The following is a 55,495-nucleotide window of genomic DNA, read 5'->3' as shown; positions in this document are numbered from 1 at the left end:
TGTGGCCGCAGCGCTGGGAGATGCGCCAGGTCGACGAGATGACGGTGCTGGTCGTGGGTCTCGGCGGCATCGGGGCGGAATGCGCCCGCCGCTTCCACGCCCTGGGGGCGACGGTCTGGGGCACGACGCGCTCCGGGCGTCCTGTCGAAGGGGTGAGCAGGCTCATCGCGCCAGACGAGATCGTGCAGGTCGCCGGCGAGGTGGACGTGATCGTCGTGACCCTTCCCGGCACCGAGCAGACGCATCACCTGATCGGCGAGGAGGTGCTCGAGGCCGTCAGGCCGGGAGCGATCCTCGCCAGCGTCGGCAGGGGCACCGTGATCGACGAGCGTGCGCTCCTGGCTGCGCTCGACGACGGCCGGATCGGCTTCGCCGCGATGGACGTCTTCGAGAAGGAGCCGCTCGCGCAGGACTCGCCGCTGTGGTCGCACCCGAGCGTGCTCGTGAGCCCGCACACCGCGGCGCGCAGTTCGAAGGAGGCGGAGCGCATCGCCCGACGCTTCGCCGAGAGCGCCGGCCGTCTGCTGGACGGCGAGCCTCTGCGCGCCACGGTCGATACAGTCGAGTTCTACTGAGTTCACGGCGCCCGCGCGGGTGCCGGGAGGGGGAAGCGTGGCAGGCGACGAGGATTCGCGTGAAGGCCGGGATCCCGCACCGGCGGTGACCCGCAGCATCCGGCTGCTGGGACTGCTGGCGCAGGCGCAGCCGCGCACGCTCACGGAGCTCGCGGGCGAGCTGGGCCTGGCCAAGTCGTCGACGGCCAATCTGTGCCTGGCGCTGGAGGCGGGCGGAATGATCCAGCGCACCTCCGCGGGTTACCGGCTGGGGCTGCGAACCGCCGAGCTGGGCGGGGCGTTCGCCGCCCAGTTCAACCAGGTGCGCGAGTTCTACAGCGTGTGCGAGTCGTCGCCCGTGCTGTCGTCCGAGCTCGTGCAGGTGGCGCTGCTGGACGGCACGGATGCCCTCTACCTGGCGCGGCACGAGGGGTCGCGCTCGCTGCGTCTCGGCACGCCGCTGGGTTCCCGCCTCCCGGCGGGGCTGTCGGGGACGGGCCGCGCCCTGCTGATGTCGATGACCGACGACGAGGTGGTCGAACTGCTGGGGGCGGATGCCGTCTTCCCCGCCCTCACCGAGCGCAGCGCCACCACGATGGCCGGACTGCTGGAGGCGCTCGCCGCAGCGCGCCGGCGCGGCTGGGCGCTGGATGCGGAGGAGTCCTTCCGCGGCATCGTCGGAGTGGCCGTTCCGCTGGAGCCCTGGGCGCCGTCCGATCCTCCGCTGGCGCTGGGCGTCGCCATCCGTGCCGCCGAGGCGGACTTCGAGCGCATCGAGCGCGTCGGCGAGGCGCTGCACGAGGCCGCGCAGGCGCTGACGAACCCGTTCAGCGCGGCTGCGCGCCGCTGAGGCGCGGTCGTCCGGGCGTCGCATCGGCGACGTCCGGGTTTGCGCGCCCATTGTGAGTCCAAAGTATTGAACATCGTCCAACAGGCTGGTAACGTCAGTGCCAAGCCGATGGCGAAGCCGATCGAAGGAGATGGCAGTGACCGATTCACTCACCACGCAGCAGACCCCACCCGATGACCCGGAGTACGCGGCCAACCTGCGCCGCGCGACCCTCGCGTCCAGCATCGGCAGCGCACTGGAGTACTTCGACTTCGCGCTCTACGGGCTCTCCACAGCACTGATCTTCAACGTGCTGTTCTTCCCGCAGGGCGACCCGGCCATGGCGACGGTCGCCGCGTTCGCCACCTTCGGCGTCGGCTTCCTCGCCCGTCCGTTCGGTGGACTGTTCTTCGGCGTGCTGGGCGACAAGATCGGCCGCAAGTGGGTCCTGGTCGTCACCATCCTGCTGATGGGCGGCGCCTCCACCGCGATCGGCCTGCTGCCCACCTACGACGCGGTCGGCCTCTGGGCGCCGATCCTGCTCGTGCTCATGCGCCTGCTGCAGGGCTTCGGCGCCGGAGCCGAGCAGGCGGGTGCGACGGTGCTGATGGCCGAGTACGCGCCGGTGCGCCGCCGCGGCTTCTTCTCGGCGCTGCCCTTCATCGGCATCCAGGCCGGCACTCTGCTCGCCGCCCTGGTCTTCAGCTTCATCAGCCTGCTGCCGAAGGACGCGCTGCTCAGCTGGGGCTGGCGCGTGCCGTTCCTGGCGTCGTTCGTCCTGATCCTGCTCGCCCTGTTCATCCGGATGCGCCTCCGCGAGACGCCGACGTTCATCGAGCTGGAGAAGCACGAGCAGATCGCCGACCGCCCGATCCGCGAGATCTTCACGCACGGCCTGCCCGGCGTGATCGTCGGCATCGGCCTGCGCATGGCGGAGAACGGCGGCTCCTACATGTTCCAGACGCTGGGTCTCGCCTTCTTCGTGTCGGTCGTCGGCGACGCCGCCGACAAGAGCCTGCTGACCTGGGGCGTGACGATCGGCTCGCTGATCGGCATGTTCTCCGTTCCGTTCGCCGGACACCTCTCCGACCGCTTCGGACGCCGCACGATCTACCGCTTCGGAGCCGTGTTCATGCTGATCTACTGCTTCCCCGCGTGGTGGATGCTGTCGCTGGGCAACCACGTCCTCGCGATCGCCGTGATCGCGGTCGGCATCGGCGTGGCCGTGAACACCATGCTCGGCCCGCAGTGCGCGATGCTCCCCGAGCTGTTCGGCAACCGTCACCGCTACCTGGGCGTGGCGATGGCGCGCGAGATCTCTGCCGTGCTGGCCGGTGGGCTCGCGGGTGTGCTCGGCGCCTACCTGATCGCCGTCAGCGGCGGCAACTGGATCCTGCTGGGCACCTACATGGGCGTGCTCGCGCTGATCACCACCGCGTCGACGTTCCTCGCCCCCGAGACGCTGCGCCGCGACCTGACCCGGGTGGACGACGCGATCAAGGTGTCGCGTGCCGAGGCCGGCGACGACGTGTTCGCCACGACCGTCTCGATCACGGCGGTCGGACGGTGACCGCCCGCGGCATCTCGGCCTTCGACCTGACCGGGCGGACCGCGCTGGTCTCCGGATCCAGCCAGGGCATCGGCCGCGCGCTGGCCGAGGGGCTCGCCGAGGCCGGCGCCCGGGTGGTCGTGCACGGCCGCGATGCCGCGAAGGCGGCGCACGCCGCCGCCGAGATCACGCAGGAGACCGGCATCGAGGCGCACAGCGTCGCGTTCGACATCACCGATGCCGCCGCCGTGGATGCAGGGATGACCGAGGTGGAGGAGCTGGTCGGCACCCCCGACATCCTCGTCAACAACGCCGGGATCCAGCGGCGTGCGCCGATCGCCGAGTTCGCCGAGGAGGACTGGGACGCCCTCGTGGGCACCAACCTCTCCGGCGTCTTCCACCTCGCCCGCCGCACCTCCCGCGGCATGATCGAGCGCGGCTCCGGGAAGATCATCCAGATCGGCAGTGTGCAGTCGCAGCTGGCGCGTCCGTCGATCGCCGCCTACTCCGCGACGAAGGGCGCGATCGTGATGTTCACGAAGGGACTGTGCGCGGATCTCGCGCCGCACGGCATCCAGGCCAACGCCATCGCGCCCGGCTACTTCGAGACCGCGCTCACGCAGGCGCTCGTGGATGACGAGGAGTTCTCCGCGTGGGTCAGGGGCCGCACGCCCGCAGGCCGCTGGGGGGACGTGCGCGACCTCGTCGGCGCCCTCGTGTTCCTGGCTGGCCCCGCCAGCGACTTCGTCAACGGGCAGACGCTGTTCGTCGACGGCGGCATGACGGCGGTGGTGTGATGCTCGTCGGACGAGTGCGCACCGACGACGGCATCCGCTGGGTGCGGGCGGACGGCGCGCGGATGCGGCGCACGGAGGATCCGTTCGCGGCGCTCGCCGCGGGGCGCGCGCCTGCCGTCGCGGAGCAGGAGGTCCACGGCGACGTGCTTCCGCCGTGCGAGCCGGTCGTCGTGGTCGGCATCGCGCAGAACGGACCCGGGCACGCCTCCCCGGTGCAGGCCTGGTTGAAGAGCCCGCGCACCGTCATCGCATCCGGCCGGCCCGTGCGCCTTCGCAGGGACGCCGGACAGGCCGTAGCGGAAGGGGAGATCGCCGTGGTCATAGGCCGCGAGACGACCGGCCTCACCGCTGAGAACGCGCACGAGTACGTGCTGGGCGTCACCGCCGTGAACGACCTCTCCAGCCCTGATCGCGGTGAGTCCGACCCGCGCAACTTCGAGTCGAAGTCGGGGGAGGGGTACACGCCGCTCGGCCCGTGGATCGACACGGATGCCGACATCGACGACATCGCGCTCACCGTCGCGGTCGACGGCGTCGTCGTCGCCTCCACGGGGGCGGTGGAGCTGCCGGTCTCCATCCGCGAGTGCCTCGCCTACGTCGCCTCCTGGTCGCCGCTCGGGCCCGGCGACGTCGTGATGACCGGTGCCCCGCACTCCCAGGCGCCGATCCGGCCCGGGCAGACCGTGACCATCGCCGTCGGTGCGGTGGAGCTCCGCACCCCGTTCAGCTGACAGCCGCCGCAACCGCGAAGGAGCATCCGATGTCGAACATCGCCGTCGTCGCACACGCCGCAGACGATCTGCGCGTCGAGGAGATCGAGGAGCCGCGTCCCGCCCCCGGCGAGGCGATCGTGGAGGTCGCCTACGGCGGCATCTGCGGCTCCGACCTGCACTACTGGATGCACGGGGCGGCGGGGGCGTCCGTGCTGCGGGAGCCGATGATCCTGGGACACGAGGTGTCCGGCGTCGTCTCCGCCGCCGCGGCCGACGGGACGGGGCCCGCCGTGGGCGCCCGCGTCGCGGTGCATCCGCTCACCCCGCACGACGACGGACGCACCCCGTGGCCGCACGAGCATCCGAACCTCGCGCCCGCATCCACCTACCTCGGCTCGGCCATGCTGCTGCCGCACACCCAGGGCGCCTTCGCGCGCCGCGTCGCACTGCCGGCCCGCATGCTGCACGAGCTGCCCGCAGGGATGGACCTGCGCACCGCCGCACTCGCAGAGCCCGCCGCCGTCGCCTGGCACGGCGTGCACCAGGCCGGCGATGTCGCCGGCCGCACCGTCGCCGTGATCGGAGCGGGGCCCATCGGGCAGCTCGTGGCGTCGGTGGCCCAGGGGCTGGGCGCCTCGCGCGTCACGGTGACCGACCTGCACGAGCGCCCGCGCGAGATCGCCGCCGCACGAGGCATCGCGACGCTCGACGCGCGTGACGCCGACGCGATCGCCGCACTGCACGCCGACGTCGTGATCGAGTCCAGCGGCACGGTGCCGGGCCTCGGCGCCGCGGTGTCCGCGGCCGTGCGCGGCGGCGTCGTCGTGATGCTGGGCCTGCAGCGCGCCGGCGAGGTGCCGGCGCCGATCGCCACCGCGATCACCCGCGAGCTCACACTGCGAGGCTCGTTCCGGTTCGGCGCGGAGTTCGACGACGTCATCGAGGCGCTGGCCACGGGCCGCATCGACGTGACGGGCATCGTCAGCGACGTGATGCCCGCCGAGCATGCGCTGCCCGCGTTCGCGCTGGCCGCTGATGCGTCGCGCTCCTGCAAGGTCCTGCTGGAATTCCGGTGATGCGGGTCGTCGTGATGGGGCCGAGCGGATGCGGCAAGTCCACGGTGGGCCGGGCCCTCGCCCACGCGCTCGGCGCCCGCTTCGTGGACGGCGATGATCTGCATCCTTCCGCGAACGTGGAGAAGATGGCCGCCGGTGTGCCGCTGACGGACGAGGACCGGATGCCATGGCTGGCGACGGTCGGAGCCGAGCTCGGCTCCGACGCTCGGATCGTCATCGCGTGCTCGGCGCTGCGCCGGGTCTACCGCGACGCGATCCGGGAGAGCGAGCCCGGGGTGTTCTTCGCCGAGCTGACGGCGTCGCGCGACGAACTCGTACGACGCATGGGGGAGCGAGGCGCCCACTTCATGCCGGCGTCCCTGCTGGACTCCCAGCTGGCGACCCTCGAGTCGCTTCAGCCTGACGAGTCAGGGGTGCGGATCGGCGGACTGGCCCCGGCCGACGCCGTGGCGGCGTCGATCGCGGGCGAGCTGACGAGGACTCAGTCCTTGCGGTAGCCCGAGCGACCCATGGTGAACATCGCGGCGAACGCGCCGATGCCGCCGACGACGGCCATCGCGCCGATGAGCCAGAACAGGACGTGGGTGATGACTGCAGCAACGGGCATGGCACACAGCCTATCGAGGATTCGGGTACCATGGAGAAGTTCCTCGGCGAGGGATGCCGTCTCCGCGCGCGCATCCGTTATCGACGCGGTGATGTGAGCACTGATGTCTCCCTTCTTCGTGTCCGCGCTCGAGGCGCCGAAACCCACGACCACCGCACGGCCAGCCCCGTGTGCTTGAAGGAGAACATCATGTCCGACGACAACAAGGTCCACGCAGACCTCCGCACCAGCTTCGGCAAGGGCTTCGCTCGTCGCCTGCGCGCCGAGGGCAAGATCCCCGCGGTCATCTACGGCCACGGCACCGAGCCCGTGCACGTCGCGCTGCCCGGCCACCAGGTCTCGCTGATCATCCGTCGCGCCAACGCGCTGCTCGACCTCGACATCGAGGGCAAGTCGCAGCTCGCGCTGGTCAAGGACGTGCAGAAGGACCCGGTGCGCCAGATCATCGAGCACATCGACCTGCTGGTCGTGAAGAAGGGCGAGAAGGTCTCGATCGACCTCCCCGTCGTCCTGGTGGGCGAGTCGTTCGCAGGCACCATCGCCAACCTCGACGCCACGACCCTGGCGGTCGAGGCCGAGGCCACCCACATCCCCGAGCACGTCGAGGTCTCGGTCGAGGGCCTCGAGGAGGGCGCGCACATCACCGCCGCCGACGTGAAGCTCCCCAAGGGCGTCTCGCTGGTCGCCGACCCGGAGACCCTCGTCGTCGCGATCTCGGTTCCGGCTGTCGCCGCCGAGGAGGCTCCGGCCGAGGAGGCCGCCGCTGAGGAGGCTCCGGCCGAGGAGGCCGCCGCGGAGTGATCCGCTGATGCATTCGGAGGGGGCGCGAGCGATCGCGCCCCCTTCTTCATCCCACGAGAGGAATCGGGCATGGCATCCACCTGGCTCATCGTCGGTCTCGGCAACCCGGGTCCGCGGTACGCGGCGACCCGCCACAACATCGGTCAGATGGTCGTGGACGAGCTCGCCGAGCGCCGGGGCGAGCGGTTCCGCGAGCACAAGGCGGGCGCCCGCGTCGTGGAGACCTGGCTGCGTCCCGGTGGCGACAAGCTCGTGCTGGCCAAGCTCAACTCGTTCATGAACGTCTCGGGCGCGCCGGTCGCGGCGCTCGCCCGCTTCTACTCGGTCGAGCCGGATCACGTCGTCGTGATCCACGACGAGCTCGACATCCCCTTTGACAGCATCCGCCTGAAGACCGGCGGCGGGCACGGCGGCCACAACGGCGTCCGGGACATCGCCCGGGCTCTCGGCACTCCCGAGTTCCCGCGCGTCCGGGCCGGCATCGGCCGTCCGCCCGGTCGCCAGGACCCCGCGGACTGGGTGCTCGGGAACTTCGGATCGGTCGAGCAGAAGACGCTCCCGATCTTCCTCTCGGATGTCGCGGACGCCACCGAGCTGCTCCTCGAGGAGGGGCTGCTCGCCGCGCAGCAGAAGCACCACGCTCGCGGCTGAAGGCACCCCGGGGGCGGTGGGGTCAGCCCGCCGTCGCTGCCATCCCGTTCCCGACGCCCAGCAGCACCGACGTCAGCAGGAAGAACACGACGGGACCCAGCACGGCCAGGATCATCGCCGTGATCCCGGCACCGCGCCCGCGACGGCGCACCGTCGCGACGATCCCGAGGGCGAGGGCGAGGATGCCGATCGCCGTCGCCGCCCAGAACAGGATCTCGACCCACAGCACCAGGGTGCGAACCGGAGTGAGCGCAGCCCACACGACGTCCCCCGTGACTGTGATCAGGGATTCCAGCGGCACCTGCATGCCGATCTGCACGGCGAGGACGCCCGCGACGATCGGCGCGACGACCACCGCGATCAGCGCGGCGACGAGCGCGAGCATGCCTGTGCGCCGGCTCGCCGGAGCGGTGTCCGACGGCACCTGATAGCCACCGACGGGCGTCTGATAGCCACCCACCGGCACGCCGTAAGCACCAGGCGGAGCAGCGGGCGGCGGGACGGGCACCGGCGGCGCGGGCACCGGAGGCGGGGGAACCTGGCCGGACGGGGCCGGCCCTGCTCCGTCGGTCACAGCACCCTCCGCAGCAGCCCGACCTTGTCGTAGACGTCGGCGAGGGTGGCGTTCGCGACCTCGTCGGCCTTCGCGGCGTTCACGGCCAGCAGGCGGTCGAGCTCAGCGGGGTCGTCGAGCAGCGCGTTCGCGCGCTCGCGCACGGGGCCGAACTCGTCGACCACGACCTCGGCGAGGCCCTTCTTGAAGTCTCCGTAGCCGCGACCCGCGTACTCGTCCTCGATGGAGCCCACCTGGCGTCCGGTGAGAGCCGCGTAGATGGTGAGCAGGTTGGAGACCCCCGGCTTGTTCTCGCGGTCGTAGTGCACCGAACCCTCGGCGTCGGTCACCGCGCGCATGATCTTCTTCGCCGACTTCGCCGGGTCGTCCAGCAGCCACAGCACCCCGGCATCGCTCTCCGCCGACTTCGACATCTTCGACGTCGGGTTCTGCAGGTCGTAGATGCGGGCGGTGTCCTTCTGGATCACGGCCTTCGGGATCGTGAACGTCTCGCCGAAGCGCTTGTTGAACCGCTCCGCGAGGTCGCGGGTCAGCTCGACGTGCTGCTTCTGGTCGTCGCCGACAGGGACCAGCTCGGTCTGGTACAGCAGGATGTCGGCGGCCATCAGCACCGGGTAGGTGAAGAGACCCACCGAGGTCGAGTCGGCGCCGTAGCGTGCCGACTTGTCCTTGAACTGCGTCATGCGGCCGGCCTCGCCGAAGCCGGTGATGGTGCTGAGGATCCAGGCCAGCTCGGCGTGCGCGCGTACGTGCGACTGCACGTACAGGGTGGACTTCGACGGCTCGATGCCCGCGGCGATGTACTGGGCTGCGGTGCGACGGGTCTTCTCGCGCAGCTCGGCCGGGTCCTGCGGGACGGTGATCGCGTGCAGGTCGACGACCGAGAAGAAGGCGTCGAACGAGGACTGCATCTCACGCCACTGCAGGAGCGCCCCGATGTAGTTGCCGGCCTGGAGGGAGTCGGCGGAGGGCTGCATTCCGGAGTAGAGGCGTGGTTTCTGAGTCACCGTTCAATCCTATTGTTCAGTACGTGTAGTCCACGATCACCGGGGCGTGGTCGCTCCAGCGCTCGGCGTAGGTGGCGGCGCGGGCGACCGTGTAGCCGGTCGCGCGGGCCGCGAGCGGGGGAGTGGCGAGGTGGTAGTCGATCCGCCAGCCGCTGTCGTTGTCGAACGCCTGACCCCGCATCGACCACCACGTGTACGGGCCGGCGACCTCGCCGTGCGCGGCGCGCCCGACATCCACCCACCCGAGCCCGGTGCCTCCGGCCTCGGACGCGAAGGGACGGGTGTCGCTGAGCTGCCCGACCATGCCTCGCCCGATGCCCTCCTGCCCCGTGACGGGCTCACCCGCCGCGCCGAGGAAGCGGTCGAAGTAGGCGCGCTCGCGGGCCAGGAAGCCGGACTTCTTGACGTTGCCCTTCCAGTTCAGGATGTCGAGCGGCCGATGTCCCACGTTGAGGTCGCCCGTGACGAGCGCGTGCGCGCCGTCCGCGCCCAGCTGCGCCATGCGCTCGCCCATCGCGTCGAGGAACTTCCACTTCTCGATCTGCTTCGGGGTGTCGGCCTCGCCGGAGTGCACGTAGGCGCTCACGACCGTCAGGGGCGTGCCGCCGAGATCGAAGTCGGCCTCCAGCCAGCGACCGGCGGAGTCGAAGTCCTCGGCGCCCAGCGCCGTGCGGGATGCGAGCGCGGGCACCCTGCTGAGCACCGCCACGCCGGCCCGTCCCTTCGCCGTGGCGACGTCGTGCAGCATCGACCAGTCCGGGAAGGCCTCCTGCAGATGCTCGTCCTGACCGCGCACCTCCTGCAGCGTCAGCACGTCGACATCGGCGGCGTCGAGCCAGCCGCGCATGCCGTTGCGGACCGCCGCGCGGATCCCGTTGACGTTGACAGAGGCGATTCGCAGATGTGGCATGCATCCAGCCTAATGACGGCCGGGGACACTCCGTCTCGCCGGTCGCGCGGTGCCGCCACCCTGTTGCGAGGAAGCGGTGAGCTCGGCGGCGGCGTCCTCCCACGCCTCCTGCGCCGCCACGAGGTCGGCGCGCGCGTCGCGCCGGCGCCACCAGCGCGACCGCGCCCAGGCCTCCTGCACCTCGCGCAGCGCACGTCGCGCCTCCTGCTCGCGGTCCACGACGAGACGGTGCGCGGCCGCAGCGGCATCCGGCTGCTCGAGCGGTTCGCCGCGATCGGCGGCACTCACCGCGATCCAGGTCGCCGAGATCAGGATCACCGCGGCGACCAGCCGGCACCACAGCAGCAGCGCGACCATGACCGCGAACGTGGCCAGCAGCGGATTGCCGGGGGAATGGGCGAAGAGCAGGCCGATGCCGAGCTGCAGCACTGCGACCGTCATCCCTCCTGCGCTCGCCCCCGGCCAGATGGTGCGCCAGTGGATCGTGGTGCCGGTCAGGAAGCGGACGAGCAGGGCGATGGCCGCCGTGTCGATCGCGATGATGACGAGCACGGAACCCGCCGACACGGTGCCCCGGATCGTCCCGTTGGGAAGGTCCCAGCCGAGCAGGTCGAGCAGCTGGGTGAGAGCCCACACGCCGAAGACGCTGAGCACGGCGCCCGCGATCAGGGCCGCACCGAAGAAGAACGCGCCGAGCGCGTCGCGCAGCTTGAGCACCACGAAGCTGCGGGTGTCGAAGGGCAGTCCGAACACGTCGCGAACGGCCCGACGGGTGAAGGTGACCGCGCCGACAGCGGTCCAGATCGCCACGCCGATCGCGATCAGACCCGTGGCCGCGAACGCCGTGCCCGCGTTCTGGACGATCTCGCGCACCTGGTCCGGCGCGGCGATGCCGTGCTCGCCGATGATTCCGGGCAGATAGCTGTTCGCGACGGTGATCAGCGCATCCACGGCCGAGTCGCTGCCTCCCAGCCAGACGCCCACGGAGGCGAAGCCCACGAAGAGCAGTGCGAACAGCGCGAACAGTCCCTGGTACGCCATGCCCGCCGAGAGCAGGAAGCCGTTCCGTCGCAGGAAGCGCCGCCAGACGCGCACCGGGAACAGCGCGGCGGCTCTGCGGGCGAGAACAGCAGCGCGCCCGGCTGAGTGACTCAGTCGGGCGCGCATGGCTGTGCTCTGGTCTATCAGCGGCCGCCGCGCAGGACGGCCTGCTTGACCTCGGCGATGGCCTTGGTGACCTCGATGCCGCGGGGGCATGCCTCGGTGCAGTTGAAGGTCGTGCGGCAGCGCCACACGCCCTCCTTGTCGTTGAGGATGTCCAGGCGCACGTCGGCCGCGTCGTCGCGCGAGTCGAAGATGAAGCGGTGCGCGTTCACGATCGCGGCCGGCCCGAAGTACTGCCCGTCGGTCCAGAACACCGGGCACGACGACGTGCACGCCGCGCACAGGATGCACTTGGTGGTGTCGTCGAAGATCTCGCGGTCGGCGATCGTCTGGATGCGCTCCTTGTCCTTCGGGGGAGCGGAGTTGGCGATCAGGAACGGCTGCACCTCGCGGTAGGAGGCGAAGAACGGCTCCATGTCGACGATGAGGTCCTTCTCCAGCGGCAGGCCCTTGATGGCCTCGACGTAGATCGGCTTCGAGATGTCGAGGTCCTTGATCAGCGTCTTGCAGGCCAGGCGGTTGCGGCCGTTGATGCGCATGGCATCCGATCCGCACACGCCGTGGGCGCACGAGCGGCGGAAGGCCAGCGAGCCGTCCACCTCCCACTTGATCTTGTGCAGGGCGTCCAGCACTCGGTCGGTCGAGTACAGCTCGACGTCGTAGTCCACCCAGTGCGGCTCGGCGTCCTTCTCGGGGTCGAACCGGCGCACGATGAACGTGACGAGGAAGGACTGCACACCCGAATCGTTTGCAGGAGCCTCTGCGACGGCGTTCGACATGCTCAGTACTTCCTCTCCATCGGCGGGTAGTTCAACTCGCCCTTCTCGTTCTTGGTGAAGACCACGGGCTTCCAGTCCAGCCGGATGTGGTCGGCCGGCGTCGACGAGTGGGGGTCGCCGGTCAGGTACGCCATGGTGTGCTTCATGTAGTTCTCGTCGTCGCGCTTGGGGAAGTCGTCGCGCATGTGACCGCCGCGGCTCTCCTCGCGGTTCTGCGCGGCGTAGACGACGACCTCGGCGAGGTCGAGCAGGAAGCCCAGCTCGACGGCCTCGAGCAGGTCGGTGTTGAACCGGCGGCCCTTGTCGTCGACGTGCACGTTCTTGTAGCGCTCGCGCAGCTCCTTGATCACGCCCAGCACGTGCTCGAGCGACTCGTGCGTGCGGAAGACCTGCGCGCCCTTGTCCATCTCGTCCTGCAGCTTCTTGCGCAGCACGGCGATGCGCTCGGTGCCCTGGTTGTTGCGCAGACCGTCGACCATGTCCTTGACGAAGCCGGCGGGGTTCTCCGGCAGCGGCACGAACTCGGCGGTCTTCACGTACTCGACGGCGTTGCGCCCTGCGCGCTTGCCGAACACGTTGATGTCCAGCAGCGAGTTGGTGCCGAGGCGGTTGGAGCCGTGCACCGAGACGCACGCGCACTCGCCGGCGGCGTACAGGCCGGGGACGGTGGTGGTGTTGTCCGCGAGGACCTCGGCGTTGTTGTTGGTCGGGATGCCGCCCATCGCGTAGTGCGCGGTCGGCATGACGGGCACCGGCTCGACGACCGGGTCCACGCCCAGGTAGGTGCGGGCGAACTCGGTGATGTCCGGGAGCTTGGTCTCCAGCACCTCGGCGCCCAGGTGCGTGCAGTCCAGCAGCACGTAGTCCTTGTGGGGCCCCGCGCCACGTCCCTCGAGCACCTCCTGCACCATGCTGCGCGCGACGATGTCACGGGGAGCGAGGTCCTTGATGGTGGGGGCGTAGCGCTCCATGAAGCGCTCGCCCGAGGCGTTGCGCAGGATCGCGCCCTCGCCGCGCGCGCCCTCGGTCAGCAGGATGCCGAGGCCGGCGAGACCGGTCGGGTGGAACTGGAAGAACTCCAGGTCCTCCAGCGGCAGGCCCTTGCGCCACACGATGCCGACGCCGTCACCGGTGAGGGTGTGCGCGTTGGAGGTGGTCTTGAAGATCTTGCCGAAGCCACCGGTCGCGAAGATGATCGCCTTCGAGTGGAAGACGTGCAGCTCGCCGGTGGCGAGGTCGTACGCCACGACGCCGGCGACCTGGGTGGCCCCCGCCTCGTCCTTGACCGTGATCAGGTCGAGCACGTAGAACTCGTTGAAGAAGTTGATGCCGAGCTTGACGCAGTTCTGGAACAGCGTCTGCAGGATCATGTGACCGGTGCGGTCGGCCGCGTAGCAGGCGCGGCGCACGGCCGCCTTCCCGTGCTCGGAGGTGTGGCCGCCGAAGCGGCGCTGGTCGATCTTGCCCTCGGGCGTGCGGTTGAACGGCAGACCCATGTTCTCCAGGTCGATGACCGCGTCGATGGCCTCCTTGGCCAGGATCTCAGCGGCATCCTGGTCGACGAGGTAGTCGCCGCCCTTGACCGTGTCGTAGGTGTGCCACTCCCAGTTGTCCTCCTCGACGTTGGCGAGCGCCGCAGCCATGCCGCCCTGCGCTGCACCGGTGTGCGAGCGCGTGGGGTACAGCTTGGAGATCACCGCGGTACGGGCGCCGGGCCCGGCCTCGATCGCCGCCCGCATGCCCGCGCCGCCGGCGCCGACGATGACGATGTCGAACTCGTGGTAGTGGATGCCATCGCGGACGACGGACTCGGACGTCTGAGTAGTCACTGTGTGTTCTGCCTTCTCGTCTTACTTGCCCAGGGCCTGGCAGGTCTCCCACATGGCGCCGTTCTCGAGCACGCCGTTGCAGGGGTCGAACGTGAACACCACGAGGGTGCCCAGGATGATCAGGAGCGCTGCGGCCAGGCCGAGGGCCCACACCAGCGCCTTGCGTGCGCCCGCGTGGGTGACGTAGTCGTTCACGATCGTGCGCATGCCGTTGGAGCCGTGGATCAGCGCGAGCCAGAGCATCAGCACGTCCCACCACTGCCAGAAGGGAGTGGCGTACTTGCCTGCGACGAACGCGAAGTCGATGGCGTGGATGCCGCCGCCGACCATCAGGTTCACGAAGAGGTGACCGAAGATCAGCACGATCAGGAGCACACCGGATCCGCGCATGAACAGCCAGCCGACCTTCTCCAGGTTCATCTTGCGCTGGCGGCGTGCGGCGACGGGGGCGGAAGCGACAGTCTGCGTGGCCATCAGTGAGCCCCTCCGAACGCGAGCATCAGGTGACGAGAGGCGAAGCCGGCCATGAGCACGACCCACACGCCGATGACGATCCAGAACATCTGGCGCTGGTACTTCGCGCCCTTGGACCAGAAGTCCACCAGGATGATGCGGAGGCCGTTCATCGCGTGGAACACGATGCCGGCGACCAGCACGATCTCGCCGAAGGTCATGATCGGGATCTTGTAGGTGCCGATGACCGCGTTGTACGCCTCGGGCGAGACGCGGATCAGCGCCGTGTCCAGCACGTGCACCAGCAGGAAGAAGAAGATGGCGACTCCGGTGATGCGGTGCAGCACCCAGGACCACATTCCCTCGCGACCCCGGTACAGGGTTCCGCGAGGAGACTTCGAGGTGGTTTCCGATATCGACGGTGTCAAGCGTGTGCTCGTGGACACGTCGTCCTCCCTGCTCGATCGTGACGTCGGGTCCGTGCATCCGGGCACGCCCGACCTCGACCATCCTATTCCTGTCAGAACGCTGGGTGCGACGAAGGGGACCCTTAGCGCGTCGTCCGACGGGGATCCCAGCGGGCCCCGATAGGTTGGTGGGCATGGGGCGAATCGACGACTTCCACGCAGTGATCCCGGCGGGCGGCATCGGCAGCAGGCTGTGGCCGCTGTCCAGGGCCGACGCCCCGAAGTTCCTGCACGACCTGACCGGATCAGGGCACTCCCTGCTGCGCGACACGTGGGATCGGCTGGAGCCCCTCGCGGGTCCCGATCGGATCGCCGTGGTCACGGGTCGCGCGCACCGCGCGGCGGTGGAGGAGCAGCTCCCGGGCATCCCGGACGCCAACGTCCTGCTCGAATCCGAGCCGCGCGAGTCCGCGGCCGCGATCGGCCTGGCGGCGGCGGTGCTGCACCGCCGGAACCCCGACGTGATCATCGGCTCGTTCAGCGCCGACCACGTCATCCGCGGCACCCAGGTGTTCGAGTGGGCGGTGCAGCAGGCCGTGCAGGTGGCGCGGCAGGACTACATCGTCACGATCGGCATCCCGCCGACCGAGCCCTCCGTCGGCTTCGGCTACATCAAGCGCGCCGAGGAGATCGTCGTCGACGGCGCCCCCGAGGCGACCCTCGTCGAGCGGTTCGTCGAGAAGCCGGACCTCGCCACAGCGAAGGAGTACGTCGCGGATCGCGACTACCTGTGGAACGCCGGCATGTTCATCTCCAAGGCGAGCGTGCTGCTGGACGAGCTCTCCGTGAACGAGCCCGAACTGCACGCCGGACTCATCGAGCTCGCCGAGGCGTGGGACGACCGCGACCGCCGGGGCCCCGCCGTGGACCGCATCTGGCCGCGGCTGAAGAAGATCGCGATCGACTACGCGGTCGCCGAGCCCGCCGCCGCGCGCGGCCGGCTCGCCGTGATCCCTGGTCATTTCGACTGGGACGACGTGGGCGACTTCGCCTCGCTGACCAAGCTGATCACGCACGGGCGCAAGAACGACCTGGCGGTGCTGGGGCCGAAGGCGCGGGTCCTCTCGGACGCGGCCAGCGGGATCCTGGTCAGCCAGACCTCGCGGGTGATCAGCCTGGTCGGGGTCAAGGACATCGTGGTGGTGGACACTCCGGATGCCCTGCTGGTCACGACCGTCGAGCACGCGCAGCGTGTGAAGGGCGTCGTGGAGTCGCTCAAGCTCACCGGTCGCGGCGACGTGCTCTGACCCCTCCGTGGCTGTCCGCCAAGCGGATCGCGGAGTTCGCATTGCGGATTTGTAACCTTTCGCCAGCACATCCCTGGCGAGTGGTGCGCAGAACCGTAACCGTGGGTAATTTAGATCGATCCGCGATGTCCGCGGGACAGATCTCAGGGGAGGCAAAGAGTGCCCATCTCTACGACCAAGAAGATGCTCGGGGCGGCCCTCGCCACCGGCGTCATCCTCGCTCTCGCCGGCTGCGGCCAGGCGCCGACCGACACGAAGCCCGGCGGGGACAAGCCCGCCGCCAGCAACTTCAAGCCTTGCATCATCTCGGATGACGGCGGCTGGAACGACCGCTCCTTCAACCAGTCGGCCAAGGAGGGTCTGGACAAGATCGTCAAGGAGCTCGGCGTGAAGTCCGTCGAGCTGCAGTCCGACTCGGCCGACCAGTACGGTCCGAACCTCGAGCAGGCGATCAGCCAGGGCTGCAACTACATCGTCACGGTCGGCTTCAAGCTGTCCGCCGACACCATCAAGTCGGCCAAGGCCAACCCGAAGGTCAACTACGCGATCATCGACGACCTCGCCGACGGCGACAGCGACGGCAAGCCGGACGCTCCGAACATCAAGCCCCTGCTGTTCGACACGGTGCAGGCCGCGTACCTCGGCGGATACGCCGCGGCATCCTGGTCGCACGAGGCCGGCGTCGACAAGGTCGGCACCTTCGGCGGTCTGCAGATCCCGCCGGTGACGATCTTCATGGACGGCTTCGTCCAGGGCGTCGCCAAGTACAACGAGGACAAGGGCACCGACGTCAAGTCGGTCGGCTGGGACGCCGACACCCAGAAGGGTCAGATGACGGGTGGCTTCGCGGCCAACGACACCGCCAAGCAGACCGCTCAGTCGATCCTCGACCAGGGCGTCGACGTGCTGCTGCCGGTCGGTGGCCCGATCTACCAGTCGGCCGCCGCTGCCATCACCGCGCAGAACAAGGGCACGCTGCTCATGGGCGTCGACTCCGACCTGGCCGTCTCCGACTCCTCGGTCGCCGACATCACGCTGGTCTCGATCCAGAAGAAGATCGGCGAGGCCGTGTACTCGGCCGTCAAGGACGCTTCCTCCGGCAAGGTCGACACCACGCCCTACATCGGCACGCTGGAGAACGGCGGCGTCGGCCTGTCGTCCTTCCACGACTTCGAGTCGAAGCTGCCGGCCGGCCTCACCGATGAGCTGAAGGCGCTGCAGGAGAAGATCATCTCCGGCGACATCAAGGTCACCTCGGTCTCGTCGCCGAAGGCCTGACGAAACCAACCTGATGCGGCCGGACGGCTGGACCGTCCGGCCGCATCTGTCATGCCACGCAAGTCCTGAGTAGGGTGCAGATATGAAGCTCGAGCTCCGCGGAATCACCAAGCGGTTCGGCAGTCTCGTCGCCAACGACCACATCGATCTGGTGGTCCAGCCCGGGGAGATCCACGCTCTCCTCGGCGAGAACGGCGCGGGCAAGTCCACGCTCATGAACGTCCTGTACGGGCTGTACCAGCCCGATGAGGGTGAGATCCTGCTGGACGACGCCGTCCAGCACTTCGCCGGACCGGGAGACGCCATGGCGGCCGGCATCGGCATGGTGCACCAGCACTTCATGCTGATCCCCGTGTTCACGGTCGCCGAGAACGTGATGCTCGGTCATGAGCGCACCAGGCGCGCCGGCGGCCTCGACACCGGCATCCTGGACATCGCCGAGGCCAGGCAGCACGTCCGCGACGTCGCGGCGCGCTTCGGGTTCGACATCGATCCGGACGCCGTGGTCGAGGACCTCCCCGTTGGCGTGCAGCAGCGGGTCGAGATCATCAAGGCGCTCTCCCGCAACGCCAAGGTGCTCGTCTTCGACGAGCCCACCGCGGTGCTGACCCCGCAGGAGACCGACGAGCTGATGGGCATCATGCGTCAACTGCGCGATGAGGGCACGGCGATCGTCTTCATCACCCACAAGCTGCGCGAGGTTCGCGAGGTGGCCGACCGGATCACCATCGTGCGTCTGGGCAGGATCGTCGGCGATGCGCTCCCGACCGCGTCCAACACCGAGCTCGCCTCGATGATGGTCGGACGCGCCGTCGAGCTGACCGTGCACAAGAACCCGCCGCAGGCCAAGGAGTCCGGCGGGCTCGAGGTGCGCGACCTCACCGTCGCGCTGCCCTCCGGCCAGCTGGCGGTGGACGGCGTGAGCTTCGACGTGCGCCCCGGCGAGGTGCTCGCCATCGCCGGCGTGCAGGGCAACGGACAGACCGAGCTGGTCGAGGCGCTCGTGGGCCTGCAGACCAAGGGCGTCACCGGCTCCGCAACGCTGAACGGCAGCGAGCTGCTCGGCAGCTCGGTGCGCAAGGTGCTCGACGAGGGCGTCGGGTTCGTTCCCGAGGACCGCACCGTCGACGGCCTGGTCGGCTCCTTCTCGGTGGCTGAGAACCTGATGCTCGATCGCTCCTCGGACGGCGCGTTCGTGACCGGAGGCACGATCAGCCGCAGCCGGCTGGACGAGTTCGCCCGCGACCGCATCACCGAGTACGACATCCGCACCCAGGGTCCGCAGACCCCGGCCGGCGCGCTCTCCGGCGGCAACCAGCAGAAGGTGGTCATCGCGCGCGAGCTGAGCCGCGAGCTGACGCTGCTGATCGCATCCCAGCCGACTCGAGGAGTCGACGTCGGCTCCATCGAATTCATCCACAAGCGGATCGTCGAGACCCGCGATTCCGGCATCCCGGTGGTCGTCGTCTCGACCGAACTCGACGAGGTGGCCGCCCTGGCGGACAAGATCGCGGTGATGTACCGAGGCCGGATCATGGACATCGTCCCGGCCACGACCCCGCGCGACGTGCTCGGCCTGCTGATGGCCGGAGAGAAGGACGCAGCATGAGCGACCAGACCCCCCGTCCCGACCGCCTGCCCTCGGGGCCGACGGCGGCACCCGAGGCCGTCGCGGCGGAGAAGGGCATCAGCTCGGGTGCCGCGGATGCGGCGGCCGCGCAGATCGCCCAGCCCGGACCCGGCGAGCATCCGAAGCAGCCCGAGTCGCGCTCGGCGGTCTTCATGCGCGAGCTGATGCGCGGCAGCGTCGTGACCACGATCCTCGCGATCGTCGCCGGCTTCGTGATCGGCGGCATCCTGATCGTCGTCACCAACACCGATGTGCAGACCGCCGCCGGCTACTTCTTCCAGCGGCCCTCCGACACGTTCGCCGCGATCTGGGCGGCGCTCTCCGGAGGCTACGGGGCGCTGTTCCAGGGCTCGATCGTCAACTTCAACGCCACTGACTTCGCCGGCTTCATCATGCCGCTGACGAACACGCTGAAGTTCGCGGCGCCGCTGATCATGGCGGGCCTCGGCGTCGGTCTCGCGTTCCGCGTCGGCCTGTTCAACATCGGCGGTCAGGGTCAGATCCTCATCGCGGGCGCGTTCGCGGGCTTCCTGTCCTACCAGCTGCCCTTCGACATGCCCATGTGGCTGCACATCCCGTACTCGATCGTCATCGGCATGATCGGCGGTGCGATCTGGGCGGGCATCGCCGGACTGCTCAAGGCGCGCACCGGCGCGCACGAGGTGATCCTGACGATCATGCTGAACTGGATCGCGCTGTACCTGATCGGGTACCTGGTGCGCACGCCCGGGCTGCAGAAGCCCGGCTCCAACCAGTCGCAGTCGGTCCCGACGCCGGAGTCCGCGCAGTTCCCGCCGCTGCTCGGCCCGCAGTTCCCCGGCCTCACCGTCGGCTTCCTGGTGGCCATCCTGCTCGCCATCGGGGTGTGGTGGCTGATGGAGCGCTCCGGCCTCGGATTCCGGATGCGCGCGGTCGGCGAGAACCCGAGCGCCGCGCGCTCCGCCGGCATCAGCGTCGAGCGGATGTACACCTACGCGATGATCTTCGCGGGTGCTCTCGCCGGAGCCGCCGGCATCAACCAGATCAGCACCGCGACCGTGGACGGCTTCGACAGCACCTTCGACTCCGGGATCGGCTTCGACGCGATCACGGTCGCCCTGCTGGGACGCAGCCGCGCCGGGGGCATCTTCGCCGCGGGTCTCCTGTTCGGCGCGCTGAAGGCCGGTTCGTTCGCGATGTCCGGTCAGGGCATCCCGAAGGAGATCGTGGTCGTCGTGCAGTCGATCATCGTGCTGTTCATCGCCGCGCCGCCGCTGGTGCGCTCGATGTTCTTCCTGCCCAAGAGCGAGGCCGAGCGCGCCGCGAAGGCGAAGGCGAAGGCAGACAAGAAGGCCGCCCGCGCGGCCGCGAAGGAGGTGGCGGCATGACCGCGATCGCCGAGGCGCCCGTGGCCCGCACCGTGGTCACGCCCGTCGCCAAGCGACTGCCGATCAGCCTGAGCGTGGCCACCGTGCTGCTGCTCGCGCTGTTCCTGCTCGCCCCGCGTCACGGCACGGCCGTGTTCCGTCTCGACGACGGCACGACCGCGCTGAAGATCCCCGACCAGAGCGTCTCCGCCGACCTGGTGGTCGTGCTGGTCTCGATCCTGCTGGTGCTCCTGAGCGCCTGGTCGTGGATCGCGGCCGTCCGCCGCATCCGGGCCGGTGCATGGGTGCCGATCGTGTTCGCGATTCTCGGCGTGTTCGCCTTCGTCACCTGGGCGGCGGCGGATGCCAACGGCCGGGTGCCCGTGGTGAACATGCTCTACGGTGCCATCTCGCTCGCGGTGCCGCTCGCGTTCGGGGCCCTCGGCGGTGTCGTGGGCGAGCGCGCCGGCGTCGTCAACGTCGCGATCGAGGGGCAGCTGCTGCTCGGCGCCTTCCTCGGCGCCGTGTTCGGCACCCTCGCGCACAACCCCCTGTTCGGTCTGGTGGGCGCGATCATCGGCGGCATGCTGGTGGCGTTCGTGCTCGCCGCGTTCGCGATCAAGTACCTGGTGGAGCAGGTGATCGTCGGCGTCGTGCTGAACGTGCTGGTCAGCGGCCTGACCACGTTCCTGTTCACGATCCTGCTGGTCCCCAACTCCGACACCCTGAACACGACGCCGCAGTTCGGCAAGATCAAGATCCCGCTGCTCAGCGAGATCCCGGTGCTCGGTCCGGTGCTGTTCAACCAGAACCTCATCGTGTACCTGCTCTACATCGCCGTGCCGGTCGTCGCCTTCGGCCTGTACCGCACCCGCTGGGGCCTGCGGCTGCGTGCGGTCGGCGAGTACCCGCGCGCCGCTGACACGGTCGGCATCAAGGTGAACCCGACGCGGTTCTGGAACCTGATGCTCGCCGGCGCGCTGGCCGGCATCGGCGGAGCGTACTTCACGCTGGTGTCGGTGCCGCACTTCAACCGCGACATGACCAACGGCGCGGGCTTCATCGCCCTGGCCGCCGTCATCTTCGGCCGCTGGGACCCGGTGCGCGCGACCCTGGCCGCGCTGCTGTTCGGCTTCGCGACTAACCTGCAGAACACGTTCGGCGCCATCGGCACGCCGGTGCCAGGCGAGTTCCTGCTGATGCTGCCGTACGTCGTCACGCTGATCGCCGTGGTCGGCTTCGTCGGCCAGATCAAGGCCCCCGCGGCCGACGGCAAGCCGTACATCAAATCCTGACGGCACGCCGTACATCGACACTGAGGAGCTGTGAAGAAGTCATGACGGACATCGACTGGGACGACCTGCGTCAGGTCGCGACCGAAGCGATGCAGAAGGCGTACGCGCCGTACTCGCGGTACCGGGTGGGCGCTGCCGCGCTCGTCGACGACGGGCGCGTGGTCGCCGGATGCAACGTCGAGAACGCGTCCTACGGCGTCACCCTGTGCGCGGAGTGCGCACTGGTCGGCGATCTGCACATGTCCGGCGGTGGCAAGCTCGTGGCCTTCGTCTGCGTGAACAACGACGGGCAGACCATCATGCCCTGCGGCCGCTGCCGGCAGCTGCTGTCCGAGCACGCGAGCCCGGAGATGCTGCTGGAGACGGTCTCCGGCATCCGCACGATCGACGAGGTGCTGCCTGACAGGTTCGGTCCCGCCGACCTGGAGATCGTCCGATGAGCGTCGAGCCGTTCGACGCCGTCGACGTCATCCGCACCAAGCGCGACGGCGGCGCGGTGGCCGAGGCGCCGCTGCGCTGGATGATCGATGCGTACACCCGTGGATACGTGTCGGACGCCCAGATGGCGTCGTTCGCGATGGCCGTGCTGCAGCGCGGCATGGAGCGCGACGAGATCCGCGTGATGACCGACGCGATGATCGCGACGGGGGAGCGGATGAGCTTCGCCGACCTCGGCAAGCGCACCGTCGACAAGCACTCCACCGGTGGGGTGGGCGACAAGATCACGCTTCCGCTGGCGCCCCTGGTGGCATCCTTCGGGGTGGCCGTGCCGCAGCTGAGCGGACGGGGCCTCGGTCACACCGGCGGCACGCTCGACAAGCTCGAGTCGATCCCCGGCTGGCGCGCGGCGCTGAGCAACGAGGAGATGTTCGCCCAGATGAAGGGCGACGTGGGAGCGGTGATCTGCGCGGCGGGCTCCGGCCTCGCCCCGGCGGACAAGAAGCTGTATGCGCTGCGCGACGTCACCGGCACGGTCGAGGCGATCCCGCTGATCGCCTCGAGCATCATGTCGAAGAAGATCGCCGAGGGGACGGATGCCCTGGTGCTGGACGTGAAGTTCGGCAACGGCGCGTTCATGCAGGACATCGACCGCGCGCGTGAGCTGGCCCGGACCATGGTCGCCCTCGGCACCGACTCCGGCGTGGCGACCACGGCGCTCCTGACCGACATGAACACCCCGCTCGGCCTTGCGATCGGCAACGCCAACGAGGTGCGCGAGTCCGTCGAGATCCTCGCCGGTGGCGGTCCCGCCGACGTGCGCGACCTGACCCTCGCCCTGGCCAGGGAGATGCTCGCCCTGGCGGGACAGCCGGATGCCGACGTGGAGAAGGCCCTCGACGACGGACGTGCGATGGACTCCTGGAAGGCGATGATCCGCGCGCAGGACGGGGACCCCGACGCGGCGCTGCCCACCGCGCGGGAGACCCATGTGGTCCGTGCCGCCGTCGACGGCGTCGTGACCCGGATGGACGCGCTGCCCTTCGGTATCGCGGCCTGGCGTCTGGGTGCGGGCCGCGCCCGCGCGGAGGACCCGGTGATCCACGCCGCCGGCATCGATCTGGCCGTCAAGCCCGGAGACCGCGTGACGGCGGGGCAGACGCTGTTCACGCTCTCGGCCGACGACGACGCCCGCTTCGCCCGCGCGCTGCAGGCGCTCGACGGCGCCTACGAGGTCGGCCAGACGGCCCCCGCCTCGCAGCCCATCGTGCGCGAGCGCATCACCGCCTGACCCCACGGAGAGACTTCGATGACCATCGACCAGAACGGCGATCTGACGGTGCAGGGCCGGTCCCTGCGGGCGCTGCCGAAGGTGTCGCTGCACGACCACCTCGACGGGGGCGTGCGCATCGGCACCATCCTCGAGCTCGCGGACGAGGCGGGGGTAGCGGCTCCCGCGACCGACGCCAAGGGCCTGCGGCGCTGGTTCGACCAGCAGTCCGGCACGGGCTCGCTGCCCCAGTACCTGAAGACGTTCGACCTGGTCACCTCGGTGCTGCAGACCGAGCGCGCGCTGACCCGCGTCGCCCGGGAGTTCGTCGCCGACCTCGCCGCGGACGGCGTCGTGTACGGCGAGGTGCGCTGGGCCCCTGAGCAGCACCTGGCAGGCGGTCTGAGCCTGGACGCCGCCGTGCAGGCGGTGCAGGCCGGCATCGAGCAGGGCGAGGACGACGCGGACGCCGCAGGCCGCAGCATCCGCGTCGGTCAGATCCTGTCCGCCATGCGGCAGGAGGGGCGGACCCGCGAGATCGCCGAGCTGGCGGTGCGCTTCCGCGAGCGCGGCGTCGTCGCCTTCGACATCGCCGGTCCCGAGGACGGGTTCCCCGCGTCGCGTCACCGCGAGGCCTTCGACTACCTGGCATCCGAGTTCATGCCGGTCACGGTGCACGCCGGTGAGGCGGCAGGCCCCGGCTCCATCCGCTCGGCGCTCATCGACGGGCGTGCGCTGCGGCTGGGCCACGGAGTGCGCATCGCAGAGGATCTGCAGATCGTCGAGCGCGAGGGCGACGACGTGCAGGTGCAGTTCGGCGATCTCGCGCGCTGGGTGCGCGACCGCGAGATCCCGCTGGAGCTCTCGCCGTCGTCCAACCTGCAGACCGGCGCGATCGCGCCGTGGGGCGACGAGTTCGCCGACCACCCCTTCGACCTGCTGTACCAGCTGGGCTTCTCCGTGACCGTCAACACCGACAACCGCACCATGAGCGGCACGTCGCTCACCCGCGAGCTGGCGCTCCTCGTCGACGCGTTCGACTACGACCTGGACGACCTGGAGGAGTTCCAGTTCAACGCCGCATCCGCCGCGTTCCTCCCGGTCGAGGAGCGCGAGGAGCTGGTGGAGATGATCGGCGAGGGCTTCGAGCGCTGAGCGCGGCATGAGCTCCGTCTTCATCGCCGGCCCCGCCTCCTGGAACCAGCTGGTCGTCCTGGACCGGCTACCCGAGCCCGTGCCGCACATGCAGTTCGCCGAGGACTCCTGGGAGACCCTCGGCGGCACGAGTGCGGGTAAGGCGCTGAGCCTCACGGCGCTCGGGCGCGAGACCCTGCTGTACGCCGTCACGGCGGAGGATGAGCCGGGGCGTCGCGTGCGGGAGGCGCTGGAGCGCGCCGGTGTCGCGACGCGGTGGGCGGACTCGCCGACCACCGAGCGGCATCTGAACCTGATGACCAGGACGGGGGAGCGGGTCTCGCTCTACCTGTCCGGCGCCGCCGCGACCGACGGCGCCGGGGACGCCGCGATCGAGACCGAGATGGCCGCCGCCGGGGTGATCGTCCTGGACCTCGCCGCGGAGCCGCTGCGCCTCCTTCCTCTCGCGCAGCGCACGGGCCGCCCGATCTGGGTGGACGTGCACGACTACGACGGCGAGGCGGAGTTCCACCGGCCGTTCCTCGCTGCGGCCGATGCGGTGTTCTGCAACGCCGACCGCCTGGACGATCCCGTCGCCTTCCTGCGGTCGCGCATCGACGCAGGAGCGACGCTCGCGGTCTGCACGCTCGGCGCGGAGGGCGCCGTCGCGGTCGACGCCGAGGGCGAGGTCCATCGGGTCGCGGCGGTGCCGGTCGAGGTCGTCGACACCAACGGCGCCGGTGACGCGTTCCTCGCCGGTGTGCTGGATGCCGTGCTGCACGGCGCGGCGGTACCCGACGCCCTCGCGGCCGGCGCCCGCTCGGCATCCGCCGTGCTGCGTTCCCGCCACCTTCATCCGCTGCTGGACCCGGTCCTGGCCTGAACCCGGGCGCTCAGCGTCAGCGCACGATGCCGGGATGCGTGCGCAGATACTCCTCGAACGCCTCCCGCGACGTGCGGGCAGGCGTGTAGCCGAACTCCTCCTTCAGGCGCCGATTCGCCAGCACCGGCCGGTGGCGCAGGAAGCGCACCTTCTCCGGACCGTGCTCGGTCAGCCGGAGGGCGTGCCCGACCGCGAGCGCGGCACCCAGCACCCAGGCGGGGACGCTCAGCATCCGCTTGCCGAGTCGCGCAGCGATCTCCGGCACCGTCATGCGGCCGTCGCCGGCGACGTTGAAGACACCGGCCGGACCGTCGGTCGCGGCTCGCACCATGGCGCCCGCGACGTCGTCGACCCACACGAACACGAAGGGCGAGTCGGAGCCGGCCACGCGCAGCAGCCGCCTGCCGTCCCACAGCGCGGTGATCTGGTTGTGCACGGTGGGACCCAGGATCGTCCCGATCCGGAAGATCACCTGCTCGAGCTCCGGATGCTCGGCCCGCGCCTGCGCGAGCATCTCCTCCACGATCCGCTTGTGCCGCGAGTAGGGGAACTCGTCGTTGCCGCGCACGGGGTCGCGCTCGTCGAGCCACTCGGGACTGTCGGCGTGATATCCGTACGCCGCGCCCGAGCTGGAGACCACGAGGCGGCGCACGCCGGCGTCGAGGCAGGCATCCAGCACGATCCGGCTGCCGTCGACGTCGACGCGGTACTCCAGGGCGACGTCGCGCCCCGGGTTCACGATGGCGGCCAGGTGCACGACCGTGTCGATGCGGTGCCGTCGCAGCACGGGCGCGATGCCCGCGGCATCCGTCACGTCGACGCGCTCGGAGATCACGCCGGGAACGGCGGAGTCGCGCAGGTCGCCGCTGACGACGACCTCCACCGACGGATGCTGCGCGAGCAGCGCGGTGACGTGCGAGCCGAGGAATCCGGAGCCGCCGGTGATCAGCACCCGGCTCACGCGGGGGCCGCCTCGGCGGCGTCCGGCTCCGCGGCGTGCCGGGAGGCGTCTCCGCGCGCCGATCCGGTGCGGCGCCTGGTGTGCATCGCCCAGAGCCCGGCCAGCACGAGCCCGGCGATGATGTCCCACACGCCCCACCAGCCCGCCACAACCGCCATGCCCCCGAGCCCGTTGAAGAACGCGAAGATCAGGCCCAGACCGAGCCCGGAGTTGCGGATGCCGACCTCGAAGGTCATGGCCTTGCGCCCCGGCGTGCCGAGGCCCCCGACCGCGGCGGTGGAGTAGCCGATCGCCAGCGCAACCGCGTCGTGGATCGCCACCACGATCAGCACGGTGCCGATCACGCTGAGGAACACCGCCCAATTGCCCGCGAGCGCCCCGATGATGAACCCGACCAGCGCGATCAGGCTGAACCAGCGCACGAACGGCTGGACGCGCTGCGCGAAGCGCGGCAGGCGCGCACGGAGCAGCAGTCCGGCCGCGAACGGCAGCCCGATGATCAGCACGATCTCCAGCAGCATCTTCCACGGGTCGAGCGCGACCGCATGCAGCAGGGTGCGGGCGGTCGGATGCAGCGAGCCCCAGAAGGCGATGCTGAGCGGCATCGCCACGATGTAGATGAGGTTGCCCACCGCCGTCAGCGACACCGACAGCGCCACGTTGCCGCCGGAGCGGTGCGTGAGCACCTGCGAGATGTTGCCGGGCGGGCAGCAGGCCACCAGGATCATGCCGAGCGCCATCGACGCGCTCACCGGCAGGATCAGCGTCAGCCCGAAGGTGACCGCCGGCAGCACCAGCAGCTGCGCCAGGATCGCGATCACGAACGGCCGCGGATGCCGCAGTACGACCTTGAAATCGCCGGGCTTCGTGTCCAGGGCGATGCCGAACATGATCAGCCCGAGCACGACGTTCAGGATCATCAGCGTGCCGGGCGTGAAATTGAGGGTCAGCTGGTCGAAGTCCATCACGCCTCCAGGCTGCGGATGGCGGCGCGCACCACGGAGCGGTAGGCGTCCTTGTTGACGTAGTACGACATCCGGTCCAGGCCCAGATAGCGGTAGCCGCCGGTGGTGTCCGGCCACGGCTGCCCTCCCACGCGGGCACGGAAGGCTGCGGCGCGCTCCTCGTCCGCCGCGAGGTAGGCGGCGAGCATCCGCGCCTGCTCGAACCGGCCCTGCCAGCCGATGCCGGATGCCTCGATCATGCCGATGACGTACAGCCCGTTGAAGGAGGCGGGGAAGACGTTCAGGAAGAGCTTCGGCGAGGCCTGCTCCCAGTGCAGGTGCTCGCGGTCGACGAACGGGTAGTCCAGCCTGTACCCGGTGGCCAGCAGGATCAGGTCGTACTCGCCCGACGAGCCGTCGCGGAAGTGCACAGTCGGCCCGTCGAAGCGGTCGACATCCGCGCGGACGCGCAGATCGCCCTGCCCCAGGTGGTTCAGCACCAGGGTGTTCACGATCGGGTGCGACTCGTAGATGCGGTAGTCGGGCTTCGGGAATCCGAACCGCACCGGATCGCCTGTGAAGGCCTTCAGCACCCGCGTGTCGATGAACTGCTTGAGCCGCGCCGGAAGCGGGCGGCCCTGGTTGAGCGTGTCGCTGGGCCTGCCGAAGATGTACCGCGGCACGAAGTAGTAGCCGCGGCGCACGCTCATGTCGACGGAGGCCGCGTGGTGCACTCCGTCCACGGCGATGTCGCAGCCGGAGTTGCCTGCGCCGATGATCAGCACGCGCTTCCCGGTCAGTTGCCCGGCGCGCTTGTACGCGCTGGTGTGCATGATCTCGCCGGTGAACTCCCCGGGGAACGAGGGGATGTGCGGCTCGGCGAGCGTGCCGTTGGCGAGGATCACTCCGTCGTAGCGGCGCGGCTCGAGCCCCTCGGCGTGCAGCATCCACCCTCCGTCGGCGCCGTGCTCGAGCCGGGTGACCCTGGTGTCGAAGCGGAACAGGTCGCGCAGCCCGAACGCGTCCGCGAAGGAGTCGAAGTACGCCTTCAATGCGCGATGGCCGGGGTAGTCGACGTCGGAGTCCATCGGGAACTCGGCGAACTCGGTGGTCGTGCGCGAGGAGATCAGGTGCGCGGACTCGTACATCGTGCTGCGCGGGTTGTCGATGTCCCAGAGCCCGCCGACGCCGGAGGACGCCTCGTAGCCCTCGACGTCGATGCCGCGCAGCTGCAGGGCCCGGGCGGCGGACAGGCCGGAGGGGCCGGCGCCGATGACGGCGTATCGCTTCATTTCACTCCCGCACGGCGTCGTGCTCGATCGATCATCCCCCCGGTTCCTTGATCGTAGCGGTGGGAGAGCGCTTCCTGGAACCGGGGATCAAGCGAACAGAGACGCGGTCGCACGTCCCAGCACGACGAGCGTCCCCGCCCATGCGCACAGCAGCATCACCCGTCGCGCCAGGGCCAGCGGCACCCGCCGCGCGGCGAACGCCCCGAGGAGCATCCCCGCCGCCGTGCAGGCGGCGAGGATGGCCAGATCGGGAAGCGGCGTCGACGGCAGTCCCCGCAGGGCCACCGAGACCGTGCCGTAACCGAGGAAGACGATCTGCGCGCTCGCCGCGAAGCGCCGCTGCCCCCAGTCGTCGCCCAGCGCGAAGGAGGCGAGCGCGGGTCCGGAAAGCCCGCTGGAGGCATGCATGAAGCCCGCCAGCGCACCTGCGCCGATCGCCCCGGGACGTCCTCGCACGTGACGCGCGACGGGACCGAGCCACTGGACGCTGAGCGCCAGCACGCCCATCGCGCCGATGAGGAAGAGCAGCGCCGTCTGCGGGAGCGCTGCCGCCGTCAGCGCGCCGAGGGGAGCTGCGACCAGCCCCGCCCCCAGCAGCCACAGCGTTCGGGGCCAGTCCACGTCCCGCCACGCGCTCGGCACGGCGAACAGCGAGGCGATCACGGCCAGCAGCACCGCGATCGTCACGCCCTCGACGGGCCCGTAGACGAGCACGATCGGGCCGATCAGCACCAGCACGAAGGCCAGGCCCGTGACGCGCTGGATGATGGCCGCGACGATCGTCACGAGCGCGGTGAGCACGAGCATGGGACTCCCTGAGGGCGGCGCGGGCGGCGCGCCCTCAGAGAGCCTAGACGGTCCCGGCGACGGCTGCCGCGCGGGCGGCGAAGGCGTCCTGCACCGCGGGGAGGAGCGGATGCTGCTCCTCCAGCCCGGTCACCTCGAGGGCGAGCGGACCGGGCTCCTCGGTCCGCAGACGTCGCTGAAGCTCGACCGACTGCTCGTCGGCGGGATCGTCGAAGGCGAGGGCCGCGGCGATCGCGACCAGCAGCGCCTCCGCGCTCAGCCCCGCCTCGACGGCCTCCGCCGCCGGGCCGATGAACCGCTCGTGTCGGGACAGCTTCCGCAGCGGCTGCCGGCCCACCCGCCAGACGGTGTCGGGCAGGGCCGGGTTGGCGAAGCGGCGCAGGATCGTCGCGCGGTACTCGGCGAGCTCGGAGGGATCCAGGCCGTGCTTGACCGCCAGCAGCGCCGAGGTCTCCTCGAGCGCGGCGGCCACAGCGGCGCTGATCGCCTCGTCGGCCAGGGCATCGGCGATGCGCTCGTAGCCCGCCTGCGCGCCGAGGTACGCCGTCGCGGCGTGCCCGGTGTTCACGGTGAACAGCTTGCGCTCGATGTAGGGCGCGAGATCGTCGACGAAGTGCGCTCCCGGGATGCGGGGCGGGTTCGCACCGAACGGACCGCGTTCGATCGCCCACTCGAAGAAGGGCTCCACGGTCACATCGATCCCGGCGCCCTCGGGCTGCCCCGGCACGATGCGGTCGACGGCGGTGTTCGCGAACACCGCCCGGCCGGCGAGGGCCCCCCAGTCCTCGCCGGCGCGCGCGATGATCTCCTGCCTCAGCAGGTCGGTGGCCCCGATCGCGTTCTCGCACGCCATCACCTGCAGCGGAGCCGCCTGCGCGTCCCGACGCCGCAGGGCGTCGAGGATGGGCGCGGCGACGAACCGCAGCACGGTCGGCCCGACGGCGGTGGTCACGACATCGGCATCCGCGATCTCGGCGATCAGGCCCTCGGGATCCTCAGCGCTGTTGATCGCGCGGAAGCCGGTGACCACGGTGTCGGCGCCGCCGTCACCCACCTCGTGCACCGTGTACTCGTCGGCCGCGTTGATCGCGTCGACCAGGGCGGCGGCGACGTCGGAGAAGACCAGCTCATACCCGCCCTGGTGCAGCAGCAGGCCTACGAAGCCCCGGCCGATGTTGCCGGCGCCGAAGTGGACGGCCTTCATGCCTCGTTCACCGCCGACAGTAGCGCGAAGAGCTCCTCGGGCGTCGTCGCGGCGTTGAGCGCCGCCACGTCGTCGTCGTCGGAGAACAGCTCGGCGATGCTGGAGAGGATCTGCAGGTGCGCACCGTCCTTGCCCGCGATGCCGATCACGAACGTGGCACGGTCGCCGTCCCAGTCCACTCCGCCGTCGTAGCGGACCACGCTGAGCGCGGAGCCGAGCACGGCGTCCTTCGCCTCGTTGGTGCCGTGCGGGATCGCCAGCCCGTTGCCCATGAAGGTCGACACCGACTTCTCGCGGTCGTGCATGGCCTGCAGGTAGTCGGGCGTGACGGCGCCGGCGGCCACCAGCACGTCCGCGGCCTCCTTCAGCGCTTCGTCGCGGGTGGCGGATCCGGGGTGGATGCGCACGCGGTCGGCGGTGAGGACGGCGGACGACGGCGCCTCGGCGGCGGAGGCCTGCTCCTCGGATGCCGCGGGTGCGGCGCCCTGGTTCTGCAGCAGGGTCACGACGTCGTCGTACACCGGGGAGTTCATGAAGTTGTCCACGGACAGGTGCTCGGATGCCGGCGACTGCGCCTTCGCGCGATCCGTGAGCTGCTGCTGCGTGATGACCAGGTCGGCGGTGCCGTCGAGGTTCGCGATCGCCGCGTTGGTGACCGTGACCCCGGGGATGCCGGCCTTCTTGATCTTGTTGCGCAGCACGCTCGCGCCCATCGCCGACGATCCCATGCCCGCGTCGCAGGCGAACACGATGCTCGCGATGGGACGGGTCGTCACCGTGGTGCCCGCGCCGGCGAGCGAGCCCAGGACGCTCGACTTCTTGCCCTTGTTGGCCTCGGTCTGGGCGACGGCGGCCGCGAAGGCGTCCTCCTTGGCGAGGTCCTTCCTGCGGCTGGCCCGCAGGATCAGGCCGGCGATCAGGAACGTCACGGCGGCGGAGAGGACGACGGACAGGATCACGCCGACGTAGTCGGTGCGATAGGTCTGGCCGAGCACCGCGATGATGCTGCCCGGCGCCGCGGGGGCGATGAGGCCGGTGTGGAACAGCATGTTCGTGGTGACGCCGGTCATGCCGCCGGCGATCAGGGCCAGGATCAGCACGGGCTTCATCAGGGCGAACGGGAAGTACACCTCGTGGATGCCGCCGAAGAACTGGATGACGGCGGCGCCGGGAGCCGAGGCCTTCGCGGCCCCGAGGCCGAACAGCGCGAACGCGAGGAGCAGGCCGATGCCGGGGCCGGGGTTGGCCTCGAGCAGGAACAGGATCGACTTTCCGCTGTCCGTCGCCTGCTGTGTGCCCAGCGGCGTGAGCACGCCGTGGTTGATCGCGTTGTTCAGGAAGAACACCTTGGCGGGCTCGATGATGATGCTCGTCAGGGGCAGGAGGTTGGTGGCGACGAGCCAGTTCACCGCCGCGGAGAGCACGTTCATGATGCCGTTGACCAGCCAGGCCACCGGATAGAAGCCGACGACGGCCATCACGAAGCCCCAGATGCCGGCCGAGAACATGTTCACGAGCATCTCGAAGCCGGCCTTGATCCGGCCCTCCCACAGGCCGTCGAGCCACTTCATGGTGTACGCGGCCAGCGGGCCCATGATCATCGCGCCGATGAACATGTGCACCTGCCCCAGCGCCCGGAACGTGTCGGCAGTGTTGCCCGCGTCCACCCAGGCCTGCAGATCGGCGGCGTTCACCTGAGCGATCAGGTAGTCGGATCCGGCGATCGCACCCATCACGGCGATCGCGGCGACCACCCCGCCGCGGACCTTGTAGACCAGCGTGCCGCCGGTGTAGGCGATGACGATGGGCAGCAGGTAGTGGATCATCGGGCCGACCAGCTCGGCCAGCTGCGCGTTCGGAGTCCATCCGGCGGGGATGAAGAACGCAGTGATGATGCCCCACGCGATCAGGGCGGGGATGTTCGGCATGATCATGCCGGACAGGAACGTGCCGAATCGCTGCACGCCCACGCGGATGCCGCCACGGGTGGCGGGTGACGTCGTCGTCATGGTCTTCTCTTTCTGATGCGGGGTGGGGGGAAGGGTCAGTGCTGTGCGGCGTCGGCCGCTGCGGCACGGGCGCCGGCGGCGTCGTCCGCCAGGAGAGCGGAGGCCGCGATGCGTCGCGCGTCCTCGAGGGTGTGCTGCGAGATCGAGCGGCGCACGTCGGAGAGCGCGGACGGCGCCATCGACAGGCTCGTCGCGCCCAGGCCGACGAGCACCACGGCCAGCAGCGGATCCGCGGCGGCCTCGCCGCAGATGCCGACGGGCTTGCCCAGACGGGCGCCGGCTTCGCCGACCTCGCGGACCAGGCGCAGCACCGCGGGGTGCCAGGGGTCCTGGAACCCCGCCACCGATCCGAGCAGCCGATCGGCGGCCATCGTGTACTGGGTGAGGTCGTTGGTGCCGATGGAGGCGAAGTCCGCATGCGCGAGGACCCGGTCGGCCAGGAGCGCGCTCGCCGGCACCTCCACCATCACACCCGCGGTCTTCAGGCCGAACTCCTTGGCCAGCGCAGTGAAGTACGCAGTCTCCTCGACGGTGGTCACCATGGGCGCCATCACCCAGAGGTCGGCCGCGGTCGCGGCATCCGCCTCGGCCAGCGCCGTCAGCTGCTCGCGCAGGATGTCCTCGCTGGCACGCAGCGCCCGGAGCCCCCGCAGTCCGAGCGCCGGGTTCTCCTCGTGCGCGTCGTTGAGGAACGCCAGCGGCTTGTCGGCACCGGCGTCCAGCAGACGAACCACGACCTTCCGGCCCTCGAAAGCGCCCAGCAGTTCGACGTACGCGGCGCGCTGCTGCTCGATGGTCGGCGCCTGCGAGGCCCCGAGGAAGAGGAACTCGGTGCGGAACAGCCCGACGCCCTCCGCGCCGCGCGCCACGGCGTCGGCGGCGTCGGCCGGCTTTCCGAGATTGGCCAGCAGGCTGATCGGGGTGCCGTCGGCGAGAGCACCGGGGCCGGCGGGCCGGGCGTCCTCGGCGGCGCGCGAGGCGATCCGCTCGGCGACCGCGGCGAGCTCCTCGGAGGTGGGGGAGTCGTTCACGGTGCCCGCCGCCGCATCGACGATGACCGTCGTGCCGTCGGCGAGAGCGGCCGCATCCGCGGCGCCGACGATCGCGACGATGCCCTTCTCCCTGGCCAGGATGGCCGTGTGCGAGGTCGGGCCTCCGTCGGAGGTGACCAGCGCCAGCACCTGGTCCAGCTTCAGCAGCGCTGTGTCGGCGGGGGCGAGGTCGCGCGCGACCAGGACGAACGGATGCCCGGGGTCGGGCACGCCGGGAGCGGCGACGCCCTGCAGGCGGGCCAGCACGCGCTGCGCGATGTCGTCCAGGTCCGCGGCCCGCTCGCCGAGGTATCCGCCCACGGCCTCGAGCGTCGCGCGGAACCCCGCGAACGCGTCGTGCACGGCCCACTCCGCGGTGGCGCCCTCGTCGATGCGCGCATCGACCTCGTCGGTCAGCGTCGGGTCCTCGGCGATCATCGCCTGGGCCTCGAGCACGTCCTGGGCGGCGCCGCCGGCGGCGTCCGCCCGCTGCTGCAGGTCCGCGGCGACGGCCGTCATGGCCTCGCGGGCGCGCACGCGCTCGGCGTCGGCCCCGCGGGCGCTGGCCTCACGGGCGGGCTCGGGCAGGGCCGGCGCCATGCGCACGACGGGACCCGTCGCGATGCCCTGACCGATGCCGACTCCGCGCAGGACGCTCATGCGGCCTCGTCGTGATCGGTGGTGAGCACCTCGACGAGCGAGTCCAGGACGGCCTCTGCGTTGTCGCCGTCGGCGCTGAGCACCACGTGGTCGCCGAAGTCGATGCCCAGCGCGACGACGGCCAGGATGCTGGCGGCGTTGACGGGCTTGCCGGAGTCCTTCGCGATCGTCACGGGGATGCCGGACTCCTTCGCCGCCTGTGCGAACAGCTTGGCGGGGCGGGCGTGCAGCCCGTGCGAGGAGCCGACCCGGACGGTGCGGGAGATGGCGGTCATGGTCATTCCTTCCGGTCGTGCGGCGCGTCCATCGCGTCGCGAACGAGGCGCAGCGTGCGGCTGCCGTCGATGTCGGTGAACGCGTCGGCCGGGAGGACGACGACGCGGGAGGCGGCGGGGAGGGCGGAGCGGATGCCGTCGGCCTGCTCGGCCAGATGCGGGCCGACCAGCACGAGGTCGACGCCGACGGCCGTGAGCGCGGTGCGCTCCGTGCCGGCCTCGGTGCTCCAGTCCAGGCCCGATGCGGATGCCGCGCGCGCGAGGCGCTGGGCCACGAACGTGCTCGACGCTCCGGCGCCGCACACCACGAGAATCCGCATCGATCTCCCTCTCCATCCGGTCGCCCCAGTCTCGCCCTCGCTCTCAGCGCTCTTCCAGCAACGTTGCTTCCGCCCCCGCGGAACACCGGTTTCCGCCCCCGTCCGTTCGTCGGCTGGCATCATGGAGGCGCAGGGACCATCTCGGCGAGGAAGGCGGGCGGATGTCGCGGCAGCGTCAGGATCAGCTGCTCGCCGTGCTCCGGCGGGAGGACTCCTGGGCGACGGCGGCGAGCCTGGCCGACCAGCTGGGGGTCACACCGCGCAGCATCCGCTCCTACGTCGCAGCGCTGAACGCGCGCACCGCGGGCGCTGTGGACTCCGGGCCCGCAGGCTATCGCGCCGGTGCCGGGGCTGCCACGGCGGCGGGGAAACCCGATGCGCAGGGCACGCCGCGCGCCCGCCTGCACCGGCTGATACGCACGCTCGTCGACGAGGCCGAGGGCATCGACGTGTACGACACCGCGCTGGCGCTGCACGTCAGCGAGACGACGCTGGAGAACGACCTGGGACGGGTCCGTGCGCTCCTGGAGGGAGGGCGCGTCGCTCTGGAGCGCGACCGGGACCGGGTGCGGCTGCGCGGCGACGAGCAGGCCCTCAGGCGCCTGCTCAGCAGGCTGGCCCAGGACGAGATGGATGCCGGGCCGTTGCGTCCGGAGGCGCTGCAGCGCGCACTCGCCCCCGAGGCGGTGCCGGCCGCCGCGATCGGGCCGTTCAAGTCGGCGCTCGTGCGCGAGCTCGGCGACCTGGGGTACTACGTCAACGAACTGGCGATCAGCGACGTGCTGCTGCACATCACGATCGCCGCCGAACGCGTCGCGGCCGGGCGCGCTCTCGCCGAGCGCACCGACTCCGCCTCGGAAGCGGTGCGGGTGGTCGGATCCGCGATCGCCCGGCTCGCGGACCAGCACTTCGGCGTCGCGCTCGGTGACGGCGATCGCGAGCACCTCGCGAACCTGGTCCTCACCCGCGTGGTGGCACCGGGCGAGCAGCCCCCGGCGGACGCGGCGCGGATCGTCGAGGCCGAGGTGGTGCAGGCCGTCCGAGCGGAGATCGAGCAGGCCGCGCGCGACTACCAGGTCGACCTGGTCGACGAGGCGTTCATCGTGCGCCTCGCCCTGCACGTGCAGAACCTGCTGCACCGGGCGCAGGAGAGCGCCTGGACGCGCAACCCGCTCACGCAGTCGCTGAAGTCGTCCTACCCGATGATCTTCGACGTGGCGGTGTCCATCGCCAGCGGACTGCACGACAGGCTGGGCGTGCCCCTGCAGGAGGACGAGATCGCGTACATCGCGATGCACGTCGGCGGCCGGCTGGAGCGCAGCCGGGCCGCGGACACCATCCTCACCGCCACGATCGTCTGCCCGGGCTACCGCGAGCTGCAGGAGCTGCTGCACTCCAGCGTGGATCGCTCACTGGGGAGGCTGATCGAGGTGGTCCGAGTGGACACCAGCATGGACCCCGACTGGTCGGCCATCGACACCGACCTGGTGCTCAGCACGATCCCCGCGGCGGGGACGGATGAACGGGTGGTGCGCATCACGCCGTTCCTCGCGGAGGCGGACATCGAGCGCGTGCAGCAGGCCGCCGCCCGCATCCGCCGGGCGCGCCGGCTCAGCCGCCTGAGGGAGGAGCTGCAGCGGTACTTCTCCGCGGACGCGTTCCTCTCCCCGGTGCCGGACGCCGGCGAGGAGACGATCATCCGGATGCTGGGCGGGATGCTCACCTCGGCGGGCCTGATCGGCGAGGACTACATCTCGGGCACGATCGAGCGGGAGCGGATGTCGTCGACGGCGTTCACGGACGCGCTGGCCGTCCCGCATGCGCTGCAGATGACCGCGCGCCGCACGGCCATCGCGATCGGAATCGCCGACGGCTCGGTCGCGTGGGGAGCGGGGCGGGTGCAGGTCGTCGCGCTCGCCGCCTTCAGCGAGGACGACAGGGACGCGTTCCAGACCGTCTTCGAACAGCTCGTCGAGGTGTTCAGCGAACGGGAGAGCGTGCAGCGCATCGTGCGGCGCGCGACCGGATTCGACGCGTTCCTCGACGAGCTCGTCGCCGTCATCGACGGCTGAGCACGGCCTCCAGCGCGTCGAGCAGCGCCGGCGCCTCCGGGGAGTCCGCCACCTCGAAGGTGATCTCGTCCCCGGAGGCGATCGCCAGATCCATCACGGCCAGCACGCTGGTCAGGTCGGCGGTCTCCCCGGAGCGGGTCGTGACCCGGACCGGGGAGAGGTGCGACTGCGCCAGGCGGGCGAGCTCGGCGACCGGGCGCGCGTGGGCGCCGTCGTCGACGCCGACCACGACCCGCCTGCGCAGGACGGTCATCCCCGCTCCGCGAGCAGCTCCCGCACCGCGGCCTCCAGCTCCGCCACGGCGGCGGACGCTTCGGAGGCGGAGCCGGCCCTGGCGTCGATGTAGATCTTCAGCTTGGGCTCGGTGCCGCTGGGCCGGACCACCACGCGGGAGCCGTCGGCGAGGCGGTAGCGCAGCACGTCGCCGGCGGGAACACCCGCTCCGCCGCGCGAGAGGTCGTCGGCGGTCGCGACGGCCCTGGTGCCGAAGGATGCCGGAGGCTGGGCCCGCAGGGACGTCATGGTGTTCGCGATGATCGACAGGTCGTCCACGCGCACGGACACCTGCCCGCTGGCGAAGTGGCCGATCTCGGAGCCCAGCTCCTCGAGCAGACCGGCGATCGTGACGCCGCGCACGCGGGCGTCGGCGGCGAGACCCAGCAGCGCGACGGCGGCGGAGATGCCGTCCTTGTCGCGCACGGTGCCCGGGTTCACCAGGTAGCCGAGGGCCTCCTCGAAGCCGAACACCATGCCGGGCGCGCGGGAGATCCACTTGAAGCCGGTGAGCGTCTCATGGAAGTCCAGGCCGTACGCGTCGGCGATCGCACCGAGACCGGGGGAGGACACCAGCGAGCAGGCCAGGGACGCGCCGGGCGTGCTCTGCGCAGCCTTCGCCGCGCGCCAGCCCAGCAGAAGTCCGACCTCGTTGCCGGTCAGGCGGCGCCAGCCGCCCTCGGCGCCCTCGTCGGGGATCGCCACCGCGAGGCGGTCGGCGTCCGGATCGTTGGCGATGATGAGCTCGGCGTCCACCGCACGGGCCCGGGCGAAGGAGAGGTCCATCGCGCCCGGCTCCTCGGGGTTCGGGAAGGACACCGTGCGGAACGTCGGGTCGGGGTCGCGCTGCTCCTCGACGACGCGCGGCGCCGGGTAGCCGGCCGCCTTCACGACGCGCGAGAAGGTCTCCCAGCCCACGCCGTGCATCGCGGTGTACACCCAGCGCATCTCCTGCACGCCGAACGGGGCGTGCGCGACGGCCGCGGTCGCGGCGACGTAGGCGTCCACGACGTCCTCGCCCGCCACCTCGTACGCGTCCGAGCGCGGCAGCAGGCCCACGTCGCCGGCATCCGCCACACGCTGGATGTGCGCGGCGATCTCGGCATCCGCGGGGGAGACGATCTGCGAGCCGGCATCCGAGCCGCCCAGGTAGACCTTGTAGCCGTTGTCGTTCGGCGGGTTGTGGCTGGCGGTCACCATCACGCCGGCGTCCGCGCCGAGGTGGCGCACGGCGAACGCGAGCACGGGCGTCGGCAGCAGCCGGGGCAGCAGGATCGCGCGGAGGCCTGCACCGGCGAACAGCTCCGCGGAGTCCACCGCGAAGCGGCGCGAGTTGCGGCGGCCGTCGTAGCCGATCACGACCGTGGGGCGTGCGTCGTCCGCGCCGGACCGCTGCAGCAGATACCCGGCGAAGCCGGCCGCGGCCTGGGCGATCAGCACCCGGTTCATGCGGTTGCTGCCGGCGCCGAGGGCGCCGCGCAGGCCGGCCGTGCCGAATGCCAGCCGGGTCGAGAAACGGTCCTCGAGGTCGGCGGCCGCGAGCGTGTCGCCGGCGGCGGCCCGGGTGATGATGCCGGCCAGCTCATCGCGGGTCTCGGCATCCGGGTCCTGACGCAGCCAGGCGCGCGCCTGGCCGAGGCGCTCGGCGGCGCTCACAGCGCCTCGATCACGCGGGCGAGGAGCGCGGAGATGACCGGCTCGGCCTGCTGACCGGCCTCGATGACCTCGGCGTGGCTGAGGGGCGTCTTCTGGATGCCGGCGGCCAGGTTCGTGATCAGCGAGAAGCCGAGGATCTCCATGCCCGCCTCACGGGCGGCGATCGCCTCGAGCGCGGTGGACATGCCGACGATGTGGCCGCCGATGGTCTTCGCCATCTGCACCTCGGCCGGGGTCTCGTAGTGCGGACCGCGGAACTGGGTGTAGACGCCCTCATCGAGGGTCGGGTCGATGCTGCGCGCGATGTCGCGAAGGCGCTTCGCGTACAGATCAGTCAGGTCGATGAAGGTCGCGCCCTCCAGCGGGGAGTCGGCTGTGAGGTTGATGTGGTCGCTGATCAGCACGGGCTGACCCGGCTTCCAGGTCTCGCGCACGCCGCCGGCGCCGTTGGTGAGCACCATGATCTTGGCGCCCGTGGCGGCCGCGGTGCGCACCGAGTGCACCACGCGGCGCACGCCGTGGCCCTCGTAGTAGTGGGTGCGCGCGCCGATCACGAGCACGTTCTTCCCGGAGGCGGTGCGGATGCTGCGCAGCGTGCCCACATGACCCTCGAGAGCCGGCTTGGAGAACCCGGTGACCTCGGTGGCGGGGATCGTCGCGACGGTCTCGCCGATGAGCTCGGCGGCCTTGCCCCAGCCGGAGCCGAGGGTCAGCGCGATGTCGTGGTGATCGACCCCGGTCAGCCGCGCGATGTCTTCCGCGGCCTGGGCGGCGACCTCGAACGGCTTCGCGTCGGGCGCGTCGAGGGGGTGCGTGAGAGTGTCTTGCATGAGTCCACTCTAGGAATGTGCGGGGCGCACTGCCAGTACGGAGGACGTGCACGAGTCCGGACCGTCGCCGAGCCGACTGCAGGTACGGAAGAATGGAGTCCATGTCTCAGACTTCCTTCGCGAATCAGCAGAGCGTGGCCGTCCTCGGTGGCGGCCCCGGCGGATATGAGGCAGCACTCGCCGCCGCCCAGCTGGGCGCGGATGTGACGCTCGTGGAGCGGGTCGGGGTGGGCGGTTCCGCCGTGCTGACGGATGTCGTCCCGTCGAAGAGCCTGATCGCCACCGCGGACGCCGCCGTCGCGATCTCCGAGGCCAGCGACCTGGGCGTGCAGTTCTACGCGAAGGGTGCGCACGGCAAGCCGCTCAAGCCCGAGATCGCCATCAATCTCGCCGCCGTCAACAAGCGCCTGGTGGCGCTGGCCGGACAGCAGTCCGAGGACATGCGCGCCACGCTGCTCGAGGCCGGCGTGCGCATCCTCTCCGGCCACGGCCGCCTGGAGGGCCCGAACGCGATCGTCGTGGCCACCGGGCCCGGAGGCACGGACTTCGATCGCATCGAGGCCGACACCATCGTCGTCTCGGTGGGCGCATCGCCGCGCGAGCTCGATTCCGCGAAGCCCGACGGGGAGCGCATCCTCACCTGGACCCAGCTCTACGACATGAAGGCTCTGCCCGAGCACCTGATCGTGGTGGGCTCCGGCGTCACGGGCGCCGAGTTCGCCTCGGCCTACATGAACCTCGGCGCCGAGGTCACGCTCATCTCGAGCCGCGACCAGGTGCTACCCGGTGAGGACGGCGACGCCGCGAAGGTGCTGGAGAAGGTCTTCAAGCGCGGCGGCATGCAGGTGCTGTCGAAGTCTCGCGCCGACAAGGTGGAGCGCACCGAGGACGGCGTGCTCGTCACGCTCTCCGACGGGCGCACGGTCGAGGGCAGCCACTGCCTGATGGCCGTCGGGTCGATCCCCAACACCCGGGGCATCGGGCTGGAGGAGGCCGGAGTCGAGCTGACCGAGTCGGGGCACATCCGGGTCAACCGGGTGGCGCGCACCTCGGTGTCGAACATCTACGCGGCCGGCGACTGCACGAACTTCTTCCCGCTGGCATCCGTCGCCTCCATGCAGGGGCGCACGGCGGTCTTCCACGCCCTCGGCGACATCGTCATCCCGCTGGAGCAGCGCAAGATCACCGCGAACATCTTCACCGCGCCCGAGATCGCCACGGTCGGCTTCTCGGAGCAGGACATCGAGAACGGCGCCGCCGACGGCATCGCCTACAAGCTGCCGCTGGCGGCTAACCCCCGCGCGAAGATGATGGGCATCAAGGACGGCTTCGTGAAGGTGATCGCCCGCAAGGGCTCGGGCACCGTCATCGGCGCCGTCGTCGTCGCGCCCAAGGCATCCGAGCTGATCTTCCCGCTGGCCGTCGCGGTGGAGCGCCGTCTGAACGTGGACCAGGTGTCGCGCGTGTTCGCGGCCTACCCGTCGCTGTCGTCGAGCATCACGGATGCGACCCGCGCGATGCACCTCGTGAACATCGGCTGACCGGCCCCGCCCTCATACGCGAAAGGCGCGCCCCCTCGGGGACGCGCCTTTCGCGTGAGAGCGTGCGATCAGCTGATCGTGAGCAGCTGGTGCCCGGCGGAGACCGTGGTCCCGGCGGCGGCGTCGATGTTGCCGATCACGCCGTCCTTGTGCGCCTGCAGCGGCTGCTCCATCTTCATGGCCTCGAGCACCACGACCAGGTCGCCCTTGACGACGTGCTGGCCCTCCTCGACCGCGACCTTCACGATCGTGGCCTGCATGGGCGACTTCACGGCGTCGCCCGAGGCACCCGCGCTGGCGGTGCTGGCGTGCGTCCGGCGGGACGGCGGAACGGCGGCGGGGCGGCCGGCGGTGCCGGAGACCGGTGCGGTCACATGGTCGGGCAGGCTCACCTCGAGGCGGCGTCCGCCGACCTCGACGACGACGGTGTGACGACCGGGCGCGGCGGCCGGGTCCTCCAGCTCACCGTCCCAGGCCGGGATGTCGTTGACGAACTCGGTCTCGATCCAGCGGGTGTACACGCCGAACTCGCCGTTCTCGGCGGTGAAGGCCGGGTCGCGCACCACCTTGCGGTGGAACGGCAGCGCGGTCGGCATGCCGGCGACCTCGAACTCGTCGAGCGTGCGGCGGGCGCGCTCCAGCGCCTCGGCGCGGTCGCGTCCGGTGACGATCAGCTTGGCCAGCAGGGAGTCGAACGCGCCGGAGACGGTGTCGCCCGCGGTGACGCCGGAGTCCAGGCGCACGCCGGGGCCGCCGAAGGTCTTGAACACCTTGATGGGGCCCGGCTGGGGCAGGAAGCCGCGGCCCGGGTCCTCGCCGTTGATGCGGAACTCGAAGGAGTGGCCCTGCGGGGTGGGGTCGTCGTAGTCGATGGTGCCGCCTGCCGCGATGCGGAACTGCTCGCGCACGAGGTCGATGCCGGTGACCTCCTCGGAGACGGGGTGCTCCACCTGCAGGCGGGTGTTCACCTCGAGGAAGGACACGGTGCCGTCGGCGCCGATGAGGAACTCGCAGGTGCCTGCGCCCACATAGCCGACCTCCTTGAGGATGGCCTTCGACGCGGCGTACAGCTGCTCGTTCTGCTCGTCGGTCAGGAACGGCGCGGGCGCCTCCTCGACGAGCTTCTGGTGCCGGCGCTGCAGCGAGCAGTCGCGGGTGGAGATCACGACGACGTTGCCCTCGGCATCCGCCAGGCACTGCGTCTCGACGTGGCGCGGCTTGTCGAGGTACTTCTCCACGAAGCACTCGCCACGGCCGAACGCCGCGACCGCCTCGCGGGTGGCGGACTCGAACAGCTCGGCGACCTCGCCGAGCTCGCGGGCGACCTTGAGGCCGCGTCCGCCGCCGCCGTAGGCGGCCTTGATCGCGATGGGCAGGCCCACCTTCTCGGCGAAGGCGACGACCTCGTCGGCGGTCTCGACCGGTCCGGGGGTGCCGGGGGCGAGGGGCGCTCCGACCTTCTCGGCGACGTGACGCGCGGTCACCTTGTCGCCGAGGGCCTCGATCGCCTCGGGCGACGGTCCGATCCAGATCATGCCCGCACCGATGACGGCGCGCGCGAACTCGGCGTTCTCGGCCAGGAACCCGTAGCCGGGGTGCACGGCATCCGCGCCCGAGCGGCGCGCGACGGACAGGATCTTGTCGATCTGCAGGTACGTCTCGGCGCTGGTCGAACCGTCGAGCGCGTAGGCCTCGTCGGCGAGACGCGCGTGCATGGCGTCGCGATCCTGGTCGGCGTACACGGCGACGGAGGAGATCCCGGAGTCGCGGGCGGCGCGGACGATGCGTACGGCGATCTCGCCGCGGTTTGCGATGAGGACCTTGGCGATATCAGGCATGGGTTTCAGCCTAGCGGGGGTTCCGCCGGTTTTTTTGACGACTCTCGACAAGATATCGTGGGAACTGTCATCAGGAACCTACGGAGGCGCTCCAGAGGTCCGTCCAGGTCACGCCGAGCTCTGCTGCGAGGCGTCGCAGGGTGGACAGCGACATGCCGACCACCGTGGACGGGTCGCCGTCCACCCGGGTGATGAAGGCGCCGCCCAGGCTGTCGACCGTGAACGCCCCCGCGACCAGCAGTGGCTCGCCGGTGGCGATGTAGGCGTCGATCTCCGCATCCGTCAGGTCGTCGGCGAACGTGACGCCCGCCTCGGCGACGGCGGTGGCCTCGACGGGGGCGGTGCCGGGCGAGACCCGGAAGACGGAGTGGCCGGAGTGCAGCACACCGGTGGCGCCGCGCATCAGCCGCCAGCGCTCCCGGGCGGCCTCCGGCGTGTACGGCTTGCCGTAGACCTGGCCGCCGAGCGCGAACATCGAGTCGCCGCCGATCACGATCCCGTCGAAGTCCGGATGCTGCGCCGGAAGCCTGTGCGCGACGTCCGCGGCCTTGGCCCTGGCCAGCAGCAGCACGAGCTCCGCCGGAGCCAGCGGCGCACCGCGCTCCGCCTCGGCCGCGGCGCCCACGGCGTCCTCGTCGACCTCGGGGGAGAAGATGAGCGGTTCGATGCCGGCCTGCCGCAGGAGCATGAGTCGGGCGGGGGACGTGGATGCCAGGCAGACGCGCATGCTCCCACGATAGGGCGCTCGCGGTGTGGGATCCTGGAACGATGACCTCCTCGCAGCCCACGCTCGACCTCGACATCACCGGAATCGCGCACGGCGGCACCTTCATCGCCCGGCACGAGGGGCGGGTCGTGTTCGTTCCCGACGCCGTCCCCGGCGAGCGGGTGCGGGCTCAGATCACGGATGCGAGCAAGGACTCCTTCTGGCGCGCCGAGACGCTGGAGGTGCTCGATGCCTCGCCGCACCGCCGCGCGCACGTGTGGGCGGAGGCCGACGTGTCGCGCGCGCCCGAGGACAGGGTCGGCGGCGCGGACCTCGGGCACATCGCCCTCGACCACCAGCGCGTGCTCAAGCGGCAGGTGCTGCAGGAGGCACTGGACAAGTTCGCGGGCGCCGGGATCGAGGCCCCCGAGGTGCGGGCCGTGGACGCGGGTGACGGCACCGGCTGGCGCACGCGCGTCTCCCTGCATGTCGACGCCGACGGCCGTGTCGGCCCGTACGCGGCGCGCAGCCACCGCGTGATCGACGTGGCGACGCTGCCGCTCGCCCGCCCTGCGGTGGCCGACGCCGCCTTCGCGCTCCGGGCGCAGAAGCCCGGACGCGTGGACCTCGTCGAGCCGGGCGACGGCCGCGTGCGCGTGCTGCCCCGTCCCGAGGGCGGTCGACGCGGCAAGCAGGAGAGCGTCTACGAGACGGCGGGCGGACGCCGGTTCGCGGTGGACGCCGGCGGGTTCTGGCAAGTGCATCCGCACGCCGCCGACACGCTGCACCAGGCCGTCGGCGATGCGCTCGCCGGCCGCGTCGACGCGGATGCCACGCACTTCGACCTGTACGGAGGCGTCGGGCTGTTCGCCGCGACGCTGGGGGAGCAGGGCGCGAGCGACATCGTCACCGTCGAGTCCGACCGCCGCGCCACCGAGCACGCGCAGCAGAACCTCGCGGCGTTCGACGCGCAGGCCGTGACCGCCAGGGTGGACCGCTTCCTGACCGGTCTGCCCGAGGGCACCAGGGCGGGCGCCGTGGTGCTCGATCCGCCTCGCGCCGGCGCCGGACGCGGGGTCGTCGAGTCCATCCACGCCCTCGACCCCGAGGTCGTCGTCTACGTGGCCTGCGATCCGGTCGCTCTGGCGAGGGATCTCGGCACGTTCCGCGGGCTGGGCTGGGACGTGACCTCGCTGCAGGCGTTCGACCTGTTCCCGCACTCGCACCACTTCGAGGCCGTCGCACTGCTCTCGCGCTGAGGCACCGCGGAATATCGGGCGCGTCCCGCGCACTGGGTAGGCTGGCGGCATGAGCACCGTCGCCCTCATCGACGACCACGAGTCGGTTCGTCTGGGACTCGAGGCCGCCTGTCTGCGTGACGGCGAGCAGGACGTCGTCTTCTCCGGAGCCACCGTCCGGGAGTACCTCGCCTGGCGTGCGGCGTCCGGCGCCCGGCCCGCCGACGTGGTGGTGCTGGATCTCACGCTCGGCGACGGCACGACCGTCACCGAGAACGTCGCGACGCTGGTGGCCGACGGCGCGAGCGTTGTCATCCACAGCGTCGCCGACCGTCCGGCGTCCGTCCGGGAGGCGCTCGTCGCGGGAGCGGCGGGCGTGGTCAGCAAGTCGTCCGCGCTGGACGACGTGCTCGACGCGATCCGCACCGTCGCACGGGGAGAGGCGCTGAACAACGTCGAATGGGCCAGCGCCGTGGACGGCGACCGCGAGTTCGCCGATGCCCAGCTGTCCACCCGTGAGCGCGAGGTGCTGCGCCTGTACGCGACGGGGCTGCCGCTCAAGGCGGTCGCGGAGCGGCTGGGCGTGGCCTACTCGACCGCGAAGGAGAACATCACCCGCATCCGGGTGAAGTACGTCGAGGTCGGGCGCCCTGCGCCCACCAAGGTCGATCTGCTGCGCCGGGCGATGGAGGACGGCATCGTCGCGCCGGAGGGCCTGACGAGTGCCGGCTGAAGCCCGCAGCATCCGGGACGCCTGGAACAGCCTCCCGAGCCCCGGCGAGGTGGGCATCGGGCTGGAGCGGTTCACCGGTCAGCGCATGGAGCGCATCCTCGCCATCGTCGGGGCGATCGGCTCGACCGCGCTCGGCATCCAGGCGCTGCTCGGCGCCGTGACCCGTCTGATCCGGCTGGACGGCCCGCACCTGGCGATCATGCTGCTGGTGTTCCTGCCGCTGCTGTGGATGATCATCGCCTGCGTGACCGGACGATGGGTCAAGCAGGCGTGCGGGACGTTCGCGGTGGCTTACGCTTTGTCGCTGATGCTGTGGCCCGCGGTGGTGGATCGCTCCATCCAGGAGCCTGCCGCGCAGCCCTGGATCTTCTTCCTGGTGAACATCTGCGTGGTCGCGGCGATGCTCGCGTTCCCCGTGCGGCTCCAGTTCGCCTGGGCGCTCGGCGTGCCGCTCGTGTACGGCTACGTTCGGCTCGCCCAGGGCGACTTCACGCAGGGCTTCTGGATCACCACCGGATTCGACGTGTCGTTCACGATCATCCTCGGCATGGTGATCGTGTCGCTGGCATGGATGTTCCGGCAGGTGGCGACCGGCGTCGACGACGCGCGCGACATGGCCGTGGAGACGTATGCGGGCGCGGCGGCGGCATCCGCGTCCGAGGAGGAACGGGTCGCGATGGCGGCGCTGATGCACGACAGCGTGCTGGCTGCGCTGATCGCCGCCGAACGGGCATCGAGCGACCGGGAGCGCACGCTCGCGGTCGCGATGGCGCGCGAGGCGCTGACCCGGCTGGCCAACACCGAGGCGTCGATCGCCCAGGAGGGCAGTGACGAGCCGGTGAACCGCGCCCAGATCGTCGCGGAGCTGCGTCGGACCCTGTCCGAGCAGGGGGCGGATGCCGTGGTCGAGGAGCGCGGTGTTTCGGCGGAGATCCCCGGAAAGGCGGCACGCGCGATGGTGCTGGCGGCGCGGCAGGCGATCGGCAACGCCCTGATCCACGCGGGCGGTCGCGGGCTGCATGTGGTGGCGGAGTCGGCGGATGCCGATCGGCTGACGCTCACGGTGCAGGACACCGGGCCGGGGTTCGATCCGGATGCCATCGGCGAGGACCGCCTGGGCATCCGCGCCTCGATCATCGCGCGCATGGCGGCCGTCGCCGGGTCCTCACGGATCACGTCGGACGACCGCGGCACCGTCGTCGAGCTGAGCTGGGAGCCGTCATGAGCAGGGAGCCGTCATGAGACGCACCGTTCGCAGCATGACCACTGCGCTCGCCCTGGGGTTCGCGCTGTACTTCGCCGCGCGGGCGATCTGGTGGATCGAGCAGCCCACCGCGCCGCTGCTGATGGTCGCGGCCATCGGGCTGTACCTCGCGGCGGTGCTGACCGCCGTGCTCGCGTCGTCGGCGGGGTCCGTGCGGATGCCGGTGGGGGCGGCCGTGTTCGCGCTGGTCGCGAGCGCCGTGGTGCCGGCGTTCGCGAGCATCGCGCTGGAGCGCGAGATGCGCAGCGCCCCCTTCGCGACCTGGTACATCGGCGCGATCGGGCTGCTCGCCGTGGTGTGCGTGGTGCGGCGGAATCCGATCGTGGGCTGGGTGTCGCTGGGCATCCTGATCACCGCGGCATCCGCCTACCTGGGCATCGGCAACGCCTTCGAGCTCGGGCTCGTGGGGTCGATCACCTGGGTGGTGGTGGCGCAGCTGCTGGTGCTCTTCTGGGATCGCGCCGTCCGGGACACGGAGCGCCTGGCGGACGTGCAGCGGGCGGTGTCCGCGTGGCATGCGACGCAGCTCGTCCGGCAGCGGGAGCGTCGGGTGCGCGCGCAGCGGGCACTCGCGATCGCCGGGCCCGTGCTCTCGCGGACCGTGGCCGCGCATGGCGAGCTGACCCCGGAGGAGAGGCTGGAGGCCCGGCTAGCGGAGGGCACGATGCGGGACGAGCTGCGCGGGGCCGTGCTGCTCAACGACGCCGTGCGGCAGGCGATCTCGGATGCCCGCAGGAACGGGACCGTCGTGACCGTGTTCGACGAGGGCGGACTCGACGGCGTGGATGAGGAGCGCCGCAACGAGATCCGCGATGAGCTCGCGAGCGTGCTGGCGAGCGTGCGTTCGAACCGGGTGATCATCCGCGCGGGACGCGACGACGTGATCGCCGTGACGGTGGTGGGGCGTGCGGCCGGTGGCGCGCACGACGACGATGCCGTCGACCTGTGGCATGAGATCCGCCGCACCGCGGACTGACGCACAGGCTGAAAAGCGAGATCCCGCCGGCTGGACTCCGGCGGGACACGACTTTCGAAGAGAGTGGGCGAGGGGCGGCGAAGCCGCCCGCCCCTCGCCAGTGCGGAACAGCTACCCGAAAACTGTCCGCTGGGGGCGGTACTGCGTCTGCCTACCCTGGGGCGGAGCAGCCGCCTAACGCGAAGCGTTGATATAAGTCTGGCGGCTGGCAATAACTCTGTCTGTAGGTATTTCGGGGGACAAATTCGGCCGCTTTTCGACGAAAGTCCATATCCCCTTTAGCTGTTCAGCCAGAGAAACGGCCCCAGGGGATATCCCGACGTAGGGGTCTGCGGAGTCCGCGCTGCGTACGCTCCCACACGGACACGTGCGGCTCGTCGGCGACGGCCTCGTCGGTCTCGCGCGTGTAGGCGTCGCTGACCACAGCGAGCAGAGCTGCCAGCTCCTCCTCGGTGGGGTTCCCGCGGATGATCTCGATGCGGGGGGCGTCTTCGTGCTCGGTCATGATGGCTCGCCGGTCACAGCGGGATGTTGCCGTGCTTCTTCGCGGGCAGCTCGGCGCGCTTGCCCTTGAGTGCGCGCAGCGCCTTCGCGATCGAGACGCGGGTGTTCGCCGGCTCGATGATGCCGTCGATCTCGCCGCGCTCGGCTGCGAGGAACGGGCTGGTGACGCCGTAGGTGTACTCGGCGGCGAGGCGGCTGCGCACGGCGGCGACGTCCTCACCCGCCTCCTCGGCCTTCTTGATCTCACCGCGGTAGAGGATGTTGACGGCGCCCTGGCCGCCCATGACGGCGATCTCGGCGGTGGGCCAGGCGAGGTTCACGTCGGCGCCGAGCTGCTTGGAGCCCATCACGATGTACGCGCCGCCGTACGCCTTGCGCAGGATGACCGTGACCAGGGGCACGGTGGCCTCGGCGTAGGCGTAGATGAGCTTGGCACCGCGGCGGATCACGCCGGTCCACTCCTGGTCGGTGCCGGGCAGGTAGCCGGGCACGTCGACGAGGGTGACGATGGGGATGGAGAAGGCGTCGCAGAAGCGCACGAAGCGGCTGGCCTTCTCGCCGGCCTCGATGTTCAGGGTGCCGGCCATCTGCGACGGCTGGTTGGCGATGATGCCCACCGAGCGGCCCTCGACGCGGCCGAAGCCGATCACGATGTTCGGCGCGAAAAGGGGCTGCACCTCGAGGAACTCGCCGTTGTCGACCACGTGATCGATGACCGTGTGGATGTTGTACGGCTGGTTGGGGGAGTCCGGGATGATCGTGTTCAGGCGCTGATCGGCATCCGTGGTCTCCCACTCGAACTCCGAGGCGTACGCCGGGAGCTCGGCCATGTTGTTGTCGGGGAGGAAGCTCAGCAGGGTGCGCGCGTAGTCGATCGCGTCGTCCTCGTCGGAGGCGAGGTAGTGCGCGACACCGGAGCGGGTGTTGTGCGTGTAGGCGCCGCCGAGCTCCTCCATGCCGACGTCCTCGCCGGTGACGGTCTTGATGACGTCGGGGCCGGTGACGAACATCTGGCTGGTCTTGTCGACCATGATGACGAAGTCGGTAAGGGCGGGGCCGTACACGGCGCCACCGGCGGCCGGTCCCATGATGATGGAGATCTGGGGGATGACGCCCGAGGAGCGGGTGTTCATCTTGAAGATCTCGCCGTACTTGCTGAGGGCCAGCACACCCTCCTGGATGCGGGCTCCGCCGGAGTCGAGGATGCCGACCACGGGCATCCCGCTGGTGAGGGCGAACTCCATGATCTTGATGATCTTGTCGCCGGAGACCTCGCCGAGCGAGCCGCCGAAGGTGGTGAAGTCCTGCGAGTAGACCGCGACGGTCCGGCCGTGGATCGTTCCGATGCCGGTGACCACGGAGTCGCCGTAGGGGCGGTTCCTGTCCATGCCGAAGGCGGTGGTGCGGTGTCGCACGTACTCGTCGAACTCGACGAAGCTGCCGTTGTCGACGAGCATCTCGATGCGCTCGCGGGCGGTCATCTTGCCCTTGGCGTGCTGCTTCTGCTGGGCGATCTTCTCCGGCTCGACGACTGCGTCGTTGAAGCGCGCGCGGAGGTTGGCGATCTTCGCGGCAGTGGTCGAGAGGTCAGGCTTTTCCGTCACGGATTCCACCCTATCGGTGGGCTTCGTCGTCTCGTTGGATGCCGGCCACAACGGGTCCGGCGATCCTTTGGCGATGCGCTCTGATCTGCGGCATCCGGATCACTTCCTCGCCGTCCAACTGCCGCCGTTCTCCCAGAACTGGGTGATGTCCTCGAGCGGACGCCCCTTCGTCTCGGGGGCGAGCTTCATCACGAACACGAAGGCGGCCACGGCCATGATGCCGAGGATGAGGAAGGCGACCATGCCGCTCTGCTCGAGGATCGGGCGGAAGGCGAGGCCCACGATCACGTTCGCGACGAGGTCGGCGGTGAGCATGACGCTCGCGCCGAGGGAGCGCAGGTGGGCGGGCATCGCCTCGCCGGCGTAGACCCAGACGAGAGATCCGAAGCCGAACGTGAAGCCGGCGGTGAACAGCACCAGTCCGATGAAGCCGAGCGTGGTCAGGGCCCCGTCGAACCGGCCGCCGCCGACCGCGAAGACGCCGATGAGCAGGATGTTGGCGATGATCATGGTCGCGATGCCGATCAGCAGCACGGGCCGGCGGCCCATCCGGTCGATCACCATGAGCGAGATGAATACGGCGATCAGGCCGGCGACCTGCACGAGGGCGGAGAGGCCCAGCTTGGTGACGTCGTCGGTGTAGCCCATCGACTCGAAGATGGCGGGGCTGTAGTAGACGATCGCGTTGATGCCGGTGATCTGCACGAAGAAGCCGAGGCCGACGACGAAGATCGTGGCGCGCAGGAACGGGCCGCGAAGCAGATCTCGCCACGAGGAGGTGGTGCTGGTGGCGAAGCCGGCGGTGATGACCTCGATCTCCTTGTCGACGTCGACGGTGGGGCCCTCGATCGCGACGAGGGCCTTCCTGGCCTCGGCGTGCCGGCCCATCATGACGTACCAGCGGGCGGTGTCGGGGAGACGGAGCAGGAGCACGGTGATCACGAGGCCGGGGATCGCGGCGAGTCCCAGCATCCAGCGCCAGCTGTGGGTGGGGGCGAGGGCCATCGCGATCAGGTAGCCGAGGATGATTCCGGCGACGGTGGCGACCTGGTACAGCACGAGGAAGGCGCCGCGGTTGCGTGTCGGGGCGGACTCCGCGACGAACACCGGGACGACGACGACCGAGATGCCGATGGTGACGCCGAGCAGGATGCGGACGATGACCAGCACCACGAGCGTCGGAGCGATGCCGCTGAGCAGTGAGAAGAGCGTGAAGGTGGCGGCGACGAGCACCATGGTCGGTTTGCGGCCGATGCGGTTGGCGAGTGCTCCGCCGAACAGGGCGCCGGCGATCTCGCCGAACACGACGGTGCTGGTGACCCAGCCCTCGGCGGCGGCGTCGAGGCCGAAGTCCTTGCGCAGGTAGAGCAGTGCTCCGCCGATATTGGAGGAGTCGTAGCCGTAGATGATGCCGACGGTGGCCGCGGCGATGCCGACCAGGAGCGCCAACCGGGAGATGCGTGGTGTTTCGGTGAGTGCACTCATGCTCGTTCCCTTCGGCAGCGATGTAGCTGAAGATTCGCTGTGAAGCGAGACTGTCCCTCGGACTGGAGGGTTGTCAATGCGCAGTCGCCCTCACAAACGGGCCGGGCGTGTCAGGCGTGCGCCAAGCGGGTGTGCTCAGCGGGTCGGGCAGCCTTCGGCGGTCGGATCCTCGTCGCAGGTGTGCGCGACGAGGGCGGTGCGCGCCTCGTAGATCTGGATGTCCTGCGGCGGGCCGGGGATGGTGAGCGTTCCGCTGATCGGGAAGTATCCGGTGCCGAGGTCGATCTCTGCGGTGTAGACCGTGTCGACGGATGCCTGGTAGATGCCGCGCTCCGCGTAAGTGTGGCTGGTGTCGGTGGGCGTGAACTGGGGCAGGCCCAGTGCGTCCCAGGTCTTTCCTGCGGTCGTGGTGGTGCGGGTCTGTCCGTCGCCGTAGCGGAAGACGAATGATGCCGGGGTGAACCGAGCCGTGACCGCATAGCCGAAGAGCGTGCCGGTGCGGGTGTGCGCGGCCGCGTCGGTGGTGAAGTTGGTGGGCAGTCCCGCGACGCCGAGGTTGTCGGGTTCGCCGGTGAGGGTGCCCGGCGCGGGGGAGAAGGATGCGAGGTCGGTGATCGTGATGCCAGGCTGACCGGGCTCTCCTGGAGTCGGTTCCGGCAGCGGTTCGCCCTTCTTGACAGCGTCGATGCAACGGACCATGAGGTTCCAGTTGGTGTTGCACTGTTCGAAGGGAGTCGGCTTCCGTGGTGGTGGCGGTTTCACCTCACCTTTGGGATTGGTGTGGGCGTCGGCTCTTGTCGCGTGATGGCCGCCGCCGGCTGGTTCACTCTTGGTGGCTACGATTCCGACCGATCCCGTCTTGGGATCGGTCGAGACAAATGCGCTAGCGCCGCCGATTTCTTCGTCAGAGTCAGCAACGGCCGTCGGTGCTGTAAGCAGCACGATCGTGAGAGCGGCGATGGCGATCAGTCCACCTCTTAACACGAGAACCCGTCCTCCGCCTCGTGGTTTGACGCGATGCGCAGTTGTGTGGACGTCGCTGCGCGTGTGAAAGTCACCTTTCGGGCTGCCCGCGGAATGCGTCCATCAGGTACTGCTGATTGGCCATCAGCTCTGATGAGGTCGACATTCGACGCGTCAAGGCAGAGCTGCACAACTACGTCGTTATCCGAGGTGGAAAGCGGCGAGAACTTGTCGAAAGTGACGTCTCCAACGCGCGTCAGGTTCTCCGCGTGGTAGAGGGTAAGAGCCTTCTTCTCCGAGCTCAATGCAGTTCCCGTATTCCATGCGTACACAGCCTCGAACGTCGCCGGGTCTGCGTAATCCGCCTTGTTCACGGCATCCATGTACGCCCGATACGTCTCCTCCGCCGCCTTGAACGCCTCCTCGTCCGATGTGAACAGCGCCGTCTTGGTGGGGTTCGGGTCGGGCTCCGGAGCAGGAGTGCAGGCCGACAGCATCCCGAGGGTGAGCAGCCCAGCGGACAAAGCGCCGAGCGCGCGGACGGTGGAGGCGGCGAGAGTCACCCGGCCACGGTAACCCGGATCGCACGGCGCCCGCAGAAGTTATCCACAGGCAGGCGCGGGACGTGCTCGTGCTCCGGAGTCAGAAGGAGGGGTCGCCGTGGATGGGAGCGTTCCAGTCGAACGATGCCGGTGCCGGGTCCGATGGAACGAACATGACGCGGCGAGGAGGTCGGTCGCGATGGAGGCTGCCGTTGGGGCTGGTCCATTCGAGGGTCCAGTCGGGGAGCTGTCTCACGGTCCAGCGGTGTCTGTCGGGGATGCTGGGGTGCTTGAGGGCATGGTGGGTGAGACAGAGATGCGCGAGGTTGTCGATCGAGGTCTGACCGCCGAGTGCCCAGTCGTGGGTGTGATCGAGTTGCGTGCGGTGGACGGGCTGGCGGCAGCCGGGGAAGCGGCAGTGCTGGTCTCGAGCTTGCAGGAACCTCTTCATCCCGGCGGTGGGCTGGTAGGTGTCGGTCGCGGTGACCATCCCGTCGGTGTCGAGGAACAGGCGCGTCCAGGAGGTCGCCTTTCCCGCGAGCGCGCGGGCGGTGTCGGGGTGGAGGGCGCCGACTCCGTCGAGCTGTGCGGGGTTCTCGTCCGCACCGGCCAGGGTGCTGGCGGCCACGGTGACCTGGATGTGGGCGGTGATGCTCTCCGCCCCGTCTCCGAGGATGTCGCCGGGGTTCGCGGTCAGGAGCAGGTCGGTGAGGAGTTCGGTGCGGATCCGGTCGATTCCGCGGGGGTCTTCGGGGATCAGCACCGGGACGGGGCCTTGTGCGATGGCACGGTCCATCATCTCCAGATATGCGTCGACGGCCTCCGGGGTGTCGGTGGGGTCGTCTTCGACAGGGCCGTTCCACGCGAACGGGTCGACGGTGAACGTGCCGCCTGCGGTGATGACTTCCACGGACCGGTCGGCTTCGGCCTCGAACTGCTCGTCCATCGGGAGGGTTGGCTCCCGATCCTGCTGCCTCTGCTGTCGGGCCATGGCTGTGAGGCGATCCATGATGGCCTCAGCCCGGTGGGTGGGCATCAACGCCGTCAGCAGGCTCAGTTCGTCCGTGACAGCGCGGACGCTCACGCATTGCTCGGCAAGCGCATCCGCATGCCGTTCCGTGATGGTGCGTGGGGCCAGGGCCGCAGCGAACTCACGGACATGCGCCCGGGTGCGGGCCGGGGCCTCCACCTCTGCGAACTCCAAAGCCGCCGCCTCGAACAGCTCGAGCAGCTGGGCGTGAGCCTCCCCGTCGCTGATCGCCTGCTGCACGGGCGATGCCGCGGTCAGGATCTCCCGCACATGCGCCGGGGCGATCTCCCCGGCCTCGAACGACTCCCGCACCGCGGGGAACGAGTCACGGAGGGTGCGAGCGTTCGCGAACGCGTGCTCCACGCCGCCCTTCGCCATCCGCCCGGCCGCTGTGTACTCGGCGATCATCGACCGCTCGATCGCATTCCGGTGCAACGGAGTCTCGGCCACATCGGCATCCATCAGCGCCAGCCGGTCACCCAGAAGAGCGGCCGCACGTGCTTCGAGGGCGTTGATCTGACGGCGCACCTCCACCCACTCGGCCAGCAGAGACGCCTGCTGATCCGTCCGGTGAGTGGGAGTGCTTGTCATCCATACAGTTTAGAACAAAAGTACGAAGAATGGAAGGAGTGTGGAGAACTCTTTTGATCTCATGATCGGGATTTTTGGCTGTCTGGGCGTTTCGTCTCACTCCGGCGCTCAGCGACCGGGCGCGGGGGTCTGCCGGCCCGGATCGTTTCGTCTCACTCTGCGCGCTCCACGACCGGGAACCCGTACGTGTTCACACCACGAAACGCCACACGTACTCCAGCCCGTCGCGCTGGCGGAACCAGGCGATCGTGATCACGACGTCGTCCAGGTTCGAATCGCACAGGCACAGCTCGATGGTCTCGGTGGGCAGCACCTGGCCCCACAGGTCGACCAGCCGTCCGTCCTGCGCATCGCTGCGAAGGACCTTCACGAAGTCCACCGCCTCCTTGCCGGCGTTCATCACGACCGGATGCATGCGATCGCCGCGCGTCACCACCCAGGGCACGCAGTATGCGGTCGGCGGCGGGGGCTGGGAGATGTCGATGGAATGCAGCATCCCGCCACGGTAGGAACGGTGACGGACGCCACAGGCAGGGACGGTGAGACGCCCGCCCTGACTGTGCAGAAGCCGCGATCAGTCGGTCGTTGTGGAGGGCGAATCCTCCGGCGAGGGATCGCTGGGCGGCGCAGCATCCGCCTTCCCGCGCCTGCGGGTGATCTTCTTTACGGCCCCTGCCGACTTCGAGGCCGCCTCCGCCGTCCTGGACGCGAGCTCGGCCGTCTTCGACGCGAGGCCGGCGGCGCCTGTCGCGACGCCCGCACCGACCAGACGCGCGCCGTGCATCATCCGCCGTTCGAGCCGTTCGCTCCCGGATGCCGGCTCCAGCTCCGGCGGCAGCCACGGGGGAGCGGCGCCGAAGGCGCG

At 70.2% G+C, this 55,495-nt stretch carries 55 protein-coding genes (2 of these 55 only partly in view); 24 read left to right on the top strand and 31 right to left on the bottom strand.

All coding sequences use genetic code 11. The annotated features are described in order from the left end of the window. From ACTJJ4_RS14690 to ACTJJ4_RS14660, 7 genes are all read left to right on the top strand, one after another. A protein-coding gene (locus ACTJJ4_RS14690; protein ID WP_440944010.1) for a D-2-hydroxyacid dehydrogenase crosses the window boundary here: on the top strand, positions 1-575 show its 3' portion. 484 nt of this gene lie to the left of the window's left edge; the window shows 575 of its 1,059 coding nt (coding positions 485-1,059); its start codon lies off the left edge, out of view; it ends in the stop codon at positions 573-575. Between the two features lie 37 nt (positions 576-612). Further along, entirely contained in the window at positions 613-1,404 is a 792-nt protein-coding gene (locus ACTJJ4_RS14685; RefSeq protein ID WP_440944009.1) for an IclR family transcriptional regulator, read from the top strand. A 130-nt stretch (positions 1,405-1,534) separates the two neighbouring features. Continuing rightward, positions 1,535-2,953, top strand: coding sequence for an MFS transporter (locus tag ACTJJ4_RS14680; RefSeq protein WP_440944008.1), 1,419 nt, complete (start codon positions 1,535-1,537; stop codon positions 2,951-2,953). Then, complete coding sequence (locus ACTJJ4_RS14675) at positions 2,950-3,729, top strand: SDR family oxidoreductase (RefSeq protein ID WP_440944007.1); 780 nt, start codon at positions 2,950-2,952, stop codon at positions 3,727-3,729. The genes ACTJJ4_RS14680 and ACTJJ4_RS14675 overlap by 4 nt, the downstream gene beginning before the upstream one ends. Continuing rightward, positions 3,729-4,460, top strand: coding sequence for a fumarylacetoacetate hydrolase family protein (locus ACTJJ4_RS14670; protein WP_440944006.1), 732 nt, complete (start codon positions 3,729-3,731; stop codon positions 4,458-4,460). Before ACTJJ4_RS14675 ends, ACTJJ4_RS14670 begins: the two co-directional genes overlap by 1 nt. 29 nt (positions 4,461-4,489) lie before the next feature. Further along, on the top strand, positions 4,490-5,518 hold the full coding sequence (locus tag ACTJJ4_RS14665; RefSeq protein WP_440944005.1) for an alcohol dehydrogenase catalytic domain-containing protein: 1,029 nt from the start codon (positions 4,490-4,492) through the stop codon (positions 5,516-5,518). Beyond that, the gene (locus ACTJJ4_RS14660) at positions 5,518-6,015 is read left to right on the top strand and encodes a gluconokinase (RefSeq protein ID WP_440944004.1); all 498 of its coding nucleotides are present in this window, start codon (positions 5,518-5,520) and stop codon (positions 6,013-6,015) included. The genes ACTJJ4_RS14665 and ACTJJ4_RS14660 overlap by 1 nt, the downstream gene beginning before the upstream one ends. On the opposite strand, the gene ACTJJ4_RS14655 is transcribed toward ACTJJ4_RS14660, so the two are convergent. Then, on the bottom strand, positions 6,000-6,125 hold the full coding sequence (locus tag ACTJJ4_RS14655) for a hypothetical protein (RefSeq protein WP_285636144.1): 126 nt from the start codon (positions 6,123-6,125) through the stop codon (positions 6,000-6,002). The two genes, ACTJJ4_RS14660 and ACTJJ4_RS14655, sit on opposite strands and share 16 nt — an antisense overlap. A gap of 189 nt (positions 6,126-6,314) precedes the next feature. On the opposite strand from ACTJJ4_RS14655, the gene ACTJJ4_RS14650 reads away from it, so the two are divergent. Next, positions 6,315-6,926, top strand: a complete 612-nt coding sequence (locus ACTJJ4_RS14650; protein WP_440944003.1) for a 50S ribosomal protein L25/general stress protein Ctc — start codon at positions 6,315-6,317, stop codon at positions 6,924-6,926. Positions 6,927-6,995: 69 nt separating this feature from the next. Next, the gene (gene pth, locus ACTJJ4_RS14645; protein ID WP_285636138.1) at positions 6,996-7,577 is read left to right on the top strand and encodes an aminoacyl-tRNA hydrolase; all 582 of its coding nucleotides are present in this window, start codon (positions 6,996-6,998) and stop codon (positions 7,575-7,577) included. 22 nt (positions 7,578-7,599) lie between these two features. On the opposite strand, the gene ACTJJ4_RS14640 is transcribed toward pth, so the two are convergent. Genes ACTJJ4_RS14640 through sdhC form a run of 8 tightly spaced genes read right to left on the bottom strand, consistent with a single transcriptional unit; the run spans position 7,600 to position 14,739 of the window. Further along, positions 7,600-8,151, bottom strand: coding sequence for a hypothetical protein (locus tag ACTJJ4_RS14640; protein WP_440944002.1), 552 nt, complete (start codon positions 8,149-8,151; stop codon positions 7,600-7,602). Continuing rightward, the gene (gene trpS, locus ACTJJ4_RS14635) at positions 8,148-9,158 is read right to left on the bottom strand and encodes a tryptophan--tRNA ligase (RefSeq protein WP_292704651.1); all 1,011 of its coding nucleotides are present in this window, start codon (positions 9,156-9,158) and stop codon (positions 8,148-8,150) included. Before trpS ends, ACTJJ4_RS14640 begins: the two co-directional genes overlap by 4 nt. Positions 9,159-9,174: 16 nt before the next feature. Beyond that, a complete protein-coding gene (locus tag ACTJJ4_RS14630; RefSeq protein WP_440944001.1) occupies positions 9,175-10,068 on the bottom strand; it encodes an exodeoxyribonuclease III in 894 nt (297 codons plus the stop codon). 9 nt (positions 10,069-10,077) lie between these two features. Continuing rightward, a complete protein-coding gene (locus tag ACTJJ4_RS14625) occupies positions 10,078-11,235 on the bottom strand; it encodes a YihY/virulence factor BrkB family protein (RefSeq protein WP_440944000.1) in 1,158 nt (385 codons plus the stop codon). A gap of 17 nt (positions 11,236-11,252) precedes the next feature. Then, positions 11,253-12,011 (bottom strand): succinate dehydrogenase iron-sulfur subunit, encoded by a 759-nt coding sequence (locus ACTJJ4_RS14620; RefSeq protein ID WP_285636122.1) that lies wholly within the window; start codon positions 12,009-12,011, stop codon positions 11,253-11,255. 2 nt (positions 12,012-12,013) lie between these two features. Beyond that, entirely contained in the window at positions 12,014-13,840 is a 1,827-nt protein-coding gene (sdhA, locus tag ACTJJ4_RS14615; protein ID WP_440943999.1) for a succinate dehydrogenase flavoprotein subunit, read from the bottom strand. Positions 13,841-13,861: 21 nt separating this feature from the next. Further along, positions 13,862-14,314, bottom strand: a complete 453-nt coding sequence (locus ACTJJ4_RS14610; protein WP_285636116.1) for a succinate dehydrogenase hydrophobic membrane anchor subunit — start codon at positions 14,312-14,314, stop codon at positions 13,862-13,864. Then, entirely contained in the window at positions 14,314-14,739 is a 426-nt protein-coding gene (gene sdhC, locus ACTJJ4_RS14605) for a succinate dehydrogenase, cytochrome b556 subunit (protein WP_440943998.1), read from the bottom strand. Before sdhC ends, ACTJJ4_RS14610 begins: the two co-directional genes overlap by 1 nt. A 155-nt stretch (positions 14,740-14,894) precedes the next feature. Between sdhC and ACTJJ4_RS14600 the strand changes: the two genes are divergently transcribed. The 9 genes from ACTJJ4_RS14600 (at position 14,895) to ACTJJ4_RS14560 (ending at position 25,281) form a co-directional block, all read left to right on the top strand. Further along, positions 14,895-16,007, top strand: coding sequence for a mannose-1-phosphate guanylyltransferase (locus ACTJJ4_RS14600; RefSeq protein WP_440943997.1), 1,113 nt, complete (start codon positions 14,895-14,897; stop codon positions 16,005-16,007). Between the two features lie 159 nt (positions 16,008-16,166). Next, entirely contained in the window at positions 16,167-17,285 is a 1,119-nt protein-coding gene (locus ACTJJ4_RS14595; protein WP_292704661.1) for a BMP family lipoprotein, read from the top strand. Between the two features lie 82 nt (positions 17,286-17,367). Continuing rightward, positions 17,368-18,894 carry an ABC transporter ATP-binding protein gene (locus ACTJJ4_RS14590; RefSeq protein ID WP_440943996.1) on the top strand — a complete coding sequence of 509 codons (1,527 nt, stop codon included), beginning with the start codon at positions 17,368-17,370 and terminating at the stop codon, positions 18,892-18,894. After that, positions 18,891-20,282, top strand: a complete 1,392-nt coding sequence (locus tag ACTJJ4_RS14585) for an ABC transporter permease (RefSeq protein WP_440943995.1) — start codon at positions 18,891-18,893, stop codon at positions 20,280-20,282. The genes ACTJJ4_RS14590 and ACTJJ4_RS14585 overlap by 4 nt, the downstream gene beginning before the upstream one ends. After that, a complete protein-coding gene (locus ACTJJ4_RS14580; RefSeq protein ID WP_292704664.1) occupies positions 20,279-21,556 on the top strand; it encodes an ABC transporter permease in 1,278 nt (425 codons plus the stop codon). The genes ACTJJ4_RS14585 and ACTJJ4_RS14580 overlap by 4 nt, the downstream gene beginning before the upstream one ends. Positions 21,557-21,576: 20 nt before the next feature. Beyond that, the gene (locus tag ACTJJ4_RS14575) at positions 21,577-21,996 is read left to right on the top strand and encodes a cytidine deaminase (protein WP_285638499.1); all 420 of its coding nucleotides are present in this window, start codon (positions 21,577-21,579) and stop codon (positions 21,994-21,996) included. Further along, complete coding sequence (locus tag ACTJJ4_RS14570; protein WP_440943994.1) at positions 21,993-23,285, top strand: thymidine phosphorylase; 1,293 nt, start codon at positions 21,993-21,995, stop codon at positions 23,283-23,285. Before ACTJJ4_RS14575 ends, ACTJJ4_RS14570 begins: the two co-directional genes overlap by 4 nt. Before the next feature lie 18 nt (positions 23,286-23,303). Further along, on the top strand, positions 23,304-24,419 hold the full coding sequence (locus ACTJJ4_RS14565; protein WP_440943993.1) for an adenosine deaminase: 1,116 nt from the start codon (positions 23,304-23,306) through the stop codon (positions 24,417-24,419). 7 nt (positions 24,420-24,426) lie between these two features. Next, a complete protein-coding gene (locus ACTJJ4_RS14560) occupies positions 24,427-25,281 on the top strand; it encodes a carbohydrate kinase family protein (RefSeq protein WP_440943992.1) in 855 nt (284 codons plus the stop codon). Positions 25,282-25,297: 16 nt separating this feature from the next. Here ACTJJ4_RS14560 and ACTJJ4_RS14555 read toward each other — a convergent pair whose 3' ends face one another. The 9 genes from ACTJJ4_RS14555 to ACTJJ4_RS14515 form a co-directional block, all read right to left on the bottom strand. Next, a complete protein-coding gene (locus ACTJJ4_RS14555; RefSeq protein WP_440943991.1) occupies positions 25,298-26,242 on the bottom strand; it encodes an SDR family oxidoreductase in 945 nt (314 codons plus the stop codon). Continuing rightward, positions 26,239-27,207, bottom strand: a complete 969-nt coding sequence (locus ACTJJ4_RS14550) for a bile acid:sodium symporter family protein (protein WP_440944167.1) — start codon at positions 27,205-27,207, stop codon at positions 26,239-26,241. Before ACTJJ4_RS14550 ends, ACTJJ4_RS14555 begins: the two co-directional genes overlap by 4 nt. Then, entirely contained in the window at positions 27,207-28,478 is a 1,272-nt protein-coding gene (locus ACTJJ4_RS14545; RefSeq protein WP_440943990.1) for a flavin-containing monooxygenase, read from the bottom strand. Before ACTJJ4_RS14545 ends, ACTJJ4_RS14550 begins: the two co-directional genes overlap by 1 nt. Positions 28,479-28,565: 87 nt before the next feature. After that, a complete protein-coding gene (locus tag ACTJJ4_RS14540) occupies positions 28,566-29,285 on the bottom strand; it encodes a sulfite exporter TauE/SafE family protein (RefSeq protein ID WP_440943989.1) in 720 nt (239 codons plus the stop codon). A 43-nt stretch (positions 29,286-29,328) separates the two neighbouring features. Further along, positions 29,329-30,489: a mannitol-1-phosphate 5-dehydrogenase gene (locus ACTJJ4_RS14535; RefSeq protein WP_440943988.1), complete on the bottom strand. Its 1,161-nt coding sequence runs from the start codon at positions 30,487-30,489 to the stop codon at positions 29,329-29,331. After that, entirely contained in the window at positions 30,486-32,498 is a 2,013-nt protein-coding gene (locus tag ACTJJ4_RS14530; protein ID WP_440943987.1) for a PTS sugar transporter subunit IIA, read from the bottom strand. Before ACTJJ4_RS14530 ends, ACTJJ4_RS14535 begins: the two co-directional genes overlap by 4 nt. Positions 32,499-32,533: 35 nt before the next feature. Beyond that, positions 32,534-34,189, bottom strand: coding sequence for a phosphoenolpyruvate--protein phosphotransferase (gene ptsP, locus ACTJJ4_RS14525; RefSeq protein WP_440943986.1), 1,656 nt, complete (start codon positions 34,187-34,189; stop codon positions 32,534-32,536). Next, positions 34,186-34,464 carry an HPr family phosphocarrier protein gene (locus ACTJJ4_RS14520; RefSeq protein ID WP_285636068.1) on the bottom strand — a complete coding sequence of 93 codons (279 nt, stop codon included), beginning with the start codon at positions 34,462-34,464 and terminating at the stop codon, positions 34,186-34,188. Before ACTJJ4_RS14520 ends, ptsP begins: the two co-directional genes overlap by 4 nt. A 2-nt stretch (positions 34,465-34,466) precedes the next feature. Continuing rightward, complete coding sequence (locus ACTJJ4_RS14515; RefSeq protein ID WP_440943985.1) at positions 34,467-34,784, bottom strand: PTS sugar transporter subunit IIB; 318 nt, start codon at positions 34,782-34,784, stop codon at positions 34,467-34,469. Positions 34,785-34,945: 161 nt separating this feature from the next. Here ACTJJ4_RS14515 and ACTJJ4_RS14510 point away from each other — a divergent pair, with 161 nt between their 5' ends. Further along, positions 34,946-36,856 carry a BglG family transcription antiterminator gene (locus ACTJJ4_RS14510; protein WP_440943984.1) on the top strand — a complete coding sequence of 637 codons (1,911 nt, stop codon included), beginning with the start codon at positions 34,946-34,948 and terminating at the stop codon, positions 36,854-36,856. Here ACTJJ4_RS14510 and ACTJJ4_RS14505 read toward each other — a convergent pair. The 3 genes from ACTJJ4_RS14505 to ACTJJ4_RS14495 are packed head-to-tail and all read right to left on the bottom strand — an operon-like array spanning position 36,843 to position 39,615. Then, positions 36,843-37,109: an HPr family phosphocarrier protein gene (locus ACTJJ4_RS14505; RefSeq protein ID WP_292704688.1), complete on the bottom strand. Its 267-nt coding sequence runs from the start codon at positions 37,107-37,109 to the stop codon at positions 36,843-36,845. The two genes, ACTJJ4_RS14510 and ACTJJ4_RS14505, sit on opposite strands and share 14 nt — an antisense overlap. Continuing rightward, a complete protein-coding gene (locus tag ACTJJ4_RS14500) occupies positions 37,106-38,785 on the bottom strand; it encodes a phospho-sugar mutase (RefSeq protein WP_440943983.1) in 1,680 nt (559 codons plus the stop codon). Before ACTJJ4_RS14500 ends, ACTJJ4_RS14505 begins: the two co-directional genes overlap by 4 nt. Further along, complete coding sequence (locus tag ACTJJ4_RS14495; RefSeq protein WP_285636057.1) at positions 38,782-39,615, bottom strand: purine-nucleoside phosphorylase; 834 nt, start codon at positions 39,613-39,615, stop codon at positions 38,782-38,784. Before ACTJJ4_RS14495 ends, ACTJJ4_RS14500 begins: the two co-directional genes overlap by 4 nt. 92 nt (positions 39,616-39,707) lie before the next feature. Between ACTJJ4_RS14495 and ACTJJ4_RS14490 the strand changes: the two genes are divergently transcribed. Next, positions 39,708-41,156 (top strand): NAD(P)H-quinone dehydrogenase, encoded by a 1,449-nt coding sequence (locus tag ACTJJ4_RS14490; protein WP_292704692.1) that lies wholly within the window; start codon positions 39,708-39,710, stop codon positions 41,154-41,156. Positions 41,157-41,224: 68 nt separating this feature from the next. Here the strand turns inward: ACTJJ4_RS14490 and ACTJJ4_RS14485 are convergent, their stop codons facing one another. Continuing rightward, the gene (locus tag ACTJJ4_RS14485; protein ID WP_440943982.1) at positions 41,225-42,994 is read right to left on the bottom strand and encodes an acetyl/propionyl/methylcrotonyl-CoA carboxylase subunit alpha; all 1,770 of its coding nucleotides are present in this window, start codon (positions 42,992-42,994) and stop codon (positions 41,225-41,227) included. A 70-nt stretch (positions 42,995-43,064) separates the two neighbouring features. Then, positions 43,065-43,721: a Maf family protein gene (locus ACTJJ4_RS14480; RefSeq protein WP_440943981.1), complete on the bottom strand. Its 657-nt coding sequence runs from the start codon at positions 43,719-43,721 to the stop codon at positions 43,065-43,067. 41 nt (positions 43,722-43,762) lie between these two features. On the opposite strand from ACTJJ4_RS14480, the gene ACTJJ4_RS14475 reads away from it, so the two are divergent. From ACTJJ4_RS14475 to ACTJJ4_RS14460, 4 genes are read left to right on the top strand one after another with little or no spacing between them, the layout of a single operon-like run. Beyond that, positions 43,763-44,959: a class I SAM-dependent RNA methyltransferase gene (locus ACTJJ4_RS14475; RefSeq protein WP_440943980.1), complete on the top strand. Its 1,197-nt coding sequence runs from the start codon at positions 43,763-43,765 to the stop codon at positions 44,957-44,959. 49 nt (positions 44,960-45,008) lie between these two features. Further along, entirely contained in the window at positions 45,009-45,671 is a 663-nt protein-coding gene (locus ACTJJ4_RS14470; protein WP_285636035.1) for a response regulator transcription factor, read from the top strand. Further along, complete coding sequence (locus ACTJJ4_RS14465) at positions 45,661-46,896, top strand: sensor histidine kinase (RefSeq protein ID WP_440943979.1); 1,236 nt, start codon at positions 45,661-45,663, stop codon at positions 46,894-46,896. The genes ACTJJ4_RS14470 and ACTJJ4_RS14465 overlap by 11 nt, the downstream gene beginning before the upstream one ends. A 34-nt stretch (positions 46,897-46,930) precedes the next feature. Next, the gene (locus ACTJJ4_RS14460; protein ID WP_440943978.1) at positions 46,931-47,911 is read left to right on the top strand and encodes a hypothetical protein; all 981 of its coding nucleotides are present in this window, start codon (positions 46,931-46,933) and stop codon (positions 47,909-47,911) included. Positions 47,912-48,197: 286 nt separating this feature from the next. Here the strand turns inward: ACTJJ4_RS14460 and ACTJJ4_RS14455 are convergent, their stop codons facing one another. From ACTJJ4_RS14455 to ACTJJ4_RS14420, 8 genes are all read right to left on the bottom strand, one after another. Next, a complete protein-coding gene (locus ACTJJ4_RS14455) occupies positions 48,198-48,416 on the bottom strand; it encodes an acyl-CoA carboxylase subunit epsilon (protein ID WP_292704704.1) in 219 nt (72 codons plus the stop codon). A 13-nt stretch (positions 48,417-48,429) separates the two neighbouring features. Continuing rightward, positions 48,430-50,019, bottom strand: a complete 1,590-nt coding sequence (locus ACTJJ4_RS14450) for an acyl-CoA carboxylase subunit beta (protein WP_440943977.1) — start codon at positions 50,017-50,019, stop codon at positions 48,430-48,432. Positions 50,020-50,118: 99 nt separating this feature from the next. Continuing rightward, positions 50,119-51,504, bottom strand: a complete 1,386-nt coding sequence (locus tag ACTJJ4_RS14445; RefSeq protein WP_440943976.1) for a sugar porter family MFS transporter — start codon at positions 51,502-51,504, stop codon at positions 50,119-50,121. A gap of 135 nt (positions 51,505-51,639) precedes the next feature. Beyond that, positions 51,640-52,203, bottom strand: a complete 564-nt coding sequence (locus ACTJJ4_RS14440) for a hypothetical protein (RefSeq protein ID WP_440943975.1) — start codon at positions 52,201-52,203, stop codon at positions 51,640-51,642. 278 nt (positions 52,204-52,481) lie between these two features. Then, positions 52,482-53,030 carry a hypothetical protein gene (locus ACTJJ4_RS14435; RefSeq protein ID WP_440943974.1) on the bottom strand — a complete coding sequence of 183 codons (549 nt, stop codon included), beginning with the start codon at positions 53,028-53,030 and terminating at the stop codon, positions 52,482-52,484. A gap of 79 nt (positions 53,031-53,109) precedes the next feature. Further along, a complete protein-coding gene (locus ACTJJ4_RS14430) occupies positions 53,110-54,630 on the bottom strand; it encodes an HNH endonuclease signature motif containing protein (protein WP_440943973.1) in 1,521 nt (506 codons plus the stop codon). 190 nt (positions 54,631-54,820) lie between these two features. Continuing rightward, positions 54,821-55,126 carry a hypothetical protein gene (locus ACTJJ4_RS14425; protein ID WP_440943972.1) on the bottom strand — a complete coding sequence of 102 codons (306 nt, stop codon included), beginning with the start codon at positions 55,124-55,126 and terminating at the stop codon, positions 54,821-54,823. A gap of 78 nt (positions 55,127-55,204) precedes the next feature. After that, a protein-coding gene (locus tag ACTJJ4_RS14420; RefSeq protein WP_440943971.1) for a hypothetical protein crosses the window boundary here: on the bottom strand, positions 55,205-55,495 show its 3' end. Its footprint extends 702 nt past the window's final position; the window shows 291 of its 993 coding nt (coding positions 703-993); the start codon falls outside the window, past its right edge; it ends in the stop codon at positions 55,205-55,207.

Origin of the sequence: Microbacterium sp. 22195 (assembly GCF_052056515.1) — a bacterium.
Classification (GTDB): domain Bacteria; phylum Actinomycetota; class Actinomycetes; order Actinomycetales; family Microbacteriaceae; genus Microbacterium.
This window is presented reverse-complemented; position numbering and strand designations above follow the sequence as displayed.

Bases quoted from the DNA above. Each gene is read 5' to 3' on its own strand.
- ACTJJ4_RS14625 (WP_440944000.1), bottom strand. From the start codon at position 11,235: ATGCGCGCCCGACTGAGTCACTCAGCCGGGCGCGCTGCTGTTCTCGCC.
- ACTJJ4_RS14620 (WP_285636122.1), bottom strand. From the start codon at position 12,011: ATGTCGAACGCCGTCGCAGAGGCTCCTGCAAACGATTCGGGTGTGCAG.
- ACTJJ4_RS14505 (WP_292704688.1), bottom strand. From the start codon at position 37,109: ATGACCGTCCTGCGCAGGCGGGTCGTGGTCGGCGTCGACGACGGCGCC.
- ACTJJ4_RS14495 (WP_285636057.1), bottom strand. From the start codon at position 39,615: ATGCAAGACACTCTCACGCACCCCCTCGACGCGCCCGACGCGAAGCCG.
- ACTJJ4_RS14430 (WP_440943973.1), bottom strand. From the start codon at position 54,630: ATGACAAGCACTCCCACTCACCGGACGGATCAGCAGGCGTCTCTGCTG.
- ACTJJ4_RS14480 (WP_440943981.1), bottom strand. From the start codon at position 43,721: ATGCGCGTCTGCCTGGCATCCACGTCCCCCGCCCGACTCATGCTCCTG.
- ACTJJ4_RS14655 (WP_285636144.1), bottom strand. From the start codon at position 6,125: ATGCCCGTTGCTGCAGTCATCACCCACGTCCTGTTCTGGCTCATCGGC.
- ACTJJ4_RS14520 (WP_285636068.1), bottom strand. From the start codon at position 34,464: ATGACCGCCATCTCCCGCACCGTCCGGGTCGGCTCCTCGCACGGGCTG.
- ACTJJ4_RS14610 (WP_285636116.1), bottom strand. From the start codon at position 14,314: ATGGCCACGCAGACTGTCGCTTCCGCCCCCGTCGCCGCACGCCGCCAG.
- ACTJJ4_RS14600 (WP_440943997.1), top strand. From the start codon at position 14,895: ATGGGGCGAATCGACGACTTCCACGCAGTGATCCCGGCGGGCGGCATC.
- ACTJJ4_RS14680 (WP_440944008.1), top strand. From the start codon at position 1,535: ATGGCAGTGACCGATTCACTCACCACGCAGCAGACCCCACCCGATGAC.
- ACTJJ4_RS14445 (WP_440943976.1), bottom strand. From the start codon at position 51,504: ATGAGTGCACTCACCGAAACACCACGCATCTCCCGGTTGGCGCTCCTG.
- ACTJJ4_RS14540 (WP_440943989.1), bottom strand. From the start codon at position 29,285: ATGCTCGTGCTCACCGCGCTCGTGACGATCGTCGCGGCCATCATCCAG.
- ACTJJ4_RS14665 (WP_440944005.1), top strand. From the start codon at position 4,490: ATGTCGAACATCGCCGTCGTCGCACACGCCGCAGACGATCTGCGCGTC.
- pth (WP_285636138.1), top strand. From the start codon at position 6,996: ATGGCATCCACCTGGCTCATCGTCGGTCTCGGCAACCCGGGTCCGCGG.
- ACTJJ4_RS14660 (WP_440944004.1), top strand. From the start codon at position 5,518: ATGCGGGTCGTCGTGATGGGGCCGAGCGGATGCGGCAAGTCCACGGTG.
- ACTJJ4_RS14440 (WP_440943975.1), bottom strand. From the start codon at position 52,203: ATGGTCCGTTGCATCGACGCTGTCAAGAAGGGCGAACCGCTGCCGGAA.
- ACTJJ4_RS14510 (WP_440943984.1), top strand. From the start codon at position 34,946: ATGTCGCGGCAGCGTCAGGATCAGCTGCTCGCCGTGCTCCGGCGGGAG.
- ACTJJ4_RS14485 (WP_440943982.1), bottom strand. From the start codon at position 42,994: ATGCCTGATATCGCCAAGGTCCTCATCGCAAACCGCGGCGAGATCGCC.
- ACTJJ4_RS14455 (WP_292704704.1), bottom strand. From the start codon at position 48,416: ATGACCGAGCACGAAGACGCCCCCCGCATCGAGATCATCCGCGGGAAC.
- ACTJJ4_RS14585 (WP_440943995.1), top strand. From the start codon at position 18,891: ATGAGCGACCAGACCCCCCGTCCCGACCGCCTGCCCTCGGGGCCGACG.
- ACTJJ4_RS14425 (WP_440943972.1), bottom strand. From the start codon at position 55,126: ATGCTGCATTCCATCGACATCTCCCAGCCCCCGCCGCCGACCGCATAC.
- ACTJJ4_RS14630 (WP_440944001.1), bottom strand. From the start codon at position 10,068: ATGCCACATCTGCGAATCGCCTCTGTCAACGTCAACGGGATCCGCGCG.
- ACTJJ4_RS14670 (WP_440944006.1), top strand. From the start codon at position 3,729: ATGCTCGTCGGACGAGTGCGCACCGACGACGGCATCCGCTGGGTGCGG.
- ACTJJ4_RS14590 (WP_440943996.1), top strand. From the start codon at position 17,368: ATGAAGCTCGAGCTCCGCGGAATCACCAAGCGGTTCGGCAGTCTCGTC.
- ACTJJ4_RS14580 (WP_292704664.1), top strand. From the start codon at position 20,279: ATGACCGCGATCGCCGAGGCGCCCGTGGCCCGCACCGTGGTCACGCCC.
- ACTJJ4_RS14515 (WP_440943985.1), bottom strand. From the start codon at position 34,784: ATGCGGATTCTCGTGGTGTGCGGCGCCGGAGCGTCGAGCACGTTCGTG.
- ACTJJ4_RS14530 (WP_440943987.1), bottom strand. From the start codon at position 32,498: ATGACGACGACGTCACCCGCCACCCGTGGCGGCATCCGCGTGGGCGTG.
- ACTJJ4_RS14545 (WP_440943990.1), bottom strand. From the start codon at position 28,478: ATGAAGCGATACGCCGTCATCGGCGCCGGCCCCTCCGGCCTGTCCGCC.
- ptsP (WP_440943986.1), bottom strand. From the start codon at position 34,189: ATGAGCGTCCTGCGCGGAGTCGGCATCGGTCAGGGCATCGCGACGGGT.
- ACTJJ4_RS14565 (WP_440943993.1), top strand. From the start codon at position 23,304: ATGACCATCGACCAGAACGGCGATCTGACGGTGCAGGGCCGGTCCCTG.
- ACTJJ4_RS14550 (WP_440944167.1), bottom strand. From the start codon at position 27,207: ATGGACTTCGACCAGCTGACCCTCAATTTCACGCCCGGCACGCTGATG.
- ACTJJ4_RS14560 (WP_440943992.1), top strand. From the start codon at position 24,427: ATGAGCTCCGTCTTCATCGCCGGCCCCGCCTCCTGGAACCAGCTGGTC.
- ACTJJ4_RS14490 (WP_292704692.1), top strand. From the start codon at position 39,708: ATGGAGTCCATGTCTCAGACTTCCTTCGCGAATCAGCAGAGCGTGGCC.
- ACTJJ4_RS14475 (WP_440943980.1), top strand. From the start codon at position 43,763: ATGACCTCCTCGCAGCCCACGCTCGACCTCGACATCACCGGAATCGCG.
- ACTJJ4_RS14650 (WP_440944003.1), top strand. From the start codon at position 6,315: ATGTCCGACGACAACAAGGTCCACGCAGACCTCCGCACCAGCTTCGGC.
- ACTJJ4_RS14535 (WP_440943988.1), bottom strand. From the start codon at position 30,489: ATGAAGGCCGTCCACTTCGGCGCCGGCAACATCGGCCGGGGCTTCGTA.
- ACTJJ4_RS14470 (WP_285636035.1), top strand. From the start codon at position 45,009: ATGAGCACCGTCGCCCTCATCGACGACCACGAGTCGGTTCGTCTGGGA.
- ACTJJ4_RS14460 (WP_440943978.1), top strand. From the start codon at position 46,931: ATGACCACTGCGCTCGCCCTGGGGTTCGCGCTGTACTTCGCCGCGCGG.
- ACTJJ4_RS14570 (WP_440943994.1), top strand. From the start codon at position 21,993: ATGAGCGTCGAGCCGTTCGACGCCGTCGACGTCATCCGCACCAAGCGC.